We start from the raw sequence: 57,671 nt of genomic DNA on the forward strand, positions 1-57,671 counted from the left end.
AAATTCCGGTCCGGCGCCCCGGTCGTGCAGCCTGCCATGCAGCAGAAACAGCACCTCATCGGCCAGCCGCCGCGCCTGGCCCATATCGTGGGTCGAGAGGATCAGCCGCATGCCACCGGCCCGGGCCTCTTGCAGGATCTCCTCGATCTCGCGCATCGCCCGGCCATCGAGCGAGGCGCAGGGCTCGTCGAGAAACAGCAGCTTCGGCTCGGTGATCATCGCCCGCGCCAGCGCCAGCTTCTGCCGCTCGCCGCCGGACAGTACCGGCGCCTGGCGGGTCAGCATCGAGCCCAGCCCCACCCGCGCGGCCCAGCGCCGCGCGCGGTCTTCGGCCTCGCCGCGCGACATGCCGCGCATGCGCAGCGGGTAGATCAGGTTCTGCATCACCGTGCGCCGCAGCATCACCGGCTGCTGAAACACGAAACACTGGTGATGCCGCGCCTCTTCGGTGGTGCAATTCCAGCGAATCCGCCCGCCCCCCAGCCGCGCCGTGCCGTGCAACATACGCAGAAAGGTCGTCTTGCCGGCGCCGTTGGGGCCGATCACCACGGTTGTCCCGGCGCCGTCGAGTTCGAGATCGACCGGGCCGACCAGCGTCCTGCCGCGCCGCGTGGCTCGGGCCGCCTCGAGCCTGACCGGAAACAAGTCGCTCACCAGCGCCCCTCCCGCTCGGTCCGGCTGAGCGCATGGATCGCGAGATTGACCGCAATCGCCAAGGCGATCAGCACGAACCCCAAGGCCAGCGCCAGCGCGAAGTTGCCTTTCCCGGTCTCGAGCGCAATCGCGGTGGTCAGCACCCGCGTGGCATGATCGATATTGCCGCCGACGATCATGATCGCGCCCACCTCGCCGATGCCACGGCCAAACCCCGCCAGCGCGGCGGTCAGCAGCGCTCGGCGGCTGTCCCACAGCAGGGTGCGGATCTTCTGTCCCTGGGTGACGTTCATCGAGATCAGCAGATCGTGGTATTCCTGCCAGAGATCGCGGATCGACTGATGCGCGATCGAGGCAATCAGCGGCACGATGATGACGACCTGGGCGATCACCATGGCCGTCGGCGTGAACAGCAGCCCCAGCACGCCAAGCGGGCCCGAGCGCGACAGCAGCACATAGACCACCAGACCCACAACCACCGGCGGCAGTCCCATCAACGCATTCAGCACCGCAATCACCGTGCGGCGAAACCTGAAGCGGCGCACTGCGAGCAAGGCCGCCAGGGGCAGGGCGATCAGGCTGGCAATAACCAGCGCCGAGAGCGTGACCTTGAGCGAGCGCAAGGCGATTTCCAGCAGTTCCGCATCAAGCGTCCCCACCAGCCAGGCCGCCTGCACCAGACCGCTCCAGATATCCACCATCCCCGGATGTCCCTCCCGTTTCGGGCAAACTGGCATTCCCCGCAGAGGGATGCCAGCCGGTTTTGACGACGGATCAGCGATTGGGTCAGACTGGCCGCAGCGAAGTCGCTCGCCCGACAAAACCCGGTCAAATTGTCCGGCTGCAAAAAATTGCCCATGGGCAATTGTGCCGTGCGAGCCACGGGGTCCCGGTGCGAGGCCGGGACGGGGGCCGGCGCGCCCCGGCCTCGCGCCGGGGCCTCACCGTGCAAAAATTGCCCGTGGGCAATTTTCCGGGTCAGTGCGAGAAGCGATCTTTCAAGTAGGCGTCAAAAGCCGCCACAAGCTGCGGGCGCGACAGCGAATCCTCGAACTCCACCAGAACCTTGCGCCCCTTGCGACGGACTTCGATACCGGCCTCGCCAGATGAGCGTCGATAGATCTTGCCCGCGCGCGGCGGCTTCGGGGCGGCCGGCTTGCCGGCGTTGACCAGCCGCCGCATGACCGCCGCCCCATCGACAAAGGCCCCGCTGCCGCGCCGCGCCTGGGCCTGCTCGCGGGCGATGGTCCGGGCGGCATCGAGCACGCGTTCGGCGACCACGGCCTCCCCCAGAAGCGGCTTCAGCTCGCGGGCGTTGCGCTCGCGGATGTCGCGCACCGAGGCAAAGGCGGCGACGATCTCTTCGGGCAGTTTCGCCAGTTGCAGGTAACGCGACAGCCAGGGTTGCGACACCTCGAGCCGCTCGGCCATCGCCTTCTGCTTGCCGCCGTAATAGCGCTCCACGGCATCGGCATAATCGATCGCCCGCTCGTAATCCGAGATGTCCTCGCGGTCGCGGTTCTCGATATCGGCAAGACGAAAGGCCTCTTCATCCGACAGGTCACGCAGCTCGACGAGATATTTGAACTGGGTGTAATTGTTGGCCCGAAGCCAGCTCACCGCGAAATGCCGCCGGGCGCCACAGATCACCTCGAAGTCGTAATCCGGATCGTCAGAGGTGCGCACGATGGCGGGAAATTCCTGCCGCCCCTGCGAGCGAATGCCATCGATCAGGTCGCGGCAATTGTCTTCGTTGAGCAGCGCATATTCGCGATTGTGCCGGTCCCACATGCGGCAGCGGGCGGGGTCGACCCAGCGCAGGGTCTTCTCCTCGAGCTCGCCCGAAAGCCGCTCGGAGATTGTGGTGGTGCGTTTGAGAAATCGCGCGCCGGCCCGGTCTTCTTCGGCCGGGTCGGGGGCGTCAAAGCCGCTGAGAACATCGTCGAAAATGGCATCATGCTTGCGGGTCATAGCAGTCCTTCCTTGCGCAGCTGCGCGTGATGGCTCGGCCAGGTCTTGCGGATCAGAATCTCGATCTCGCGGCCCACCGCATCGAGATAAGCGCGGCAGCGCTTGTGGGTCTCGGTGCGGGTGGCGGCGCCGGTCAGCTCGTAGACCGTCGAGAGATTGGCCGTCGCGTTGTCGATCTCGGCACTGTCCTTCTGCACAGAGAGAAGCATATCCATGGGAAAGACCGCATCCATCATCCGCTTGATGGCGACATGCGCCGATTTGGTGTCATTCATCTTGGTCGCAAGAATTTTAACAAATGCATAATCCCGCGCGCCTCCGGCCTCGGCCAGCTCATTGAGCGTGGCGCCGAGCATCTTGAGGAAATGCGCGGTTGAGCCGAAATCGATGTTGTTGGGCGGCGCCGGGATCACCAGCGCCTCGGCCGCGCGCAGCACCGACAGCGAAAGCATGCCAAGCGCCGGCGGCGGATCAAGCAGGATGACATCAAAGCGGTCCTTGATGGTCTCGATACCGTGACGCAGCCGGTCGAGCACAAAGGATTTCTCGCGCGCCATGCGGGCGGCGAATTCATATTCGGCGTCATAGAGGCCCAAATTGGCGGGGATCAGCGCGATGTTCGGCCAATAGGTGGCGCGCAGCGCATAGCTCAGATCGGGCGGGCCGCCATGGCGAAAGAACGGGTAAAGCGTGTCCTCGTCTTCATCTACATCGACGTCGGGGTTCAACCCGAAAACCGAGGTGGTCGAAGCCTGGCTGTCGCAATCGATGACGCAGACGCGATAGCCCTTGAGCGCGAGATATTGCGCCAGGTGACAGACGGTGGTCGATTTGCCGACACCGCCCTTGAAGTTCTGAACCGCCAGCACCATCGCCGGATCGTCGGGCGCCCGATGCGGCAAGGTGCCGAAAAGCTGGCGCATGCGGTTCACATCGGTCAGGCTGTAGCCGGTGCGCCGCCCGGTCTCGGGGTCTTTCTCCGGCGCCGGCAGGCGGCCGTCGGCCTCGGCGTCGCGGATCGCTTTTTCGCTGCGTCCGACCATCTCGGCGGCGCGGCGCACGTTGAATTGCAGCTCGAGCCGCTTTTCGGTGCCGGGGGCATACAGGCGGTCGCGCAGGCGCGAGATGACGGTGGAGGCGCGCCCGGCAAGCTGGTCGAGCTCGCGCAGGGACACCGGGGGAAGGGCTGACTGCTCCATGTCCTACCTCTCAGGGGGGTGGTTTGACGCGAATCATGGACCCTGTGGCCGGCCGTCTCAAGTGCGAAATCCGGCGGCGGATGCCGAAAATAGCGGAAGTTGCGCGATTGCCCGCCAATGCCGCGAAAACACCGGAGAAGCCCCCAATTTCCGAACCTCGGGGCTTTTTCGCACCGCGAGGCACCCGAAAAGTAAGCTTGGCCGGGTCGCGGCTTCGAACGGTGTCCGGGCGGCAGGCAAAACCCCCAAAAATCCAAATTTGAAAAACCCTCTTGTTCTGGATTCAAGGATTCTTTGTTCGCGTCATCCAACGCATTGCCAAACCACGGAAATTCCGTCCAATTCTTACGTCCCGGGGCGGCATGGCTTACGCTTCGGGGTGTTTGTCCTTACGCATCGGGGCGGCTGGGCTTACGGATCGGGCAGGGCGGAAAACTTACCTTTCGGGTGCGCGCCACAGGGGCAAAAAACCGTTGAAAAAAGCCTTGCGGGGCAGGGCATTGCGAATCGGGTGGCGCGAATCCCCGGCGCGAAAGCTTACCTTTCGGGTGATGGACGGGGGCGTCGGCTTTTGATATCTTACGCCCAAAGGCCTACAAAAGTAAGAGCAGTCAGGTAACGCACGTGGCCACAGGCAAACCTTATCGCACCATCGAGGCGCGGCCAAACGCCGAAAGCCTCGTCAAACCCGGCGAGCTGGTCGACCTTGTCGAGGTCACCCCGCTGACGCTGGCGGACCGCCGGATCTACAACCAGCTGCTGGAAAACGCCTGGGATGCCATCGACAAGCCGGTGACCCATGTGATCGCCAAGGCCGATCTGCGCGGCTCGCACAATTCAAACGACCGGGTCGGCGAGAGCATCGAGCGGCTGATGTCCTCGATCGTCAAGGTCCGCGTCACCCGCGACGGCGAAGAGGCGATCGAGCGGGTGCAGCTTCTGGGCGGCAATATCGAGACCACGCGGCGCGACGGGCTGCTGGAATACGAGATCCCGCAGCGGCTGCGGCGGATCATCAAGGACAGCACCGTCTTTGCCCGCCTGCAACGCGAGGTGATGTTCGCGCTGTCGTCGAAATATGCGCTGACGCTTTACGAGATGATCCAGAAACGCGGCAATCTGCGCTATCGCTCGTCGGAACGCTTCAGCCTCGAGGATCTGCGCGGCATTCTCGGCGTGGCCAAGGGCAAGCTCACCTCCTGGTCGAACCTCAAGCTGCGGGCGATCGAGCCGGCGATGGCCGAGGTCAATGCGCTGAGCGACTATGTGGTCGAGATCGAGCCGGTCAAGACCGGCCGGCGGGTGACCCATGTCGAGCTGCGCTGGTGGCGCAAGGACAGCGGCACCTCGGCCCAGGCGGAACGCGAGCTGAGCTTTTCCAAGGTGGGCCGCAAGGCGCGGATGGCCGGCACCGAAGAGCGGCTGGTGCCGGAACCCCGGCCGCGGCCGGCCTGGCTGGAAAGCCGCGGCACCGCCCTGCGCAGCGAAACCTACGAGACCGCGCGGCTGCGCCACCCGGGGTATGACATCTATCACGTCGAGGGCGAATGGCGCGACTGGAGCCGGGGCAGAGAGCCCGCGCGCGATCCCGACCGGGCGTTTCTGGCGTTCTTTCGGACCTATGCCGAGAAAAACCCGATCTGAGTTTGCGCGCCCCGTCGGCCGCCGATAGTCTGGCCGGCGGGAGGGTCTCTTGATGCAATCGGTTCGCCTGCGCCTGCTGATCCTGGCGCTTGCTCCCCTGATCCTGCTGATGCCGCTGCTCCTGCTGCTCGGCATGACCCGCTGGACGGCGGATTACGACAAGGTGCTGATCGCCAATGTCGAAAGCGACCTGCGGATTGCCGAGCAATATCTCAACCGGCTGATGACCGGCACCGGCGAAGAGCTGCACGGTCTGGCCGGCTCGGTCGAATTCGCCGAAGTGCTGGCCGAGGGCGATCCGGCGGCGTATTTCCGGCAAAAGCAGGCCGAACTGGGCCTGGATTTCCTGTATTACCTGCCGGCCGAGGCCGCCGGCGCGCAGGCCGACCGCTGGCCGGTGATTGCCGCCGGGCTCAGCCGCCCCGACACCCGGATCGATATCTTTCCCGCCGGGGCGCTGCCGGCGCCGCTGGCCGCACAGGCCCGCATCCCGCTGATCGAGACCGAGGCCGCGGTGCCCACCGACCGCGAGGTCGAGGATCGCGGCATGGTGGTGCATTCCGCCAGCCCGGTGCGCCTGCCCGGACATGACGGCGTGCTGGTGGGGGGCATCCTGTTGAACCGCAACCTGGATTTCATCGATTCGATCAACGCGCTGGTCTATCTCAACGCCGTCACCGGCGGCGAACGGCAGGGCACGGCGACACTGTTCCTTGATGACGTGCGGGTCAGCACCAACGTGCGGCTGTTCGAGGATGTGCGCGCGCTTGGCACCCGGGTCTCGGCGGCGGTGCGCGGCCAGGTTCTGGGCCAGGGCAAGACCTGGCTCGACCGCGCCTTCGTGGTCAACGACTGGTATATTTCGGCCTATATGCCGCTGACCGACAGTTTCGGCGACCGTGTGGGCATGCTCTATGTCGGCTTTCTCGAGGCGCCGTTCACCGCCGCCAAGCGGCAGGCCTTCCTGTGGATGCTGGCGGCGTTCTTTGCGGTTCTGGTGCTCTCGGCGCCGGTGTTTCTCTGGATGGCCGGCGGCATCTTTGCGCCGCTGGAGCGGATGACCCAGACCATGGCCCGGGTCGGACGCGGCGACCTTTCGGCGCGGATCGGGCGGATGAAGCGGCGCGACGAGATTGCCGCCGTCGCCGGCCATCTCGACGATCTGCTCGACCAGGTGCAGGACCGCGACCGCAAGCTGCGCGCCTGGGCCGATGAGCTGAACACCCGCGTCGAGGAACGCACCGCCGAGCTGCGTGCGGCCAATGCCAAGCTGGAAGAAACCTACCGGCAGTTGGTGATGAGCGAAAAGCTGGCCTCGATCGGCGAGATCACCGCCGGCGTGGCGCATGAGATCAACAATCCGGTGGCGGTGATCCAAGGCAATCTCGACGTGATGCGCGAAGCCTTGCAGGAGCGCGCCGCCCCGGTCGCGACCGAGCTCAACCTGATCGACGCCCAAGTCGGGCGCATTCAGGCGATTGTCGGCAAGCTGCTGAAATTCGCCGCCCCCGGCGAGATCGAGGAAATGGGCGGCCAGGTCGATCTTGCCCCGGTGCTCGGCGATTGCCTGGTTCTGGTGGAGCATGTGATCGACAAGGCCGGTGTCCGGGTCGAAACCCGGCTGGACGACGTGCCGCCGGTGCGCATTGCCCCCGGCGAGATGCAGCAGGTGGTCGTCAACCTGATCATCAACGCGGTGCAGGCCATGGGCCAGGGCGGCCGGCTCGCGCTTCTCCTGACCGAAGCGCGCCGCAACGGTCGCCGCGGCACCGCGCTCAAGGTACGTGACAGCGGCCCCGGGGTGCCCGACGCGATGCTGAGCGCGGTTTTCGATCCGTTTTTCACCACCAAGCGGGGCGAGGGCACCGGCCTTGGCCTGTCGATCTCGCAGACGTTGATCCAGCGCGCCGGCGGGCTGATCTCGGTGCGCAACCGCAAGGCCGGCGGCGCCGAGTTCACCGTCTGGCTGCCGGCAGCCGAAGAGGAGATGGCGGCGGAATGACAAAATTGCCCATGGGCAATTTCCCCGTCACGCGCAGGCCTTTGCGGCGATAATCGACATATTTTCAATGCCTTGCGCCTGCAACGTCAAGCTCGCGCGCCAGGCGCGCAGCCCCGAGGCGCAGCACAGGACCAGCCGTTGCCCGGGGGCGGGGGTCAGTCCGGGAACCTCTTCCATGGGCAGCCGCAGCGCCTCTGGCGTGATCGGGCAGGGGGCTTCGGCGGCGTCACGCAGCTCGATCACCAGATCGTCCGGGCGCAGCATCGCGGGCGCCAGAAAGAGCCAGGGGCGCGCCGGTTCGGGGCTGCCGAGGAAGGTGAAACCGCCAAAGCGCATCGTGGCCAGATCGACCGAGACCACCCGGCCCAGCGGCGCGCCGGTGCCGAGCAGAAGCTGCAAGGCCAGCTGCGCCTGCAAGCTGCCGATCATGCCGACCGCCGGGCCGAGGACGCCGGCGGTGGCGCAGGTGGCGCCCGAGGTTGGCAGATCGGGAAAAACCGCGCGCAGCGACGGCGCGCCACCGCAGAATCCACCGGCATAACCCGACTGGCCCAGCGCGCTGGCCGAGATCAGCGGCGTGCCGGCGGCGAGGCAGGCGTCGGACAAGATGTAAGACACCGCGAAACTGTCGGCGGCATCGATCACCAGATCGGCCGCCTGCACCAGACCGGGGGCAAGGCCGGGCCCCAGCGGCGCCACATGGGCGCGCAGCCGTACCTCGGGGTTGAAGCCGCGCAAGGCTTCGGCGGCGGCCTCCGCCTTGGGGCGGCCAAGGTCCGCCATGCGGTAGAGCGGCTGGCGGTGCAGGTTGCTTTCCTCGACATGGTCGGGATCAAAGAGCGTGATCCGCCCGACACCGGCACCGGCGAGATATTGCAGCACCGGACAGCCCAGCCCGCCGGCGCCGATCACAACGACATGCGCCTGGCGCAGCCGCTCCTGGCCGGCGGCGCCGACCTCGGGCAGGATCTCCTGGCGGGCATAGCGGCTCATTGGCAGACCTTCAGCCAGTCGCGCACCCGCGCCTCGGGGTCTTCGGCCTGCTGCACATCGGTCACCACCGCGAGGCTGTCGGCGCCGGCCGCCAGAACCCCGGGCGCGCGCTCGGGCGTCAGCCCGCCGATGGCCACCAGCGGCACCCGGCCGGTACGGCGTTTCCAGTCGGTCACCCGGTCAAGGCCCTGCGGCGCCCATTTCATCTTTTTCAGCAATGTCGGATAGACCGGGCCAAGCGCCACATAGGCCGGATCGAGCGAGAGGGCGCGCTCCAGTTCCGCGTCGTCATGGGTCGACAGGCCAAAGCGCACCCCGGCACGGCGCAGGGCGGCGAAATCGGCGGTCTCCATGTCCTCCTGCCCGAGATGCACGAAGGAACAGTTCAGATCGAGCGCCGCCCGCCAGTAATCGTTGACCACCAGCTGCGCGCCCTGCACGGCACAGATATCGCGGGCGCGGGCGATCTGGCGCCGCACCTCGGCCTCGGGCTGATCCTTGATGCGCAGCTGCACCAGTTGCACCCCCTGCGGCACCAAGAGTTCCAGCCGGGCGACATGGCCCACGATCAGATAGAACCGCTGCATCACGCCAGCTCCGCCAGGCCGAGCACCGGGGTCGAGGGCACCGCCAGGTCGCGGCGGTCCATCGGGTCGGCGTCAAAGCCCGCGCGCCCGGCCTCGACGGCCAGCGCCATGGCGCGTGCCATCCCGGCGGGGTCGCCGGCCTGGGCCACGGCGGTGTTCAGGAGCACCGCATCCATGCCGAGCTCCATCGCCTGCGCCGCGTCGGAGGGCCGGCCGATGCCGGCGTCGACCACCAGCGGAACACCGGGGAAATGCGCCCGCATGGCGCGCAGGGCATCGGGATTGCGCAGCCCCTGGCCCGAGCCGATCGGCGCGCCCCAGGGCATCAGCAGCTCGCAGCCGGCATCAAGCAGCCGTTCGCCGACCACCAGATCATCGGTGGTATAGGGAAACACCTTGAAACCCTCCGAGGTGAGGATCCGCGCCGCCTCGACCAGGGCAAAGACATCCGGTTGCAGGGTATCGGCATGGCCGATCACCTCGAGCTTGAGCCAGTCGGTGGCAAAGACCTCGCGCGCCATATGGGCGGTGGTCACCGCTTCCTTGACGGTGTGGCAGCCGGCGGTGTTGGGCAGGATGCGGGCACCGGTCTCGCGCAGGGTGCGCCAAAAGCCCTCGCCGGCGCCATCGACGGTTTCGCGGCGCAGCGAGACGGTGACAAGGCCGGTGCCGCTGGCGCGGATCGCGTCCTGCAAAACGGCGGGCGAGGGGTATTGCGCGGTGCCGAGCAGCAGCCGCGAGGCGATTGTCTCTCCGTAGATCCGCATCTCAGCCTCCCTGCATCGGGGCCAGCACTTCCAGCCGGTCGCCGTGTTGCAAGGCGGTCGCGGCGCGGCTGTCGCGCGGCACGAAATCGCCGTTCAGCGCGGTGGCGACGGCGGGGCTGTCAAAGCCCAGCTCGGCCAGCGCCTCGGACAGGGTGAGGCCCGAGACCTCACGCGGTTCTGCGTTCACCAGTATCTTCATGTCCAGTCTCCGGGATCAGTGTGTCGGCCAGCCGTTGCGCCATGGCGGGGGCCAGCAGGAAGCCGTGGCGATAAAGGCCGTTGAGGTGCCAGATGCCCTCCTGACAGGTCAGGCGCGGCAGGTTGTCGGGGAAAGCCGGGCGCAGCCCGGCGCCGCTGCGGATCACCGCCGCCTCGGCGAAGCCGGGATGCAGGGCAAAGGCGGCGGAAAACAGCTCTGTCAGCGCGCGCAGGGTGGCGGGCCGGTCCGACGAGCTTTCTACCATGGTGGCGCCGATCATATAGGTGCCGCCGCCGCGCGGCACGAGATAGAGCGGGATGCGCGGGTGCAACAGCCGCAGGGTGCGGGTGATCGACACCTCGGGGCAATGCAGCACCGCCATCTCGCCGCGCACCGGGCGCAGATCGGGCAGGGGGGCCGCCATGCCGGTGCAATCGATGTCGATCCGCCGGGGGGCGTCGGTGCCATGGCGGATCTCGCCGCCATGGGCCGCGATCCCCCGCGCCAGATCTTGCAGCGCCCGGGAAGGGTCGAGATGCGCCTCCTGCGCGAAATGCAGCCCCTGCGAGAAGCGCCCGGCAAGGTCGGGCTCGAGCGCGGTGATCGCCGCGTCATCCACCGGCCGATGCGCCTCGGTCCGCCGGGCGAACCGCGAGAGCTCGGCCCGGTCGCGCGGCGGTGCCAGCACCAGCGTGCCGCGCCGCGTCACCTCTGTCACCTGCGCCCACCAATCGGCGGCGCCCCGGCCCAGGGTCACCACCTCGGGCTCGGCCGTGGCGGCCTCGCACCAGGGCGCCAGCATGCCGCCGGCAAAGCGCGCCACGCTGGCGGTGCCGAGGGTGGGCGCGCGCTCATAGAGCACCACCCGCGCCCCCCGGCGCGCCAGCTCATAGCCGCAGACGAGGCCCGCGAGCCCCGCCCCGGCAATGCGGAGCGTGGTCATTCCGCCGGTTCCGCCTTTTTCGCGGGCACATACAGCTCGCCGCCCTCGCGGAACTTGGCGGCCATCGCTTCCATGCCCTCTTTCTGCGCTTCGGCGCGGATGTCGTGGCTGATCCGCATCGAGCAGAACTTGGGCCCGCACATCGAGCAGAAATGCGCCACCTTGTGCGCCTCTTTCGGCAGGGTCTGGTCGTGGAAATCGCGCGCGGTCTCCGGGTCGAGCGCCAGGTTGAACTGGTCTTCCCAGCGGAACTCGAAGCGGGCGCGCGACAGCGCGTCGTCGCGCCGCTGCGCGCCGGGCATGCCCTTGGCCAGATCGGCGGCATGGGCGGCGATCTTGTAGGTGATCACCCCGGTTTTCACGTCGTCGCGGTCGGGCAGGCCAAGGTGTTCCTTGGGCGTCACGTAACAGAGCATGGCGCAGCCGAACCAGCCGATCATCGCGGCACCAATGCCGGAGGTGATGTGGTCATAGCCCGGCGCGATATCCGTGGTGAGCGGCCCGAGGGTATAGAACGGCGCCTCGTGGCAGCACTCGAGCTGCTTGTCCATGTTCTCCTTGATCTTGTGCATGGCGACGTGGCCCGGCCCTTCGATCATCACCTGGCAATCCTTGGCCCAGGCGATCTTGGTCAGCTCGCCCAGGGTCTCCAGCTCGGCAAACTGCGCCTCGTCATTGGCATCGGCGATCGAGCCGGGGCGCAGACCGTCGCCCAGCGAAAAGCTGACGTCGTACTGGCGGCAGATGTCGCAGATCTCGTCGAAATGCTCGTAGAGGAAGCTCTCCTTGTGGTGGTGCAGGCACCATTTCGCCATGATCGAGCCCCCGCGCGAGACGATGCCGGTGACGCGTTTGGCGGTCATCGGGACCATGTGCAGCCGCACGCCGGCGTGGATGGTGAAGTAATCGACGCCCTGTTCGGCCTGTTCGATCAGCGTGTCGCGGAACACCTCCCAGGTCAGGTCTTCGGCGATGCCGTTGACCTTTTCCAGCGCCTGATAGATCGGCACCGTGCCGATCGGGACCGGGCTGTTGCGGATGATCCATTCGCGGGTGTTGTGGATGTTGCGGCCGGTCGAGAGGTCCATCACCGTGTCGGCGCCCCAGCGGATCGACCAGACCAGCTTGTCGACTTCCTCTTCCATCGAAGAGGTCACGGCCGAGGTGCCCATGTTGGCGTTGATCTTGACCAGGAAGTTGCGGCCGATGATCATCGGTTCGCTTTCCGGGTGGTTGATGTTGACCGGGATGATGGCGCGGCCGGCGGCGATCTCGTCGCGGACGAACTCGGGCGTCACGTGGTCGGGCAGGTTGGCGCCCCAATCCTCGCCGTCGCGTGGGCCCACCGCTTCGCGCAGCTGGTTCTCGCGGATGGCGACGAATTCCATCTCGGGCGTGACGATGCCGGCGCGGGCATAGGCGAGCTGGGTGACGGCGCCCTTGCCGCGCAGCGGGCGCGGGCGCACCGGGAACTCCGGCGTCAGCCGGTCACCCTGCACAAAGCCGTTGTCTTCGGGCTTGACCTCGCGGCCGTCGTATTCCTCGACATCGCCGCGCGCCTCGATCCAGGCGCGGCGCAGCGGCGCCAGGCCCTTGGCAATGTCGATCTGCGCGTCGGGGTCGGTATAGGGGCCGGAGCTGTCATAGACCGGCAGCGGCGGCTCGCCGGCGGTGGGATGCACCGAGATCTCGCGCATCGGCACGCGGATCTCGGGGTGCAGCACGCCCGGCACGTGGATCTTGCGCGATGCGGGCAGGGGGCCGGTGGTGATGGTGGGGTTTGGCACGTTCATTGTGGCGCTCCTCAAGCTCAAGTCTCAAAAAGACACCAGATGATCCGGGAGAGGAGGCGGCGGCGCGGGGCCGACTTGTCAGGGAGCCGGGGGAACCCCCCATGATGCGCCCTCAGCTTCCTACGCCAGTGTCAACTGGGTCAGGTTCAAAGGGTCGCGTCACCGGGCCAAAGCCCTGTCTGCCTCTCAGTCCCCTCGGCGGGACTCCCCTGCGTGGGTTGACGTATAGGCATGCCGGCGCCGCCGTGCAACCCATTCCTTGGCCTGTGTCGTCCGGTGCGGTGCCGCGCGCTCTCGAAAGCCTTGGGGCGGCTAACCTTTTGCGCCCTGCGCTCGACATCCGGGTCGCCGAAATCTCGCCGGGAAACCGCTACTGCTTCTTTGGTAATCAACTTTAGGAGTGAGTGACGTGTTTGTGACAAGGCGACTGCTACCCCTCGTTCTCTTGGCCTGCCCGACCCCGATGCTGGCGGATGCGCTGTTCAGCGCCGCAGGCGCCAGCCGGATGGAGATCTTGCAGGCACAATCGGCGGTGATCGACCGACGTGTCGGCGTGACGTCGACCCGCAGCGATGTGGCGCCCGCGCCGCCGCCGGTGGGCGCCTCGGCGGTGATTGCCACCGCCGGCAGCCTGCAACTGGCCCGGATCAAGGTCAGGCCGCGAGGCAAACATGTCGGGGCCTATCTGGACGAGGCCAAGCGCCAGGCTTCGGCCTTTCGCATTCCCGAAGAGCTCTTTCTGGCGCTGATCCAGCAGGAATCGGGCTGGAACAGCAAGGCGCGGTCGCATGTCGGCGCCATCGGGCTGACGCAGCTGATGCCGGGCACGGCGCGCGAGCTGAAGGTCAATCCGCATGATCCGGTGCAGAACCTGCGCGGCGGGGCCAAGTACCTGCGCGCGCAATATGACCGCTTCGGCGACTGGCGGCTGGCGCTGGCGGCTTATAATGCCGGGCCGGGGGCGGTGCGCAAATACGGTGGCGTGCCGCCGTTCCGCGAGACCCGCAACTACGTCAAACGTATCCTCGGTCAGTGACCGGGGGCAGGGCTCAGACCCGCGCCGTGTTGAGCGCCCGGCGCGTCGCCTCCCAAGTTTGCGGGAGACCGGCCGCCATGTCGAGGGCGGCCGTTTTGTCATCGGCCTTGCAGCGCGCCTCGATCGCCTGAAGTTCGCGGTGCAGCGCCACTGCACCAAAGACCCCGCAAGAGCCGGCAAGACGATGGGCGTCGGATTGCAGCGCCGGCAGGTCGCCGGCGGCGGCGGCGGCATCGATCTGGCGCAACACGTCTTCGGCTTCGGTCGCAAAGCTGTCGAGCTTGGCGTCGAACCGCTCCTGGCCCAGCAGCGCGGCGATGTCTTCGAGGCTGTCGAGATCGATCAGCATGGCGTTTGTCATGTCGGTTTCCTCCGGGGCATGGGGTTGGGCCGTCACCTGGCCGTGTTCCTGGTCGCGCGCGACCTCGTGCAGCACTTTGCGCAGCGCGTCGGGCCGGATCGGCTTGAGCACGCAGCCCGCCATCCCGGCGGCGAGAAACTCCTTGACCTCGTTCGGCATGGCGTGGGCGGTGACGGCATAGATCGGCGAATTCTTGGACAGCCCGCGCGAGGCGCGGATTTCCTGAGTGGCCTTGATGCCGTTCATGTTCGGCATGCTGACATCCATCAGGATCAGGTCGAAATGCGTGCGGCTGGCCACATGGACGCCTTCGAAGCCGTCGCTGGCATGCGAGACCTTGTGACCCTCGCGCAGCAGCATCGCCTCGAGCACCTCGGCATTGATCGGGTTGTCCTCGACCACCAGCACATCGAGCGGGGCGATCTCGGCGGTGTCGCGGGCGGGGCCGGAGGCGGCGGCGGGCCGGTCCTCGTCCTCGGCGCGGGGCAGGGTGAGGGTGACATGAAAGGTGGTGCCTTCGTCGGGCACGCTCTCGCAGGTCACCTCGCCCTGCATCTGCTGCACCAGGCGGCGGACAATGCCCAGCCCGAGGCCGGTGCCGGTGGCCGTCCGCTCGTACGGGGAATCGATGGTGACGAAATCCTCGAAGATCCGCGCCTGATCCTCCTCGGAGATGCCGATGCCGGTGTCGGCCACCGCGATGGCAAGCTCGACCTCGTCATTGCCGGCCGCGCGGGTGGCGGTGCGGATCGTCACCTTGCCGCTGGGGGTGAATTTGACGGCATTGCTCAGCAGGTTCATCACCACCTGTTGCAGCGCCCGCGACTGGCCCAGGACACAGGCGTCGGGGCCGCTGTGCTCGGTCACCACGGTGGTGTTCTGCTGCCCGGCCACCGGCCGCATGCTGTCGGCCACGGCGTCGACCAGTGCGACCGGACGGAAGGGCGCGAGCGGGGCGGTCCTTTCGCCGGAATCGAGCCGTTCGATCAGCAGCACGTCGTTGATATGGCCCAGCAACACCTGGCTGGAGGATTCGGCAATCGTGACATAGCGTTTCTGCTTGTCGGTCAAAGGATCGTCGGTCATCAGGTCGAGCGCCGACATGATGCCGTTGAGCGGGGTGCGCATCTCGTGGCTCATCACCGCGAAGAAATGCGATTTCTCGCGGAAGGCGGTGAGCGCGTCGTCGCGGGCCTGCTGCAACTCGGCCTTGGCGCGCTTTTCCTCGGTGATGTCGCGGATATAAGAGACAAAGGCCGGCCCGGTCTCGCCCGCGGTTTCCGAGATCGACACTTCGATCGGAAATTCGTGGCCGTCGCGGTGCATGGCGATCAGCTCGAGCCGGCCCTGATCGACGATGTTGGAGGTGTCGGAGGAGGTGTAGCGCACAAATCCCTCGGCATGGGCCTCGCGGAAGGCCGGCGGCACGATGGTTTCGGACAGCTTGCGGCCGATGATCTCGTCCTTGCGAAAGCCGAAGATCTTTTCCGCCGAGCCGTTGAAATCGGTGATCAGCCCCTGATCATCGATCACCACGATGGCGTCGAGCGAGGCGCGCAGCGTCGATTCCCGCATCCGCCCGGCGCGGGAGATCGCGGCCGCGCGGCGCGACAGTTCGAGCCGCTGCCAGGTCATCGTCGCCAGGGTCAGGATCAGCGCGCCGAACACCCCGAGAGCAACCAGCGCCAGGCGGCGCAACAGCTCGACGATCTCGGTCCGCTGCTGGTCCGACAGGCTGGCCATGACCTGGACCGCCCCCAGCGCGAACAGCCGCGGGGTCGCGACGAGCTCCTCGATCCAGCTATCGATCTGCGGCAGCGCATCGATCAGAACGGCATCGGAGGAATCGATCAGCGGCACCGTCATCATCAGGAAATGCTCGAGGTCGTGCCGATGCGTCCGCAGCTCGGGGTTGTCCGCGAGGTTCAGCGTCTGGGTCGAGCCTTCGAGCGTTTTCACCCGGCTGTAGAAGATGTCGAATTGCTTGCGCAGCTCGTCGAGCGTGGCGGGATCTTCGATGGCGGCGTCGAGCGCCGTGCGCAACTTGAGGAAATCCACCTCGAGCTGCGCGGTATTCCACTGGATATTGTCGCGCGGCACCTGCCTGAGCTCGCGGATCTTGCCGCCAAGCTCGACCGCGATCAGCCCGGCGGTGGCCAGGCCGCCCAGGACAATGACCAGCACCACAAGGCGAAGCCTGCGAAATCGCAGGCTGTTGTCGTGCGAAATATTTGCGCCGATCGCCATGCGGTCCGCCCTTTTGTCTTAACTTCTGAATTACTTGACGTTGAGCCGGTCAAGCTGCCAGATGCTCCGGCTGTAGATCGTTTCGGACCGGTAGTCGGCGTTCTGATCATAGGGATAGATCAGCCAGATCGGGCCCTTGTCGCGGCGGGACATATAGGCGCCATCGCTCTTGTAGGCCAGGATCGGCCCGCCTTCGACCGCGTCGCTGATCGGGATTTCGACCGAATAATCGTTGATCGCGGTGGCATCGATCATTGTACCGGTGGCCTCCAGGCTGTCGAGAAAGGTCTTCAGCTCGACACCGGTATAGGTCTGTTCGCCGGCGGTCCAGATCGTCGAGGTGGTGAATTCGGTGGCCGGCAGCGCCTCGAGCATCTCGAGATCGAACTCCGCCTTGTCCATCGCATTGGTGACATGCACGTTGCCGGTGACCGTCAGGATGACCTCGCCCTCCGGTGCCTTCAACGTTTCGGACAGGGCGGTGGTGGCAAAAAAGGCCAGTGTCAGCAAAAGCATCGCGGCCATGGTCGAAGGGGGCCTGAGGGTCAAGGTCATCGCGGGGTCCTTACTCTTTAAAGTGCAGGGTTTGTACGAGCCATATTAATCCGTCCTGATCGCATACTGCATTGGCGTATTAGGATGCTCGTTATAACCTTTGGTATAGTCGCCGAGTGTCAGTGGTATTGGTGTCGCACATTAGGGTTGATCGACCGTAAGCGCCGCCGCTAGAGCATACATACGGATTGTAGAATGCGTTCACTCTAAGGCAGAACTATTCCATAGACTTGCGCGGAATGAGCGAAATGGGTAACAAGTGGCCGAAGGGTCGCCGAGATAGGAACAAGACAGAATGCATGTTCTGATAGCAGACGATCATGAATTGGTGCGCGACACCATTGCGGCCTTCCTCGAAGGTGATGGCATCTAGGTACACACCGCCGACGATCTGGGCGGGGCGCTGTCGCTGATCCGGCAGAAAGGACCGTTCGATCTGGTCCTGCTGGATTTCGACATGCCCGGAATGAACGGGCTCGACGGCCTGTCCGAAACCATCGAGGTCAATGGCCGCAACCCGGTGGGCATTCTCTCCGGCACCGCCTCGCGCACCGTCGCCGAAGAGGCGCTCGAGGCCGGGGCGGCCGGGTTCCTGCCCAAGACCATGGCGGCGCGGTCGCTGCGCAACGCGGTGCGCTTCATGGCCGCCGGCGAGACCTTTGCCCCGGTGAGCTTCATGGCGCAGAAGGAAGACGACCCGGCGCATGCCTTCGACGAATTGCTGACCGACCGGGAAAAGCAGGTGTTGATCGGGCTGACCAAGGCGCAGTCGAACAAGGCCATCGCCCGCGATCTCGATCTTCAGGAGGTCACGGTCAAGCTGCACGTCAAGACCCTCAGCCGCAAGCTGAACGCCCGCAACCGGACCCATGCGGCGCTGATCGCCAAGGAAGCCGGCTTCGTCTGATCCCACCCCGCGCGCGCCGGGCTCAGACCGAGCCGGAGAACATCCCAGACCGCATCTCCTTGCAGAATGAAGCCGCCTTCGGGCGGCTTCTTTCGTCTTGGCGGGCCTCTCCGGCGGTATAGGCGGCGTGCCCTTTGCTGGCGGCGCTGATCCTTCGCGGCGTCGCTCCGATACGGTCGCCCGACCGATTCGCCCTTTGCCGACAAGAGCTTGACCGCCGCCTCTGATAGCGAATCCCCAGCAGCCGCCGGCCCGGAGCCTGCGCTTTGACCGGATTTCCCGGGCCGAGGCGCCCGCCGGGCGGCAAAACCGCCTATCCCTTCGGACAGGGCGACCCGCCCATGGTGCAGAGCCTGCCGTCCAACCGGACGCGCGGCGCGCTTTGGCAGTGCGGGATCCGCCAACCGGTGCCCTCTCCTATCCGGTCTCGGGGATGTGAGCAGCAGGCCATTCACGCGAAAAAGTCGCTGTAGTTCGCCTCATCTCCGAGGTGGGCCGATCAACCCGACAAGCGATGCCGGCCCGCCGGCCCGCCTGACAGCAGGAGACTTTAACTATGTGCCTCGTAACGACCATCACCCGCGCAGGTCTGGGAGTGGCGATGCTCGCCACATCGGCCCTGGCCCTTCAGGCCGAGGAGTTGCGCGCCAATTTCGAACTGTTCATCGTCGAAAGCGATGAGGCCGGCCTCGAGCAGCTCGTCGAGCGCGAGAGCGTCAAGCCCGGCGAGACCATCCATTTCGCGATCCAGCACGAGAACCTCAGCGATGACGCCATGGCCGACCTGGTCATCGTCGGTCCGGTGCCCGAGGGCGTGACCCTGAAGCTGGGCACCGAGCAGAGCTCGCATGACGCCACCTTCGAGATCCAGGCCGAAATGGACCCCGAGCTGCCGGGCCTCGAATGGTCGACCCTGCCGGCGCTGCGCAAGATCATCGAAGACGACGGAACCGTGCGCATGGAACCGGTTCCCGAAGACATCGTCGAAGCCGTCCGCTGGACGCTCGGCACCTCGCTCGCCGCCGGCGACGAGGCCCTGAACTCCTACCGGGTGGTCGTCAACTGATCCCTCCGGTCCTCGTCCCCGGGGGTGGAGCCCCGTCAACTCAATATGTTCAATGGTGAATACAAGTGAATACTCAAGCGCACTTCAAACGCGGCTGTAGTGCTGTCGCTCTCATGTCGGTTTTCGGGGCCGCAGCCTATGCTGCCGCACCAGAGGCCGGTTCGGTCATCGGCAACCAGGCGGTTGCCACCTATACCAACAGCTCCGGCGATACCATCACGGTCACGTCGAACAAGGTCGAGACCGTCGTCCAGCAGGTCGCCGGCCTGACGATGATCTCCGACAATTCGGAAGCCATCGCCCCGGGCGGCAAGGCCTTTCTGCCGCACATCGTGACCAACGACGGCAACGGCCCCGACAGCTTCGCGCTGACCGCGACCGAGCAGGACTCGGGCGCCCTGGACACCACCCTGGTGTTCTACCCGGATGCCAACATGGACGGTGTCGCCGACAGCGCCACGCCGATCACCAGCACCCCGGTGCTGGCGCCCGGTGAGCAATACGGCTTCATCATCGAGGCCTCGGCCTCCTCGACCCAGACCGGCACCGACAACATTGACGTCCTCGCCGTTTCGGCGCTCGACAACACCGTCACCGACGCCAATGTCGACACGCTGACCATCTCGAACGGCGCGATTGTCGAAGTCGTCAAGTCGATGACCGTCGATCCCGCCTCGGGCACCGGCAACAACGCGATTGTCGACTCCGGCGATGAAGTCACCATCACGCTGACCTATTCGTCGACCGGCCTGGTCTCGGCCAACAACTACGTGGTCCGCGACATCCTCGACGGCCGCCTGAACTATGTGGCGAACTCGGCCACCTGGTCGGATGCGACCGGGCCCCTTGGCGAAGCCAACGCGGCCAATGCCACCGACCAGACCAACGGCGGCGGCCAGACCATTGCCTGGTCCTACGACAACGCCCAGACCTTGCAGTTCATCCTGTCCGAAGTGCCCTCGGGCCGCTCCGGCAGCGTGACCTTCAAGGCCACCATCGCCGACAGTGCTCCGGCTGGCATCATCCCCAACACCGCCACCCAGACCGTCGACGGCGCGGCCTTCCCGGACTCGAACACCGCCTCGGTGACCGTGGACGAGCAGTTCAGCCTGGAAATCGACGACACCAAGATCAACCTGGACGGCACCCGTGACGGCACCGTCGCCTCGGCCACCGACACCGACGCCGCCGCCAATGACGTGGTGACCGACAATGCCGATGTCTATCAGGGCGCGACAATCCCGTTCGAATTCGTGATCTCGAATACCTCGAACGTGACCGACAGCTACACGCTTGACGTCAACAACGTCGACTTCCCGGCCGGCACCACCTTCCGCATGGTCGCGGAAGACGGCGCGACGCCGATCGTCGGCACCGTCGGCCCGCTGGTTTCGGGTGACGCGGTCAAGGTGACCCTGCTGGCGACCCTGCCGACCGATGTGACCCCGGTTCCGACCACCGAGTACACCGCCAATGTGGTGGCGACCTCGGAAAACAGCGGCACCTTCGACAGCTCGACCGCGGAATACACCGGTGCGGTTCTGGCCTCGGCCATCGACCTCGAGAACAAGGTCGCGGGATCCGAAGGTGACGGCGCGGCGCCGACCAATGGCGGCCTGCCCTGGGTGACCCAGACCACCGATCCCGGTGTGGCGGTGTCCTTCCCGATGAACGTCGAAAACGGCGGCACCACCTCGGACAGCTTCAACCTGGAACTGGCGCAGGCCATTCCGGCGGGCTGGACCGTGGAGTTCCAGACGCTTGACGGAACCGTTGTCTCCAACACCGGCACCATCCCGGCGGGCGGCAGCAAGGACTTCAACGTCGTCATCACGCCGACCGAAGGCTATCCGCCGAGCGACAACCCGATCGACATCCTGGTGTCGTCGGCCGTCACCGGCCAATCCGACCGCATCGTCAACCAGCTGACCATCAACAAGGTTGTCGACGTGGCCATCGAGGCCGATCAGGAAGCCCAGGCAGCCCCCGGCGGCATCGTCGACATGGTGCACACCGTGACCAACAACTCGAACGTCGCGATCACCGAAGGTGCGATCTCCCAGAGCGGTCTGACCGACTTCTCCGGCGCGATCTACTGGGACGCCAACCAGAACGGCGTGATCGATGCGACCGAGGTCATCGTCGACAACTTCGACGACCTGGTTGACGGTGTTGCAGCGGGCACCAACGGGCTTGCCGCAGGCGACCAGATCTCGCTGATCTATCGGGTGCAGACCCCGTCGAGCGCCACCCCCGGCCTGTCCGAAATCGGCACCATCGCCCTGGCGAACACGCTGAACGCGGGCGCCGATACCGATGTCGACACTGCCGACAACGCGGTGAACGACAAGGTGGTGATCGTCTCGGGTGACGTGACGCTGACCAAGATGCAGTACATCGATCCGCTCTGCACCGGTGCGCCTGGCACCTTCACCAAGAACCGTCTCGACGTCGAGCCGGGCCAATGCATCCGCTACCAGATCGAAGCGGAGAACACCGGCACGACCAATGCAGGAAACGTGCGTATCCGCGACGTGGCCCCGGCCTACTCGACGATCCACACCTGCGGCGGCGCCTGCACCTACTCGGTCTATCCGGCCGAGCCCGCATCCTCGGTGACCATCACCGGCACCACTGCGGACAGCTTCCACAACACGGTTCTGCCCGGTGACTTTGCCCGGCTCGAGTTCACCGTGAAGGTCTCCGAGTAACGACCCCCGGTCCATCCGGCCCAGCCCTCCCCGGGGCCGGGTGGACCCCCCTCCTTTCCCTTCAGAGTTCGGGTTGTGTTTCATGTGGTTCTCAAGAATAGACTGGTTCAAGCTTTTCGCGCCGCTCCTGCTCGCCTTCATCATGGCAGCCACCTGCGGCGCGGCGGTCGCCTTTGCCCAGACCGCCGGCAGCCAGACCGCCAGCGCCGGGCTGATCATCCGCAACACCGCCACCGCGAGCTATTTCAACGCCCGCCTCGGCCTGGTCGAAACCGTCCGTTCCAACACCGTCGCCGCCACGGTTGTCGCCGTTCCGGCCTTCGAGCTCTCGGGCCGAAGCGACCTGATCCTGGCCCGCGGCGCCACCTCGTTTCATCAGTATGACGTGACCAACGTGGGCAACGTCGTGCTCGAGATGGATTTCGACGTCGCCGACAGCGGCACCACCGGGGTGATCACCGACCGCAGCCTGTTCATCGACGTCAACGGCAACGGCATCGTCGACAGCGCCGACCGCGAAATCGCCATGGGCGAGACCGTGACGCTGGGCGTCGACGAGACCCTCGCGCTGATCTATGTCTTCGACGTGGCCCATGACGCCACCCCCGGCGATACCCTGATGTCCGAGCTGATGGCCAGTGGCAAATCCGCCAATGGTGCCGTCGCCGCCGCCAGCCACGGCCAGGCGATGGGCAGCGTCGAGATCGTCGATGCCGCCTTGCAGCTGGAAAAGACCTTCAGCCACATGCAGACCGCCGAAGGCACGCAGATCACCTATCGCCTGCGGCTCTACAACAATTCGCAAAGCCCGGTTGCCGCCTATGACAGCGTCAACGGCGCGCCGATCATGATCGACGGCACGGCCGCCACCGGCGTGGTGGTGCGCGATGCGATCCCGCTCAACACCGAGTTCGTCTCGGCCGGCAGCACCATGTCGCTGGTCACGCTCTACCATCTGCAAGGTACGCCGGAGCAACAATATGTCTCGTCCCGGCCGGCCGATCCGGCCACCGTCGACGCGGTGGCGTTCTTTCACCGCGGGGCCTATCCGGTGGGCCAGTTCCGCGAGGTGCATTTCACCGTGCTGCGCCCGCTCGCGCTGAGCGCCGGCGAAGTGCTCAACATCGCCGAGACCTTTGTCGAAGGCGCCTCGCGCATGCATCAGGTGCCCTCGAACCGGGTGCGCCTGGCCGGGGCGGCCGAGGCCAGCATCACGCTCGATTTCGTCGATCCGCAGACCGACGAGCGCGTCGATTTCACCGATCCCGGCACCGATACCGCGCTGCGCGTGGTGTCCGGCGCCTGCAACATCAGCCGCGAGATCGACCGGGTCGAGATCGAGGTGCGCAGCACCATCACCGGCGATGTGGAATATGTCACCGCCACCGAAACCGGCCCCAACACCGGCATTTTCGACACCGCCGCGCTGCCGATCGCCGAGATGCTGACTCCTGTGGCGGGCGATGGCGTGATGGCCTCGGTGCAGGGTGACCTGCTGTCGGGCCTGGTGGTCTGCGCCGGGATTTCCGCCGCCGACGACCTGATGATCACCCCCGGCCTGATGGTGTTCGACAGCGTCACCAACGCCGCTGTCGCCGGCGCGGTGATCGAGCTGACCGATGCCTCGGGCACCGTTGTCGCCACCTCGACCTCGGGGCCCGACGGTTTTGCCGCGATGGGCCAGGCCGTGCCCGGCGATTACAGCCTGATGGTGCGCCCGCCCGCCGAATACAGCTTTCCCTCGGTGCGCGATGCCTTTGGCGGCTATGGCCGGAAGGTGATGCCGCGGGCCTCCTTCGGTCAGGTCTGGACCCATGGCGGCGGCATGATGGCGCGGATGGACATCCCGCTTGATCCGTTTTACGGCGTGCCGCTGGCGCTGGAGAAATCCGCCAACAAGACCAAGGTGCAATCGGGCGAATTCGTGCTCTACACCCTGACCGCCACCAACAACATGAACCAGGCGCTGATCGGGGCGCGGATCTCGGACCGGCTGCCGCGCAATGCGGTGATGGTCGGCGACTCGGCCCGGCTGGCCGGCGAAAAGATCGACGATCCGCAGGCCGATGGCGCCGGCGCGGTGGTCTTCGAGCTTGGCGATCTGGCGCCGCTGGAGAGCGTGACGCTGGAATATGTGCTGCGCTTCACCCCCACCACCAAGAGCGGCGACCGGATCAACGAGGCGGTGCTGTTCGGCGATCAGGCCGGCACCGGCCAGCGCCGGCTGTCGAACATCGCCCGCGCCAAGGTGCGGCTGAACGCCGAGGGCGGGGTGTTTTCGCGCGAAGGCACGATCCTCGGCTCGGTCTTTCTCGACTGCAACGAAAACGGCATCATGGACGGTGACGCCGAGATCGGTGTGCCCGGCGTGCGTCTTGTCACCCAGCAGGGGCTGGCGGTGGTCACCGACCGCGACGGCAAATATTCGCTGTTCGGGCTGAAGCCGATCAGCCATGTGCTGGCGCTGCAATCCTCGACCCTGCCGCTTTCGGCGAAACCGCGGGTGTCGCGGACCGCCGACATGCTGCAAGCCGGCTCGCGCCTGGTGGCGCTCAAGCGGGGCGAGCTTCGGGCCGAGAATTTCCCGCTCGAAGGCTGTACCCCGGCCGCCTTTGCCGAGGTGCAGCGCCGTGCCGAGGCGATGCAGGACCGCGACGACGGCGAGGCCAAGCTGCTCTCGGATCTGCCGATCGACGGCGGCAACCCGGACAGCCGTTCGGCGCGCTCCGAGGCCGGACTTGCGACCACCACCCAGGTCTATGGCAGCCAGACGCCGCTGACCGGTGCCGCGGATCTGCCGGCCGATCAGGCCGAGGCCGCCAATCAGCCCGGCACGCTGGAAGAGATCATCAAGCAGCTCGATCAGGGCTTTGGCTTTCTCGGGCTTGCCGATGGCGACCGGGTCAGCCGTCGCAGCCTCAAGCTGCGGGTGAAGGGCCCGGCGGATCTGACCCTGCGGCTCGAGGTCAATGGCAAGGAGGTCGGCGGCGACCGGGTGGGGGAACATGCGGTCTGGGAAGGCGGCAACCTTCAGGCCAAGGAATATATCGCCCTGCGGCTCAATCCCGGCGCCAACAAGATCCGGCTGAGCGGCACCGATCCCTTTGGCATCGCCCGCAAATCCGCCGAGATCACCATCACCGCCCCCGGCGATCCGGCGCGGATCGAGATTGTCGCCCCGGCCGAGGCCCAGGCCGCCCCCGGCAGCGCGATCCCGGTGCTGGTGCGCATTCTCGACGCGCGCGGCAACCCGGCGCAGGCCGCCGCCGTGGTGACGCTGATGGCGCGCAACGCCGAATGGGACGTGACCGACATCCGCGACGATCAGCCCGGGGTGCAGGTCTATCTCGACAATGGCGAGGCGACCTATGATCTGCTGGCGCCGCAGAACGCCGGCCCCGAGACCATCGGCGTGCAAAGCGGCTTTGGCGACGCCAGCACCCGCATCCTGTTCAAGCCCGACCTGGCCGATCGCATTCTGGTCGGCCTGATCGAAGGCGCGGTCGGTCTGCGGGACGGGGCGCTGCACGTCGAGGACACCGCGCTCAGCCCCTTTGAGGACAGCGTTTCAGGCCTGCGCGGCGAGGTCTATCTCAAGGGCCGGATCCGTGGCGACGCGCTGCTGACCCTGCGCTACAGCTCGGATCGCGACACCGAGGACCGGCTGTTCCGCGACATTCGCGCCGATGAATATTACCCGGTCTACGGCGACAATTCCGAACGCGGGTTCGACGCGCAATCCTCGACCAACCTGTTCGTCAAGGTCGAGAAGGGCGCCTCTTACATCCTCTATGGCGATATCGCCATCGAACCCGAGGATCCGGCCTTCAAGCTGGGCGGCTACCGCGATGTGACCACCGGCGTGAAGGCGCATTGGGAAGGCGAGACCGCCCGGGTGACCGTCTTTGCCGCGCGCACGGCGCAGAAAAGCCGCACCGTCGAGCTTCGCGGCCGCGGCATCTCGGGGCCCTATGACATCGACCTGCGCGATTTCCGCGAGGGCTCGGACCTGGTGGAGCTGCTGTTGCGCGACGAAGACACCGGCGAGATCCTGTCGACCACGCGGCTGCGGCGGCTGATCGACTACACGCTGGATTATTTCCGCAACACGATCATCTTTGACACCCCGCTGCGGCAGGCCGACGAGGAGGGCAACCCGATCTCGGTGCGGGTGACCTATCAGATCGAAGGCGAGGGCGACGAGACCTATTGGCTGTACGGTGCCGAAGCCGGGATCGACCTGTCCGAGCGCAGCCGCGCCGGGGTGCGGGTGGTGCGGTCTGACGGGCGCGAGGGCAGCGACGAGCGCTTTGCCATCGATGCCGGCTTTGTCGAACACCAGCTGAGCCGCAACGCCAGCGTCACCGCCGAGATCGCCCGGTCCGAGAATGGACAGGGCGCGCAGGGCACGGCGGCGCGGATCGCCTACGAATACGCCACCGACGAGAGCCGGTTCCAGATCGAGGCCTCGACCGCGAGCGAGGATTTCGCCCCGCCCGGTGCGCCGGTGCGCCCCGGCACGACCCAGGCCAAGCTGTCGTATGAGACCAAGCTGACCGAGACCGCGGCGCTGACCGCCAGCGCGGAATACGTGCAGGACCGGATTGCCGGGACCGAACGCGCCAATGCCGAGCTGGGGGTGCGCCGCAAGATCAGCGAGACCACCCGCCGGACCGACGCGCTGCGCCTGTCGCGCGATCTGCAAGCCGATGCCGACGAGGGCACCGAGCTGCTCTGGGTGCAGAACGCCGAATGGCGGCCCGAGAGCACACCGGGCGTGAAACTCTCCTTCGATCTCGAATTGCCGCTCGTCGGCGTCGAGCAGGGCACGCTGCGGATCGGTGGCGATTACGAGCTGCGCGACGGGCTGCGGATCTTTGGCCAGGCCGAACTGTCCTTCGGGCCGCTGGGCGACGCGCTGACCGATGCGCAGATCGGTGCCGAATACCGCATGACCGAATGGCTGACCGGCCGGTCCGAGATGACCTCGGCCGTCGATCAGGGCACCCGGGTGGTGCAGGGCCTCAATGGCAAATGGGAGCTGAGCGAACGGGTCTCGCTGCGCGCCGGGCTGGAGCACAGCTTTGACCTGGGCGCGGCGGACAGCCGCCTGACCAGCCTGGCGCTTGGGGCCAAGTGGACCTCGGAAGATGGCCGGTGGATCGGCGAGGCCGCGTTTGACCAGACCGTCGAGTCGGCCGGCTATACCGCGTTTACCGATCTTGGCCTGGCCGGGCAGGTCTCGCCCGATCTGACCTTGCTGGCGCGCAGCCGCTACGCCTTTGACGGCCGCGACGGCGCCGACAAGCACCGGCACCGGCTGCGCACCGGCATGTCCTATCGGCCGAAAAACGAGGCGCGGGCCAATGTGCTGGCCTGGTACGAGAACCGACTCGAGGTGAACACCATCCGCAGCGTCGATCATCTCTGGTCGGTCGCCGGCACCTGGGACGCCAACCCGCGGCTGCGGCTGAACGGCAAATACGCCGGCCAGTACAGCGCCCAGGGCTTCGAGAACGGCGCCGATGCGACCGGGCTGATGCAGCTGGTGCAGGCCGGGGTGACCGGCGAGGTGATCGCCAACCGGCTCGAGGCCTCGGTCAATGCCTACCACATGTGGGACAACAGCGGCTTTTCCAGCCAGGCGCTGGGGGTCGAGGCGGGGCTGGTGGTGGATGAGGGGGTGATGGTATCGCTGGGGTATACCCACGCCCGCGAAACCCTGCCTTATGACAGCGCCATCTTCGAGGACGGGTTTTACCTCAAGCTGCGGCTGAAGCTGGACGACAGCCTGTGGGACCAGCTCGACCGGTTTCTCGGCGGCTGACGGCCCCGGCGATCGCAAGGCCATGCGCCCCCGCAGCGATGCGGGGGCGTTTTTGCGAGAGGGCGTCGGAGCCCGGGTCTCGGCCGCTTTGAATACATTGATCGAGCATTTGTCGCGATGTTGCCGGTGTTTGGCGGAATATGCATCCGTTCTTGAAATACGGATACGTTCATGCTACGAATATGTCATATGGGAGGGTATCCGCGTTTTTTGGATACAAAGCACGCATCAGCAGGGCTGCGGCGTTCGCGCCGGCGTGGCGGATCAGAAACAAGGGGAGGAGGCCGGCATGAGCACCATGGACCGGATTGTAGAGACCGGGATCTTTGTGGATGGCGCGGCGCGCCCGGCATCGAACGGGGCGACCTATGACCTGTTCAACCCGGCGCGGCCGGCAGAGCTGGTGGGCCATGCGGCGGCGGCCACGGCCAGGGATGTCGAGGCCGCTGTCGGCGCGGCGCATGCGGCCTTTCCGGCCTGGGCCGATCTGGGCTTTGCCGAACGCGCGCGCCTGTTGCGCGAGGTGGCCGGGGCGCTGACGGCGGATGAGGCAGATGTGCAGTTCCGCTCGCGGCTCTTTACCCGCGAACACGGCAAGATCGCCCGCGAGACCCTGTTGGAGATGTCGCGGCTGGGGGATCGCTTCATGCAGGCCGCCGCCTATGGCGAGCGCATGGCGATTGACGAAAAGATGGGCCCGGCCGAGGCCGGCCCGGCGTTCGACACCATCATCACCCGCCAGCCGCGCGGGGTGGCGGCGCTGATCGTGCCGTGGAACTGGCCGCTGTCGATCCTCGGCGCCAAGCTGCCGCAGGCGCTGGTGACCGGCAATACCGTGGTGGTCAAGCCGGCGGAAAACTCGGCGCTGGCGCCGATGCTGACCTTGCAGATCATCGCGAAACTTCTGCCGCCCGGCGTGGTCAATGTGCTCACCGGATCGAGCCGCGAGATCGGCGATGTGCTGACCGGCCATCCGTTGGTGCGCAAGGTGAACTTCACCGGCTCGGTGCCGGTGGGCAAACACGTGATGAAGGTCGCGGCCGAGAACCTGACGCCGGTGACGCTGGAGCTGGGCGGCAATGACGCGGCGCTGATGCTGGAAGACATCGAGTTGAACGACGCGGTGTTCGACAAGATGTACTGGGCCGCCTTCGCATCTTCGGGCCAGATCTGCATGGCGCTGAAGCGGATGTATGTGCATGAGAGCCGCTATGACGAGGTGGTCGATGGCTTTACCGCCGCCTGCGAGCGGGCGGTGGTGGGCGACGGGCTCTTGCCCGAGACGACCATGGGGCCGGTCAACAATGCCAGACAGCTGAAGGTGGTGACCGACATGATCGCCGAGGCCCGCGCCAGCGGGGCGGAGCTGCGCGAATGCGGGCAGGTGCCGGACCCGGCGCTTTATGACGGTGGCGGCTATTTCCAGAAGCCGGTGCTGGTCTATGATGCCGATCCCGGCCTGTCGATCGTGCGCGAGGAACAATTCGGCCCCTGCCTGCCGATCATGAAGTTCCGCAACGACGACGAGGCCGTTGCGCTGGCCAATGACAGCGAATTCGGCCTCTGTTCGTCGGTCTGGACGCCGGATGCCGAGCGCGCGCTGCGCGTCGCGCGTAGGCTGGAGGCGGGCTATACCTATCTGAACGGCCATGGGCCGATGGCGCAGGACGGGCGCGGGCCGTTTGGCGGCGTCAAGAACTCGGGCATCGGGCGCAATCTGGGCTATGACGGCGTGCTGGCCTTTACCGAGGCGCATTCGATTTCCGGGCCCGGGGGCTTTCTGCTGTGAGCGCCGCGCGCCAAGACACCCCGCCGGCGTTCTGGGCCATCGCCACCGAGCGCAGCGTCGTGATCCGGGCCGCGCGCATCGCGCTGGTGGTGGGGGTGGTGCTGGCGCTCATCAACCATGGCCACCGGCTGATCGCCGGCGCGATAGACGGCGCCGCGCTGGCCCGGATCGGGCTGACCTTTCTCGTGCCCTATTGCGTATCGACCTATTCCTCGGTGCTGGCGGTGCGCGACAGGATGCAGCGGGTCTGACGGGAACCAAGGGAACATCGATATGAAAGATCTCAAGAACTCCATGTCGGGCGGCGAGCTCTTGCTGCGCAGCCTGAAGGCGCAGGGCATGGATCATTTCCTTGCCAATGCAGGCAGCGATTTCGCCCCGATCGTCGAAGCCTATGCGCGGGTGGGCAGCGGCTCGCCCGATCTGCCGGAACCGGTGATCGTGCCGCATGAATCGGCGCTGGTGGGCATGGCGCATGGCTATTGGCTGGCGACCGGGCGGCCGCAGGCGGCGATGGTGCATGTCAATGTCGGGCTGGCCAATGCGGCGATGGCGATGATCAATGCCCGCGCCGACGATGTGCCGGTGCTGCTGATGTCGGGCCGCACGCCGCTGACCGAACACGACCGCCCCGGCGCCCGGCGCACGCCGATCCAGTACGGGCAGGAGCAATTCGATCAGGCGTCGCTGGTGCGCGACGTGGTGAAGTGGCATTTCGAGCTGCGCTACCCGGAAACGGTTCCGGCGCTGCTGTCGCGCGCGCTGGCCGTCGCCAAGAGCGCGCCGGAAGGGCCGGTGTACCTCAGCCTGCCGCGCGAGCCGCTGACCGAGCTGACCGGCGCCGATGTCGCGGCCGATCCGCTTCAGGCGCCGTCGCGGGCCGGGGCGGCGGCGGCGGAGGACATCGCCACCGCCGCCGGCTGGCTGGCGGCGGCGGAAAATCCGCTGATCATCTGCCAGCGCGGCGATCCCGGCGGTAGGGTGGCGGCGGTGCTGGAGCATCTGGCCGAGGCGCATGACCTGCCGGTGGCCGAGGTCTTTGCCACGCGCAAGGTGTTTCGCGGCACCCATCCGATGGCGGTCGGGCCGGATCTGTCGCAGCGGCTGCCGGAGGCGGATGTGGTGCTGGTGGTCGATGCGCCGGTGGCCTGGATCGAACATCACAACCGCCCCCGCGCCTCGGCCAAGGTGATCCATGTCGGGCCGGACCCGCTGCATGCGCGGATGCCGATGCGGTCGTATCGCACCACGCTGGGGCTGGCGGGCGATACCGCCGCCACGCTGGCGGCGCTGGATGCGGCGCTCGAGACCGTGCCGGCCAGGGCGCGGGACAGCGCGGCCATCGCGGCGGACCACGCGGCCTATCTGGCCCGCGTGGCCGGGGCGGCCCGGGCCGGATCGACCGGCACCGCCAGCAAGGCGTACGTGGCCGCATGTGTCTCCGGCATTCTGGGCGAAACCGGGGTTGTGGTGTCGGAGCGGGGCGCGCCGGCGCCGTTTTATCCCGAGCTTGGCGCCAACCGGTTCTTTGGCAACACGCCCGCCGGCGGGTTGGGCTGGGGCGGCCCGGCGGCCTTGGGCGTGCAGCTTGCGGATCGCGACCGGCTGGTGGTCTGCGTGGTGGGCGACGGGTCGCATCTCTTTGCCAATCCGGTGGTCTGCCACCAGGTCGCCAAGGCCAATGCGCTGCCGGTGCTGACCGTGGTGCTGAACAATTCCGGCTGGGACGCGGTGCGGTTGTCGGCGCTGGAGGTCTATCCCGAGGGTGTGACCTCGGGTGCGGCGCAGGTGCCTTTGACGGAATTCGGGGCGAACCCGGACCATGCGCAGGTGGCCGAGGCCTGCGGGCTCTGGGCGCGCCGGGTGGACCGGGCCGAGGATCTGCCGGCCGTGCTGCAAGAAGCGGTGACGGTCATCCGCGACCAGCGTCTGCCGGTGCTCCTGGATGTGGCGGTGCGGCCGGAGTGAGGCGCGCGGCCGGCGCCGAATTGACCGGCACCGGCCCCGCCGGATCGGATGACGAGAGGCGGCGCCCGAAGCGAGCTGCGAAGGCGGGGCCTTTTGCTTATCATGCCACGCGGGGGACCAGCGGCAAAGCCGCCGCGCCGGGCCGCAATTCCGGGCCTGCCCGATCTAGAGATCAAGCTCCAGAACGCCGTCCTTTTCCGCCGCCCGCGACTGGCACAGGATGATCCCGGAGGCGCGCTGCGCCTTGGACAGTACGAAATCGCGGTGCTCGACCGCGCCCGAGACCAGCCCGCATTTGCAGACCCCGCAGATGCCGTCGGCGCATTTGATGTCGATGGGATAGCCGTTATCCACCAGCACATCCGCCGCCGTCTTGTCCGCCGGGACGGTGAGCCGCTTGCCGGATCTGGCCAGCCTGATCTCGAAATCGTGGTTCACGTAATCGGGCTGCTCGGGCACCGAGAAATATTCCAGGTGCCGCGCCTCTTCCGGGACGCCGGCTTCGGCGGCGGCGTCGATCACGGCGCGCATGTAGCGGTCGCCGCCGCAGGTATAGACATGCCAGCCGGGCGCGTAGCGCCGCATGATGGCGGCAAGGTCGACGCGGCTGCCTTCGTTCGAGATGTGGAGCTGAACCTTGTCGGCCCAGGCAAAGCCCTCGATATCGGCCAGAAAGCCCATCGTGTCGCGGGACCGGCCGGAATAATGCATCTCGAAGCTCCGGCCCTCGGCGTGCAGCTCATGCGCCATGGCGAGCATCGGGGTGATGCCGATGCCGCCGCCCATCAGCACCGAATGGCTGGCCTCGGGCGCCAGCGGGAAATGGTTGATCGGTTTCGACACGAAGACCCGGCGGCCCTCGTTGAAAATCCGGTGCAGCAACTTGGAGCCGCCCCGGCCGGCGTCTTCGCGCAGCACGGCGATCTGAAAACGGTCGCGGTCGGCGGGATTGCCGGACAGGGAATACTGGCGCAGGAAATCCGGCGCGACGACAATATCCAGATGCGCGCCGGCGCGCCATTCGGGCAGCGGCTGGCCATCGACCGGGCGAAACTCGTATTTCGTCACGCCCTGGGCCATGATCTCGGCCCTGGAGATCGTGACCTGGATGACCGGGCTTTCGCCATCGGCGGTGTATTTGTGCAGGAAGGGCTCGAGCGTGCCCTCGGCGGCGCGGCGCTGGTATTCCTCGGCGGTGATCATCGCCTGATAGGCCTCGATCCCGGCTTCGCGGTCCATCGGAAAGGGGTAGGGATGCGGCGGCGGCGCCAAGGGCGCGGGATAGACGGCCAGGGTCTGATCTTCGTATTTCAGATCCAGGTCGGTTTGCAGCGACCGGGTGTTGACCGGCTTGTCGGTGGGGCGATAGGCGCCATCGGCCTGCAATTCGAGATCCCACCACCATTTCTTGACCGGGTTCAGCGATCCGTTTTCGACGTAATCATCGAGCTTGGCCAGAAGCGGTGCGGCCCCGGGCATGTTCATCGCGGCCCAGCGGAACGGCTTTTCCGCAAACAGGCCTTCGAGGTTCCAGGGGCAGGTTTTCATGCAGCGCCCGCACATCGCCCCGCCCGGCGTGGTGATCCGGTAGGTGGTGCATTTCTGGCTGTCGCTCTTCCAGATCTCATAGCCGTTGAACATCAGTTTCGGCCCGGCGGTGATCGCCCCCGAGGGGCATTCGCGGGCGCATTTGTTGCAGCTCTTGCAGAACCTTTGCAGCCCGAAATCAATCGGCTTGTCCGGGGTCATCGGCAGATCGGTGGTCACCACCCCGGATTTCAGCCGGGGGCCGAGAAACGGGTTCAGGATCACCTCGCCGATGCGGCTGACCTCGCCCAGCCCGGCCAGCAGCAGGAGCGGCGGTTGCAGCACCTCGCCATCCATCACCGTATGCGCCTTGGCCTTGTAGCCGAGGTTGCGGATCTGTTTGGCGATCACCCCGCCGAGGAGCGAAAACCGCAGGTAGGCGCGCATCGATTGCGCCACGGCGATCCAGTCGTCGCCGGATGAGCCTTCCATGGTCTCATAGCCCTGGTCGACGATCATGCTGATCGCCTGGTCATGGTCGGGCCGGATCGGTTCGCCGCGCGCGTCGTGGCTGTACCACGTCCACTCCGGGCAGCGGGAAATGCCCACGGCATCGAGGCCGAGGAAATAGCTGGTGGCCTTGATCAGATCGGCGGCGGCCTCGGGCGCGATCCGGGCCTTGTCGGGCGCGGGGTCACCGTCCTGCAACAGCGTAAAGGCGCCAAGCGCCCGGCGCTGCGCGGTGGAGGGCGCGGCCTTGAACACGTAATGCCCGCCACGGGCGCCGTCCTGCACATGTTTGCCGAGATCGCCGAACACCGACCGGGCGAACATGTCGGCGCGCTTGGGCACGCGGGCGACATTGGCCTCGTCGATATAGGTGGTGGGGGTGTCCACGCGGTTCAGCGTTTCGAAGGGATGCGCGCCATCGACAAAGCGGCGGGTGCGGTAGGGCAGGGCGTTGGAGGCGTTCTTGGCAAAGCCGCGCCCCAGCTTCCAGGCGGTGCCAAAGGCGGTTTTGGGCTGCTGTTCCAGCGGCACCAGCGGCAGATCGGGGGCGAGTTCAAAGCTGGTGGTGATGGCGGACAGGCCAAAGCGCGTGCCGATATAGGGATGGGTCAGCACGCCGTTTTCGACCGTGGCCAGCCCCGCCGCGACCGCCAGCCGGTTGAGATCGACGTCGGCGCAGGAGGCGGTATGCGCCCGCGCGTCATGGCCCAGAACACGCAGGTAATTCGCCAGCACCGAGGCGGTTTCCGCCGCCAGCAGCGCCGCGCGATGGGCGTAAGCCTCTTTGAACCAGGCGGTGCCGGGCTCATCGGGGCGCGGGTCCCGCGGGTTTTCATAGAGAAAGACGACGGCATGGGTGTGGCCGTCGATCGAGGAGGGCGGCGCCTCGGCGGACTCCTTGAGATCGGCCATGATCTGATCGATGCCGGCGGCCAGGGTCTTGGTCTGGCGGGTTTTCAGCTGTTGCGCCAGACGCGCGACATCGGGGTTCTGGTGCGGCTCGGGCAGGCGCGCGGCCCGGGGCAGGGCGCAGACCCCGGTGACGGCGGCATCGGAAAAGTAGGAGAACGCCTTGATATGGTTGGCGCGCTCGAGCGGGTCGGTCGGGCATGCCGCCATCGCGGGGTTGACGATGCCGTCGCGGATCACGTCCAGCATGGCCTGATGCTCGCGCATGGCATTGACGATGCAATGGGGCCTGTCCGACCGGTCGAAGGACAGCGGCACAAAGGCCGGAACCTGCGCCAGATCCGGCAGGGTCCAGCTGCGCGCCAGCAGTTCCGAAGGATAGCGGCCCATGTGGACGGGGCGGTTCTTGTCGGAGAACAGACGGATGCCCATGGCGTGCCTCTTGTGTCGGGTAAAAGATTGCCTGAGTTTATAGTTGCCATGGTTAATCAAATAATGCAAATTGAATTTGCGGCACCCTGCCGGCTCGGATGACGGAGGCCCTTGTGCGCGAAGAGACAGTCGAAGATCGGCAACTGGCCGAGTATGCCTTGCGGCAGCAGCTCGGCTTCAAGCTGAGCCGGACCTCGCGCCTGATGCAGCAGCGGCTGGAGGCGGTTCTGGCGCCGCAGGGGCTGACGCGGTTGACCTGGTGCGTTCTGAGCAGCATCGGGCTGGAGGGGATTTCGACGCCGTCGGGCATTGCCGACAACCTGGGTGTGACGCGGCCGATGCTGTCACGGTTGATCAAGGCGATGTCCCGCGACGGGCTGATCGAGATCACGCTTGATCCCGACGACGGCCGCAACCGGCAGCTGAGGCTGACCGCCGCGGGCCGCAGCAAGCTGATGGCCTGCAAGCCGCTGGTTCAGGACAACAATACGCATTTTTCCCGCAAGCTCACGGCGGCGCAGATGCAGGCCCTGCATGAACTGGTGGACCTGCTGATCGACGGTGAGACGCCGTATCTCGACAGCCTGTGAGCCCGGGGCGGTGATGCCAGCCCGCGCCCGGGACGATAAAGCCCGGCGCCTTTCGGTGCCGGGCTGCCCGCTTGGGTGCCTTCGTATTTTGTTTTTGCTTGGGCGCCTGAAGCTCCGGGGGCCGGTCTGGAGGGCCGCGCTCCGGAAGAGGCAGAAGGCAGGCAAGCCGGGCTGTCCGTGACACCAGGGGCGGTGGTCAGCGCGCCTCGAGAGGGGCGAAACCGGGGTGAAAGGCCTGGGTGCGGTCGGGTTCGGACGGGGTGAAGATGCCGAGCATCGGCCCCATCAACGGCGCCAGGAGGAAGGGCAGCTGGCCAGCGACGGCGTAGATCACCAGCGACTGGAACATGCCGTAGTCGCAGAGAAAGGCGGTCAGGCCGCAGGCGCCGCCGAGGGCGATGGAGAGGAGAAGCAGAACCAGGATCATGTGCGTGCCATCCCGCCGAATTCGGGCGCCCAGAGGTTGAGTTCGGACCGGCGGATCATTTCCGGGGTGCCGAAGTGGCTTTGCGAGGCGTAGCCCTCGGCGGTGCCGAGCTGTTTCTGTTGCAGAAAGGCGAGGGCTTTGACGCGGCCTTGCCGGGCTTTGTTGATGTAGTTGGTCATGGTCTCTGGCTCCCTTGGTGTCTGAGCGGTTGAGATCACATTACCAAGGGAAACGGCCGCGATCCGGGTCGCGAATGCGTAGAGATCCGAGCAGAGGGCGCGCCGGCTATCCTTTGGGGCATGCCGTCATGGCCGCCTGCACAGCGCAAGGCGTCAGTACCACATGTCCTCTTTCGATGCCTTCTCACGGGCGATGAAATCGCGCAGCGCCATGTCGGTGTCGAAATCGAGCGGGGGCGCCTGATAGTCATGCAGGAGCTGTTTCCAGCGGGCATTGGCGCGGACGGCGTAATCTTCCGCGCCCTGTTCGTCCCAGGTTTCCCAGGGCTGGTCGTCGTTCAGCCCGCTGTCCCAATAGGCGGTCTGGTAGTGGCGCAGGGTGTGATCGGTGCCGAAGAGATGTTCGCCCGGCCCGTATTGCGCCAGCGCCTCGACGCCGAGGCTGTCGTCGCTGACCTCGACCCCGCCGAGATAGGCGTGCAGCGCGCCGCACATGTCGCAATCCATCACGAATTTCTCGTAGGACATCGACAGCAGCCCGTCGAGGAAGCCGGCGGAATGCAGGATGTAATTGGCGCCGCATTGCACCGCCGAGAGCATCGACATCATCGCCTGTTGCATTGCCTGGCCGTCAGGGCGCTTGGAGGTGCTGAAATTGCCGGCGCAGCGCAGCGGCAGGCCCAGCCGCCGGGCGAGCTGACCCAGGACCAGCGATCCCAGGGCCGGTTCCGGCGTGCCGAAGGTGGGGCTGCCCGAGCGCAGCGACATCGACGACAAAAACCCCGCCAGCACCGCCGGGGCGCCGGGGCGCACCAGTTGGGTGAGGGCGCAGCCGACCATGGATTCCGCCAGGCTCTGGGCCACCGCGCCGGCCATGGTCAGCGGCGCGACCGCGCCGCCGAGCAGGAAGGGCAGGATGATCGAGCCCTGGCCCGCGCCGGCATATTCGCGGATGCCGCGGGTTGTCACCCCGTCGAGCACCAGCGGCGAAGTGGTGTTGAAATTTCCGATAATGACGCAATGGCGGTCGACGAAATCGGCGCCGAACAGCAGGCGGCACATCTCGATCGAATCCGCCGCCCGTTCCGGCGCGGTGATCGAGCCGAGAAACGGCCGGTCGGAATAGCGGATGTGGCTATAGACCATGTCGAGATGGCGTTTGTTCACCGCCACGTCGGTCGGTTCGCAGATGGTGCCGCCGGAATGGTGCAGCCAGGGCGAGGACTGGCCGAGCTTGATCAGGTTCTGGAAATCCTCGAGCGTGCCGTAGCGCCGGCCCCGGTCGAGATCCATCACGAAGGGCGAGCCGTAGGAGGGGGCAAAGACCACCGCATCGCCGCCGATCTCGACATTCCGGGCCGGGTTGCGGGCGTGCTGGGTAAAGCGCGCGGGGGCGGTTTTCAGCAGCGCGCGGATCAGCCCGGGCTCGAAGCGGATGCGCCAGCGGTTCTCGCCATGATCGGTGACCACGCCGCCGGCCTTGCGAAACAGCTCCACGGTCTCGGGATCGTCGCGGAACTCGATGCCGATCTCGGCGAGGATGCGGTCGGCGGCGGCCTCGATCCGCGTCAGGCTGGCCGGGTCGAGGATGTCGTAGGGGGGCGTCCTGCGGCGGATGAAGGGCACATGCAGATGCGGGTTCTGGCCCGGCGCGGCGCTGCGTTCGGGCCGGGTTTTGCGGCGGGACTTGCGGACGGGTCTGTCGGTGCGGTCGAGCATGGCGGCGGCGCTCCTTTGCGGTTGCGCGACAGTTTCGGCCCGGCCGGGGCGGGCTGGCAATCGCAAAAATATTCGGCTATGACTTAGATTGATTGAGTCATGATCCCGTCACGGCACAGCATGATCGCGGATCGTGGCCCCCTTGCACAAGACAGGTTCATGTCGCAAAGCCCCTATGATCTGCCGCCCCTGACCGCGCTTGCCAGTTTCGAGGCCGCGGCGCGGCATGAGAGCTTCAAGGCCGCCGCGCAGGAGCTGAACGTCACCCCGGCGGCGATCAGCCATCAGGTCAAGGCGCTGGAGGCCGAGCTGCGGCAGGTGCTGTTTCGCCGCCATCATCGCGGGGTCAGCCTGACCGAGACCGGCGCCTATCTGCTGGTGGCGCTGCAACGCGGCTTCGAGGAAATGGCCGGGGCGGTGGATCAGCTGCGGTCGCGGGCGACCCGGCCGGCGGTGACGATCCGGGCCACAACCGCGGTCAGCGCGCTCTGGCTGACGCCGCGACTGGGGGCATTCTGGCGCGCGCATGGACATATCACCGTGGCGCAGAATGTCAGCGATCTGGACAGCGGCGGCGAGGACAGCGACCTGGCGATCCATTACGGCGACATGGCGCGCGACAGCGGCGATTGCCGGCTGCTGATCCACGATTGCATCAAGCCGCTGGCCAGCCCGCGCTTTGCCGCCCGGCATGCGGTGCGGCGGGTGGCGGATTTCGAGCGGCTGCCGCTGGTCCATGTCGACCGGGCCGAGACCGGCTGGACCTCGTGGCGCGACTGGTGCCGGGCGCTGGGGCACGAGGGGCCGGTGGGCGGCGGGCTGCGGGTGAACAATTACGTCATCGGCTTGCAGGCCGCCGAGGACGACATGGGCGCGGTGCTGGGCTGGGAGGGGTTGACGGCGGGGCTGGAGCGCGCCGGGCGGCTGGTGCCGCTGCTCGATGTGAGCGTGCCCTCGCCGCTGGATTTCTACATCAAGGTCAGCCCGCATGCCTCGCATCAGGCGCATCTGCTCTGTGACTGGCTGGTGGGCGCCGGGGCGGCGCCCTGACCGCGCCGCCCCGGGGGCATCCTAGCGGCGGGTGAACCTGTCGGGCGTCGGGCTGAACATGCCGGGAACACGGCCCTGGCCGATGTGGCGGGGATCGGCCTCCGACGGCGCGAGGCTCCGGGTCAGGATCTCGCGCGGGGTGCCGGGGGCGCCGGTGAGCAGCTTGGCCATCGCGGTTCTGAGTGCGAAGGGCGCGGCGAAGCTGGTGCCGCGAACCGCGACCGTGCTGCCGCTGTAGGTGCCGGTGACCAGGATGTCGGGCCGGATGTCGCTGGCTTCCGACACGGCGGCGCAGGTGGGTTGCGCCGGATCGGGCCCGGCGCTGGCCGAGGAAAACGCCGAGACGCTGGCATCGGACGCGCGGCAGGAGCCGGCGGTGATGACCCCGCGCGAGCCGGCGGCGGCCGAAAGCGTGCCGAAGCGTTTGATCGGCGCGGTCCCGGTGTCGCCGGCGGGGCGGCGGCCCTCGGCGTCAAATCGCAGATAGGCCGGGTGTTCGAGATAGGCTTGGCGGCCGGCGGGGGCAAAGCCCTCGGGGGTTTCGCCGCGTTCGACCCAGAGGGCGACCTGATCGGCGAACCCCTGTTCGGCCGGGCCGAGGCGCAGGCGCCAGAGGCCTTCGGGCGCGGTGCCGGGCCGGCCCTGGCCATCGGCGGTGGCGGGGATGGCCAGGGTGAGCCTGCGGCGTTCGTGGCCCTGGGCGCCCGGCACGGCGCGCGGCAGGCTGCGCTGGCAGTAGAGCCGGGCCACTGTCTGGCCGCGCATGGCGTAATCATAGGCATGACCGGGGCGGAAGCCGCCCTGTGGCGGGTCCAGCCTGGTGCCGTCGGGCAGGGTGAGCGAGAGGCCGACCGGAAAGCCCGACCCCCCGGCGGGCGCCGCCAGGTCGCTCCAGAGCTGCACGAAACTGGCGCTGCGGTCGTCGGGCTGGATGGCAAGGCCGATGTCGCATTTCGCGCTGTCGGCGAGGTCGGCGGCGGTGAGCCTTGCGTGGGTGGCGCTTTGCAGGCTGTTGCCGGCGGCGGCGGCGACGGCGCGGATCTCGCCGGCGTCGAGCCTGCGGTCGAACTCGGCGCTGAGCCCGTCAAGGCCGTCATGCCGCCCGGCAAAGGTGCCGAACGAATGGGTGACAAGGTAATCCGGCGCCGGGCGGCCGGCGATCGCCTCTTGCAGCCGGTGATACCAGAGCCAGTTGAGCCCGGAGATCACGTAGAGATCGTGCAGGTGGCCGTTGGTGCGCGCGACCGAGGCGGCGGGAAGCTGGATGCCCATCAGATCGACGCCGTCAAGGCCGGCCTCGGGGGCCTCGGGATCGGTGCCAAAGGCCACATGCCCGACCGCCGTGCCATGCGAGGCGCGTTTCTTCAGGTGGTGGTGATCGGGGCCGTCGGCGGCGAGGCCGAGGCTTTCGTACAGGTCGGCTTCGGTGCGATAGGGGCTGTCTGTCAGTTCGTGCAGGGCGCGGTTGATCCGGGCGGCGTCAAGCGCGGTGCCGATGCCGGGGCTGTCGTCCAGCCCGTCGCCCTGGGCCCAGAACCGGATGAAGCGGCTGCGCAGGCTGGCGGTCTTCGGGGTGCGGCGGCGGAACACCTGATTGGCGAAACCGATGGCGTGATCGATGACGACGCCGACCGGCGGCGCCTCGGACGGGCGCGGGGGCAGGGCGGTGCCCGCGGTCAGCGCGGTTTCGAGCGGGGCGAGCAGGGCGGTGTCGGAGCCCTCGGGCGGCAGGCAGCCGCGCACCGGGGTCAGCCCGGTGTCGCCGCGCAGGATCTGCGCCGAGGTGACGGCGAGCGCGGCGTTTTCCGGTCGCGGCAGATGGCGTTCGAGCGGCGATTGCAGCAGGTCGCCGCGCAGAAAGAGCAGCAGTTCGGTTCTGGCCGCCTCGCCGGCGTGGATGGCGCGCATTAGCGCGGCAAAGGCATAGGCGGCATCATGCGGGGTGACGACAAAGGGCGCGCTGCCCCCGGCGGGGGCCGGCCGGGTCAGCGCCTGCCAGGCTGCGTGCGCCCGGGAGAGGAAGGCGCCGAGCGGCGTCGTCTTGCCGCTGACCGAGAGCTCGAGCGCGACGATCTGGGGATAATAGCGGTCGGGCCGGGGGGCCCCGATCTCGGCCGCGCCCGGCGGGCTGGCGTACCAGAGCTCGTAGGGATGGCGGTGCGCCTCATCCGCGTCGAGCGGGGTTTCTGTCCAGCCGGGCATCTCAGGTCCATTCGTCCTGGGCGGCGGCAAAGAGCGCGGCGAGCAGCGGCGCGGGGGCGACGCTGGCGACCTCGCTGGCGTCGTAGTGATCGGCGGTGCCGCCGGAAAAGGCGGCGTCGAGATCGTCGAGCGAGAGCTTCGCCCCGGCCAGTGCGGCGGTCTGCGCCTTGACGCCGATGCAGTGATGGCCGCCGAGCGCGCCGGCGCGGTGCAGCAGCATCCGGGCCAGGCTGCGGCCCAGGGCGGCGCCGCAGATGTTGTCGACGTGGAAATGCACGCCGGCAACCACGCGGTTGTGGGCGATGCGCGCGGCCTGAAGCGTCATCTGCTCGCCATAGGCGGCCCGGTCGCCGCTGGCGCCGGAAACCAGGCTCAGCACCTCGGCGATGGCAAAGGCCTCGGTGGCGTGACCAGAGGGAAAGGCGCTATGCGCCGGCGCGGTGATCATCGGCTGGATCTGGGCGTCGTATTCCTGTGGCCGGCGGCAGGCGAGGCCGTTTTTCAGCGCCTTTTCCACCGCCACCACCGGCAGCATCACCGCCTGCAACAGCTCGATGGTCCATTTGTGCCGCGCCAGGTTGAGCGACAGCGGCATCGCGAGGAAGGACAGGATATCGGTGGTCTGGGCAAGGATTTCGGGCGCCCGGTCGCCGCGCAGATCGGCGGCGGCCTTGATGTCATCGACCTGCGCCGTGAACCCGGCCTCGCTCGGCCGGTCGGTGTGAAACAGCTTGGCGCCGCCGACGGTGACGCTGGCGGTTTCGGCCGCGACGTCGAACGCCACGTCGAGGCCCGACATGGTGTCGACAAAGACCGCCGATTGCCGCGAGCCGGGATCCCAGCGGAACAGGTTCTCGGGGCTGTTCATCGGCAGATGGGTGGGGGTGTGGGCCGCCGGCTGACGGGCGCCAACCACCCCGTCACGCGCCAGCATCATCGCGCCCGAGGCCGCGCCGGGCACCGCTTCGAGACCGATATTGCCGATGTTTCCAATATTGCCGATGTTTCCGATATTCCCGATGTTGCCGATATTGCCGATGTTTCCAATATTCCCGATGTTTCCGATATTCCCAATATTGTTCAATGACATGGCTCTTCCCTTGGTTGACTATCTGGGCCGTAGAAAAAATGATCGGCCCGCCCGAACGAATCCGTTAAGAATTCGTTTATAAGCGATTAATTTCTCAACCATGCAGGTCGGGCAAGGCCCCGAATTGCGAATTTTTAACGCTTTTGCTGGGGTAAGCGCCTTGTTTTGTGATATCTTTTGAACAATCCGACGCGAGGAACAAGTGATTTGAACGAACTCGCACAGACACCGGGGGGGGACGGTTCGGCTGCGCGGGCGGCAGAGCTGCGCGTCGGCTTGTTCGGCCCGTTCCGCATCACCGATGCCGCCGGCGCGGACCGCACGCCCAAGGGCGCCAAGGCCAAGGCGCTTGTCGCCATGGTGCTGATGGCGCCGGATCAGTGCCGGTCGCGGCCCTATCTGGCGCAGAGCCTGTGGTCGGACCGGGCGCAGGCCCAGGCGCTGGCCAGCCTGCGGCAGGCGATCAGCGAAATCCGCAGCGCGCTTGGCCCCGCCGCCGACGCCTTTCAGGCCGACCGCAAGGCGGTGGCCTTTCGTCCCGGCGCGGTCGAGACCGATATCGACGCGGCGCACGAAAAGACCGCGCAGGGCCTGCCCTTTCTCGAGGATGTCCAGAGCACCGATGGCGCGCTGTCGGAGTGGCTGGCGCAGATGCGCGGCCAGTTCAGCCTGCAGGAACGGCTGGCGCGGCGGCTGCCGGTCGAGATCCGCAGCGCCGGCTCGGCCGACGAGATGCATCACCGGCTGCTGACGCATGGCATCGCCAATTCGATCGGCGACTGGTGCGCGCTGCGCATTGCCGCCATCGCCGACGATCCCGACAGGCTGGCGCGCAATGGCCCCGAGGATCTGGCGCAATATCTGCTCTCGACCCGGGTCGAGGCCAGCGGCGAGCGGGCGGCGGCGCATGTGGCGCTTGCCGAGGGTGAACCCTATGCGCCGAAATGGTCGATGTCGGCGGCGATCACCGCCGATCCGGTAGCGCTGCTCGACGATTCCGAGATGCTGCGGCTGGTCAACCGCACGGTCGAGCGCACCATGCTCGATCTGGCGCCGGGCCATGCGGATGCGGCGACCAATGATTACCTGGCCGCCGGCACGCTGGGCGCGGTGCGGCTGATCTTTCGCAATCGGCCCGGCGATCTCAAGCTGGCCAAGACCCAGCTGGCGCGCAACTTCGAAGTGCACCGCAAGGGCATCTACCTGGCCTGGCTGGCCTATGTCACCACGCTGGAGCGCGCCGAGAAGGACTTTCGCGACCAGCGCGCCTTGCAGGAAAACGCCGATGCGCTGTGCCGCAAGGCGCTGGAGCTCGATCCCTATGGCTCGATGACGCTGGCGCTGGTGTCCTATACCTCGTCCTTCATCCTGGGCGACCGGGCGCGCGGCGTCGAGCTGGCCACCCAGGCGCTGGAGATCAACCGTGCCAATCCGCTGGCCTGGCTGTTTCGCGGCGCCGCCTATTCGCTGGAGGGCGATGGCGAGCGCGGTCTGCGCGACAGCGAATATTCCCAGCGCATCCAGGGCGGCGGGTTTTATTCCTATGTGGTCGATACCTTCAGCTGTGCCGCCGCCACCAGCGCCGGGATGCTGGATGATGCGGTGCGCTATGCCGAACGGGCGTCGAAGAAGGCGCCGCTTTACCGGGCGCCGCTGCGCTATCTCACCGCGATCCATGCGGCGCGCGGTGACATGGAGGAGCTGCGGCTGGCGATCCGGCGGCTGCGGCGGCTTGAACCGGAGTTCACCATCGATTCCCTCCGCGACAAGGAATACCCGGTTCCGGGGCTGCGGGCGATCGGGTTGGTCAAATCGGTCTGACGCGGCGGCGCTGTGGCCATTGACGTCTTTTTAACGGCCGCACCGATGGTAACATCCGGGAAAGAATACCTATTCTGAAGTCAGGCTTTGGGCTTTGGGGGCTTGGGTGACTTTGTTTCGGCGCAGTGCTTACCGGAGATGCCGGCCCCTGGCGGGCCGGGGCGAGGCCCGATGACGATCCGGCTGGAGGTCGGCCGCGTCAGTGCCTGCCCGGTCGCGGGCTGTGCCGATCTGGTGCAGGCGCGGCAGGAGGCGAGCAGCCGCTATGCCCTGCTGACCCGGGCGCCACAGCGCGAGATCGAGGAATGCGCGCGCCGGGCGATGACGGCACTGGCCGGCCGGCCGAGCCTGCGGGCGACGCTGGAGACCCGGCTGCGCACGGTGATCGACAGTTCCGGCAAGGGGCTGCGGCTGCGCGCGCGCGAGACGATCCTGCTGAGCGGCGGGCTGTTCCGGGCGCTGTCGGTGCACAGCCGGGGGGCGCAGCTTCTGGGCGCGGCGCAGGGGGCGCAGCTTGTGGCGCGGTCGGGCCGGCTGGTGATCCAGACGCTCTGCGCCGATGATTACGTCGACCGGCAACAAGCGGCGCTGATCTGCCTGGCCGGGCGCTGGTCGTGTTTTCTTCCGCAGGTGGCGGGGCCCGGCGGCGGCTTTTCCCATCGGCGGCTGGTGGCCGCCCGGGCGCTTGGCGCGGCGGCGGTGGCCCTGGACATCGCCGAGGCCGACGAGGACGCCGGGCTGCGCAGGCATCTCGACGCCGCTGCCGAGGCGCTGCACGCGATGCAGGCCGAGGGCGCCGGGCTGCCGGAGAGCCTGGCAGAATGGCGGCAGTTCATGCTCAACGAGCTCGACGCCGAGATCTTTGTCTATGAGCTGCTGATGACGGAATATGCCGCGACCGATTGCCGGATCGCCGATTAGCCGGCGCGGCGCAGCGCCTCGACCTCGCGCGCGAGGCTGTCGGCCAGCGCCGCGACCTCGGCGGCCGCGGTGCCCTGATGCAGCTCCAGCCGCAGGGCGTTGACATAGGCCTGATAGCGCCGCGCCAGGGCCGGGCAATCGCTGTCCTCGGCAATCTCGCCGCGGGCCTTCGCGGCGGCGAAGGCGGCGGCGATCTCGTCGCGCATGGCCGCGAGATAGGCCTGCGATTGTTCGGCAATCGCGGGTTCGGTGCCGCGGGTGTCGACAAAGCTCTTGATCAGCATGCAGGCTTGGGCGTTGGCATCCCCGGGCGAGAGCGCGGCATAGGCCCGCAGATGATCGGCCAGCGCCTGAAGCGGCGATTCCGCCGCGACGATCCGGTCGCGGAACTGGCCGCGAAACCGGTCGAAATAACGCTGCATGGCCAGGAGATAGAGGTTCTCCTTGCTCTGGAAGGCGGCATAGATGCTGCCCGGTTTCATCGCCAGCGCGGCCTCGAGATCCTTGAGCGAGGTGGCGTGATAGCCCTTGTGCCAGAACAGCCCCATCGCCGCCTCAAGCGTGGTGTCGCGGTCATAGGGCGCGGCGCGCGGCATGGGTCAGGCCTCTTGCTGGGTCAGATGGGTCAGGATGCGGGCATAATTCTCTTCGCCCTGGGCGCCGGTGACAAGATGTTTGCTGTCGAACACCATGGCAGGCACGCCGCGCACCCCCTGTTGCAGCCAGAAACGCTCATGCTCGCGGGTGATATCGGCAAAGCGACCGTCCGCCAGAACCGCCAGCGCCTCGGCGCGGTTGAGACCGATTTCGCCGGCGACATCGGCCAGCACCTGCGGATCCGAGAGATCGCGGCGGTGGGTGAAATGCGCGCTGAACAGCGCCATCTTCAGCGCCTGTTTCCGGCCCTGTTCGCCGGCCCAGTGCAGCAGCTGATGCGCCGCGAAGGTGTTGTGCATCCGCATGTCCTCGGCAAAAGAGAAGGTAAAGCCGAGGCTTTCGCCCAGCTCGGTCATCTGCGCCCGGCTCTGCGCCGATTGTTCGGCGGTTGAGCCGTATTTCTCGGTGATATGCGCGCGCAGATTCTGGCCTTCGGGCGGCATCTCGGGGTTGAGCTCGAAAGGGTGCCAGTGGATTTCATGCGGCGTGCCGGTCGCCTCGAGCGCCTGGGCGAGCTGGCGATAGCCGATGATGCACCAGGGGCACATCACGTCAGAGACGATGTCGATACGAAGGGTCTGATCGGTCATTTTGCGGCCTTTCGGCGGGTTGGGGCCTGTCTGCCTGGCGATATAAGGCGCGGCCGGCGCGGGTGTAAGGGGCGGCCGGCGGGCCGCCCCTCGCGTTGTGGCGGGACGTGCGGCTCAGGCGGCCTTGTCGGCGGGCGCCCAGGCGAATTTCTCGAACACCTTGTCGACCGGGGTCTCGGCCAGGTGGTTGGTGTAGTTCGACATGATCTTCTGGCTGTAGCCCAGGATCACCTCGAGGATGTGGCGTTTGGTGAAGCCGGCCTCGAGGAAGGCCTGCACCTGGGATTCCTCGAGATTGCCGTGCTGGCGGACCAGTTGCAGGGTGAAGCTGCGCAGCGCTTCGAGCCGGGCGTTCGGCAGCGGCGTACCGTTGCGCAGGGCGTCGGTGATGGCGTCATCGACCTGCATGCTCTTGGCAATGCCGGTATGGGCCGGCACGCAGTAGTGACAGGCGTTCTCGACATTGACGGTCTGCCAGACGACGGTCAGTTCGTCCTTGTCGAAGCTCGAATCCACGAAGAGCTCATGCACGCGCTGGTAGGCTTCCAGCAGGCCGGGTGCTTCGGCCATAACGGCGTGCAGGCCGGGGATCATGCCGTAGGCTGCCTTGGATTTCGCCAGCAGCGGCTTGGCGGCGTCCGGGGCGGTCTCTTCGGTGTGAAGCGGAAAATCGGTCATTGGCATCCTTTGTTGGTCTGTAGCTTGCGTGAACAGTGCAGCCCGTCCGGGCCGCGTCGGACTGATATGGCAACTTTGAGCGATCACTCAATAGATGAATTGAGCAATCACTCAAACGTGAGGCGCGCGGCGCCCATCCAATTACATAATTCGTCCTATGCGCTCTCGTCCGAGTTGCAAAATTCCCGGAGTTTTGGCAGATCAGCCGCATGGCACCAAAACCGAGAGCGACCAAACGGGTCACCATTCAACAGGTCGCGCATGCGGCCGGCGTGGACCGTTCGACGGTGTCGCGGGTGTTCAACAATCCCGATATCCTGCTGGAAGAGACTGTCAGACGCGTCAAGGACGTGGCGCTAAAGCTGGGCTATTCGCCGAATTCGGCGGCGCGGGCGCTGCGCACCGGGCGCAACAGCAATATCGCGCTGATCGTGCCCGATCTGACCAACCCCTTCATGCCGCCGATCGCGCTGGCGGTGCAGAAAGAAGCCGCGAAACGCGGGTTTGCAGTGTTCATCGGCAATGCGGATGAAAACCCCAGCCAGGAGGTGGATTTGCTGAACCGGCTGGCCGATCAGGTGGCCGGTGCCATTCTGGCCTCGCCCCGCTCGGCGTCGCAGCAGATCCACGATCTGGCGCGCGATACCCCGCTGGTGCTGATCAACCGCGACATCGAGGGCGTGCCGCGGGTGCTGATCGATTCCGGCCAGGGCATGGCGCAGGCGGTTGCGCATCTGGCGGGCCTGGGCCATCGCCACATCACCTATGCCGGCGGGCCCGACAACTCGTGGTCGAACGACCAGCGGCATCAGGCGGTCACCCGCGCCGCGGCGGCGCATGGGCTCACGCTCAGCACGTTGTCCGCCGGAACCGCCTCTTTCGCCCGGGGGGCCGAGATCGTACCCCAGCTACTGGCGCTTGGGGCCACCGCCTGCATCGCCTTCGACGATGTTCTGGCGCATGGCATCTGTAGCGGTCTGGTGGACAACGGGCTGAGCAATCCGGCCGATTACAGCGTCGTCGGCTGCGATGACATCCTGGGCTATCCGATGTTGACCACGGTCTCGGGGCCCTCGGCGCAGGCCGGGCAGAAAGCCGTCGAAATGCTGGCCAGTTCGCTGGGCGCCCCGCCCGAGGGCGATTTGCGCGTGGTTCTCGAGACCGAATTGGTCATTCGCCAGACAGTGAGCGCACCCGGACGGGGCTGAACCGGCCAAATCGGCGGTTTGCAGAGACAGGCGTTGACATGCAATCGATTGCATGGTGTGCTGACTGTCAATCAGGGGAATGTGAGTCATGAAGAGTAGCGAGCGTGTTTCAGAGGTGCCGGGCCGCAGGGCCAGCGGGCTGAGCGAAAAATACTGCGTCGAGATTTATGAATCCCGCCCGGCCCTGGGCGCCGCCGTTGCCGCGGATGTCGCGGCCCGGATCCGCCAGGTGGCCGCGCGGAAGGCCGAGGTGCGGATCATCTTTGCCGCCGCCCCCAGCCAGTCGGACATGCTGGCCAGCCTGGTCGCCCTGCCGGATATTCCCTGGGGGCAGGTCACCGCCTTTCACATGGACGATTACCTCGGCCTCGAGGCCGCGGCGCCGGAGCGGTTCGGCAACTGGCTCGAGGCGCATCTGTTTTCCAAGGTGCCCTTTGGCGCGGTGCACCGGATTGCCGCCGAGGGCACCGCCGACGAGATCTGCGCGGGATACGCCGCGCGTCTGGCCGAGGCGCCGATCGATATCGTCTGTCTCGGCATCGGGGTGAACGGGCATATCGCCTTCAACGACCCGCCGGTCGCCGATTTCCACGACAGCCAGGCGGTGCGGGTTGTCGAACTGGACGGGGTCTGCCGCCAGCAACAGGTCGACGACGGATGTTTCGCGCGATTCGAGGCGGTGCCGGAGCGGGCGATCACGCTGACCATTCCGACGCTGATGGCCGCGGACGCGCTGTTCTGCGCGGTGCCCGGCGCCCGCAAGCGTGCAGCCGTCAAGGCGGCGCTGGAAGGGCCGATCAGCACCGATTGCCCGGCCAGTATCCTTCGGACCCACCGCAATTGCACCATCTACCTTGACCGCGAGGCCGCCCCGCATGGATGACCCGACCCCCCGCACCGCCGACGAGATCTGCACCGGCTATCTGGAGGATGTCGTCACGCTGATGCGCCGCATCCAGCGCGAAGAGACCGGCCCGCTGGACGCCGCCGCGCGGATGATCGCGGATCATGTGGCCGAGGATCGGCTGGTGCATGTCTTTGGCCCCGGCGGCCATTCCAACCTGGCCACGCAAGAGGTGTTTTTCCGGGCCGGCGGGCTGATGCATGTCAATGCCATCCTCGACGAAGGCACGCTGTTGTCGAACGGCGCTCTGCGCTCGATGGCGATCGAACGGACGCCGGGCTATGGCCGGATCGTGATCGAGGACCAGGGGCTGGCCGCCGGCGATCTGCTGATCCTGGTGAACGCCTATGGCATCAACGCGGCGCTGATCGACGCGGCACTGGTGGCGAAGGAACGGGGGGTGAAGACCATCGGCATCTCCTCGCGGCAGCACGCCGAGAGCACCGCCGCCGATCACCCGGCCCGGCATCCGTCGAAACAGAACCTGCATGATCTGGTCGACGTGGCCATCGACAGCAAGGTTCAGATCGGCGACGCCATCGTCGAGATCCCCGGCATGGCGGAACGCATCGCGGCGGTGTCGACCTTTGCCAATGCCACGGCGCTGAACACGCTGGTGATCCGCACGGTGCTGCATCTGCGCGACAAGGGCGTCGAGCCGCCGGTCTGGCGCAGCGGCAATGCGCCGGGCGGCGACGAGGCAAACCGGAAATTCCTGGGCAACTTTCGCGGAAGGGTACGCGCGCTTTGACCTCTGTCGCCACGTTCTCGGGCCGCGACGTTCTGAGCGGCGAAGGCAAGACCCTGCATCTGCGCGACGGTCGGATCGCCGCCGTGACCAGGTGCGACGAGGCGGATCTGCCGCTGCTGTCGCCCGGCTTCGTGGACCTTCAGGTCAACGGCTTTGGCGGCCATGATCTGAACGACGGCAGGCTGACGCCGGAGGCGGTCGAGGCTTTGTGCAAGGCGCTGGTCAAGGTCGGGGTGGCGGCCTTTCTGCCGACGCTGATCACCGCCTCCGAGGCCGCGCTCTGCCAGCGGCTATCGGCGATCCGCAGGGCGCAGGAGACCCTGCCCTTGGCCGGCAAGATGATCGCTGGCATCCATGTCGAAGGCCCGTCGATCTCGCCCAAGGACGGCCCGAGGGGGGCGCATCCGCTGGCGCATGTGCGCCCGCCCGCGACCGAGGAGTTCGCCCGCTGGCAGGACGCCGCCGGCGGGCTGGTGCGGATGGTCACCCTCGCCCCCGAAACAGCCGGGGCGACGACCTATATCAAAGCTCTGGCCGATCGCGGCATCTGTGTCGCGCTGGGCCATTGCGACGCGACGGAAGAGGATATCGCGCGCGCCGTTGCCGCCGGGGCGCGGATGTCGACCCATCTGGGCAACGGCATCGCTGCCACCCTGCCGCGCCACCCGAATGCGATCTGGGCGCAATTGTCCGACGACCGGCTCACCGCCAGTCTGATCCTGGATGGTCATCACCTGTCCCGCGCCACCGCCCGCGCCATGATCCGCGCCAAGGGGGACGAGCGGGTGGTTCTTGTCTCGGACAGCGTGAAATTCGCCGGCATGGCGCCGGGCCGCTACCAATCGCCGATCGGCGGCGATGTCGAGGTCAGCGACTGCGGCCAAGTGGCGATTGCGGGCACCGAATACCTGGCCGGCAGCGGCGCCTGCCTGCTGGATATCGTCTGCGGCTATCAGGCCTTTACCGGCTTTCCGGCGACTGACGCGCTGCGCATGGCCACGGTCAACCCGGCGCGGATGATCGGCCGCGACCTGGCCCTGAGCCCCGGTGCGCCGGCCAATTTCCTGTTGTTCCAAGGCGCCGCCGCCGATGGCCGGCTGCTTCCGGCCGAGATCGTCTTTGACGGCGTCAGCGTGCGCTCATGACGCGGGTCGGGGTCTCGGTCGTCGATATCACCCCGCCGCCGGGGGGCGCCATGTCCGGGTTCGCGGCGCGGCAGGCTCCGGCGGAGGGCGCGCATGATGCGTTGACGGTGCGGGCCCTGGTGGTGGAGGACACGGCGCTGGTGGCGGTGGACGTGATCGGCATCGACGCCGCGCTCTCGGCGCGGGTCCGCGCCCGCAGCCCTCTGCCGGCGCAGAACATCACCCTTGCGGCCACCCATACCCATGGCGGCCCGGTCTCGATGCCGGGCCGGCTGGCGGGCCGCGCCGATGCCGAATTCCTGCGGCGGCTGGAAACCGGTATCCTGCGCGCCATCGAAGAGGCCGCGCAGGCGCGCCAGCCGGCCAGGCTGTACGGCGGATGCGGCGCCGAGCCCGGATTTGCCAGCAACCGGCGGCACGCCGGCGGGCCGGTCGACCGGGGGGTGCCGGTGCTGCGGTTTGACCGGATGGACGGGACGGTGCTGGCCTATTTCGTCTCTTACGCCTGCCATCCGGTGGTGCTGGGCGCCGACAACCTGCATTGGACCGCCGATTTCCCGCATTTCCTGCGCGCCCGTCTCGAAGCGGCCAGCCCCGGGGCGATTGCGATCTTTGCCACCGGCTGCGCCGGCGATGTGAACACCGGGCACAGCGCCGCCGCCTCGCTGAGCCGTGCGCGTCAGAGCGACCGCACTTACGACCGGGCCCGCATCATCGGCGAAGGCGTGGCACAGGCCGCGCTCGCCGCCGATCTGGTGCCGCTGACCGGCGCAAGCGGCGCCGGCGAGGGCTTTGACAGGCTCAGGTTCGCGCCGCGCGAGGTGGGCGACCGCGCAGATCTGGCGCGGCGCTGGCGCGCCGCGTCGCAGGCGCCGGGCGATATCCATGCGATCTGGGCGGAGTGGGCCGAACAGAGGATGGGCCGGGAGATCGATCCGATGCCCGCCCGCTGCACCGCGCTGTACTGGGCCGGGGCGCGCATCCTCGGGCTGCCGGGCGAGATCTTTGCCCGGACCGCGCTTGACCTGCGGCATTCGCTGGGCGGAACCGGGCCGCTCCACATCATCGCTTATGCCGATGACAATCCCGGCTATATCCCGCCCCGCGAAGAATTTGACGCGGGCGGCTACGAGGTTGAGGAAGCACATAGATTTTACGGAATGGGTGCGTCGATCGCGCCCGGCGTGGCGGAGGCGTTGTCCCAAGCAGCCCAACGTGCCGCCGAAACAGCGGCGATTGCGACCGCTGAAGGCTGTTCAATCAAAACGTCCAACAACAAGGAGAGTTCACATGACATTCAGGGGTAGAAACGGAACCGTCGCCAAGGCGACCATGTGGTCTGCCGGGCTGATGCTGGCCGGCACGCTGTCGGCCCAGGCGCAGGACGTCGTGATCTGGGGCGGCTTCCCGGAACTGGCGGATTTCTACGAGCGCGTGGCCGAGGGCATGAGCGACGAATATCCCGATCTCAACGTGATCGTCGAGCCGATCGGCCTGCGCGATCACGAAAAGCGGGTGGCGCTGGGCCTGTCGTCCGGGCTTGACGATGCCACGGTACTCGAACTCATCGGATCGACGGCGAACCGCTATATCGTGAACGATCTGCTGCCGCCCGCGCCCGACGACATCGCCGACTTCGTCAATGATGCCGGCAATTTCGAACCGTTCTTCCGCGACACCGCCACGGTGGACGGCACCGTCTACGGCGTGCCGCTGTTCCGTGGCCAGGGCGCGCTGTTCTACAACACCGACATGCTGGCCGAGGCCGGCCTGGACGGCCCGCCGACGACGATGGAGGAATATGACGACTATGCCGCCAAGCTGACCCAGCGCGATGCCGATGGCAATCCGACGGTCTCGGGCTGGTCGCTGCGCCTGTCCGGCGGCGGCGGCGGCATTGCCGAGAAGTTCTGGATCAACATGCACCAGTTCGGCGGCGCGCTGCTGGAGCCGGTCGGCGACAAATACCGCGCCGCCTATGCCAATGAGGCCGGTCTGGCGGCGCTGCGGCAATATGTGAACGCGGTCAGCGGCGACAAGACCGTCACCATCGACATGCCGGCCGATGCGGCCGCCTTTCAACGCGGCCAGACCGCGATGTTCATCCGGGAAAGCTGGGTGATCGGCGACACCGAGAAAAAGGCGCCCGAGCTCAACTATGACACGGCGCTGCTGCCGCGCGGCTCCATCGCGCTGCCGGTCAATCTCTATGTTTCCGGCGGCTCCGACGCGGCGCAGGACGCGGCCTGGGCCTTTGCCATCGAGGCCAACAAGCCCGAGCACCTGATCTGGCTGCTCGACAATGTCGGCTGGCTGCCGAACCGGGCGGGCGTGGATTACAGCGGCGTCATCGAGGCCAAGCCGCAGTTTTCGGCCTTTGTCGACCTGCCCGAGGATTACGATCTGTTCACCCTGCCCTCGATCGAACCGATCAACGAGATCCTGACGCGTTTCGCGGCGGTTCTGACCGAAGCCTTTGCCGACCCCTCGCTTGCCGGGGATGACGCGGCGATGATGGCACTGCTCGAATCCGCCGAGGAAGAGACCAACGCGATCCTCGATCGCGCCGGCATCCTGGCCGAGTAAACGCCATCCGGCGGCCCGGCGCCTCTCTCTCTAGCCGGGCCGCCCGAAACCAGGGGTATGACGATGCTGAAACGAAAACGGTTCCTGTTCGCCGTGATGGCGATCATTCCGACCTTTGCGATCTTTGGCTGGGTGCGGATGTATCCCATCGTCGAGACGCTTCGGCTCAGCGTGTTCCAGTGGAACCTTCTGTCGCGGGACAAGACCTTTGTCGGCCTGTCCAATTTCATCGAATTGTTTGGCGACGACCAGTTTCTCGATGCCCTGACCAATACCGCCATCATCGCCTTTGGCGCCATGGCGGTGACGATCCCGGTGTCCATGGCGCTGGCCGGGGTGATCTATCACCGCACCCGCAGCCGCTTTGCCGGGTTCTACGAAACCGCGGTCTTCATTCCGCATGTGGTCTCGCTGGTGCCGGCGGCGATGGCGTGGAAATGGATATTCGATGCCAAGCTCGGGCCGCTCAACGCGGTCATCGTGGCACTTGGCGGCGAGGCGCAGGCCTGGCTGTTCGATCCGGTGCTGTCGGTGGTCTGCATCATCCTTCTGGTGTCCTGGCAAACCCTTGGCTATGCGGTGCTGATCTATCTGGTCGGCTTTCGCAACCTGCCGAAATCGGTCTATGAGGCCGCCAAGCTGGACGGCGCCAACGGCATCCAATCGTTTTTCTTCATGTCGGTGCCGCTGTTGAAGCCGATCACGCTCTACGTCTCGGTGGTGACGCTGATTTCCGGCTTCAACGTCTATGCCCAGGCCTATGTGCTGGCGTCCGACACCCAGGGCGCGCCCGGCCGGCTGGTGCGGGTGCTGGTGCTCGACATGCTGGAAAACAGCTTTCAGAACTTCCGTGTCGGCTATGCCGCCGCCGAGGCTGTCATCCTGCTCTCCATCGTGCTGGTGCTGACCGCGGTGCAGTTCGGCATGCTGCGTCAGAAAGGGGGGAAGTGACCATGTCCGCCAAGGCCCGTGCCCGCCGCAGCAACTTCCTGATCGATGTCTGCCTGTTCTTCATCTGCCTGGCGCTGCTGCTGCCGCTGATCATGCTGATCGCCAACGGCTTCAAGACACCGGCGGAAATGCTGGTCTGGCCGCCCACCATCCTGCCCCGCAACCCGACGCTGGAAAACTTTGTCACGGTCTTCACCGAGACGCCGCTGCTGCGCTGGATGTTCAACAGCCTGGCCTTTGCGACGCTGTCGATGATCGCCATTGTCGCAACCTCGGCGCTGGCCGGCTATGTGGTGGCCAAGTTCCCCTTCCGATCGATCAATGTAATCTTCATCCTGTTCCTGACCACGGCGATCATCCCCTTCGAAGTCTACATGATCCCGCTTTATTTCCAGGTAAAGGCGCTTGGCGCGCTGAACTCGATCACCGGGTTGCTGATCGGCTATCTGGTGATGAGCTTCGGGATCTTCCTGATCCGCCAGAATGTCATCGCCTCGATCCCCGACGAGCTGCTGGAAGCCGCGCGGATCGATGGCGCCGGCGAATTCTGGATTTTCCGGCATATCGTGGTGCCGCTGTTGCGCGGGCCGCTGGCCGCCCTGGCGGTTCTGGCGTTCTTCCAGGCCTGGACCGCCTTTGCCTGGCCGATCATCACCCTGACCCGAAAGACCTCGTTCACCATCGAGGTCGGTCTGGCGAATTTCCAGAGTGCCTATACCGTGGAGCTTTCGCTACTCAGCGCCGCCTCGGCCGCCGTCATGGTGCCCTCGGTGCTCGCCTTTGTCCTGTTGCGCCGCAACTTCGTCGAAGGCATCGCGGCAAGCGGCATGAAAGAATGAAACCAGGCGCGACCTCCGCTCACCGACCTCTGAAAGACCGGCAATGACCCAAGTTGAAATCAATGACCTCCGGAAAAGCTTTGGCCCCGTCGAGACCCTGCATGGCGTCTCTTTCGAGATCCCCGAAGGCGCCTTTGCCGCGCTGGTGGGGCCGTCGGGCTGCGGCAAGTCGACCATCCTGCGGCTGATCGCCGGGCTCGAAGAGGTCACCAGCGGCGACATCCGGATCGGCGACCGGGTGGTCAACGACGTCGAATCCAAGAACCGCGACATCGCCATGGTGTTTCAGAACTATGCGCTCTACCCGCATATGACGGTGGCCCAGAACATGGGGTTTTCGCTGCGCCTGCTGAAGAAACCGAAAAAGGACATCGAGACGGCGGTGCATGAGGCGGCCACGATCCTTGGGATCGACGGGCTTCTCGACCGCTTTCCCAAGCAGCTTTCCGGCGGGCAGCGCCAGCGGGTCGCCATGGGCCGCGCCATCGTCCGGCAGCCGCAGGTGTTTCTGTTCGACGAGCCGCTGTCGAACCTCGACGCCAAGCTGCGGGTGCAGATGCGCGCCGAGCTGAAGGCGATGCACCAAAGGCTGCGCACCACGACGATCTATGTCACCCATGACCAGATCGAGGCGATGACAATGGCCGATATCGTGGTGGTCATGCGCGACGGCCACGTCGAACAGGTCGGCCGGCCGCTCGAGCTTTATGACCGCCCGGTCAACCGCTTTGTTGCCGGCTTTATCGGCTCGCCGGCGATGAATTTCGTGCCGGTGACCAGCACGGCGGGCGCGGATGCCGTGGTGCTGGCGGATGGCCAGAGCCTGGACCTGCCGCAGTTCCGGGCGCTCTCGGGTGCCTTCGACCTCGGGCTGCGGCCCGAACATCTGCGCCATACCGCCGAGCCAGCCGGGCTGAACGTGACAATCGAGTCGAGCGAGCAGACCGGATCGGAAACCCTGATCCAGGCCGATCTGGCCGGCCAGTCGATCACCGCGCTGCTGCGCGAACGCTTTGATTGCCATCCCGGCGAGCGCCACCGCCTGACCGTGGACCCCGCCTTCGCCCAGCTCTTCGACGCCGAAACCGGCGCGCGTATCGACGCCTAGGCGCCGATCGCCCGGATCGCGGCCAGAAGGCTCAGCCCGGTGTGATAGCCGGGGTCGAGATCGGGGGTCGCCGGGACAAAATCCACCGGGCCCTCAAGGGTTCTGGTCTGATAGGCAAAGCTCTTGTCGTCGCGCCAATAGTGCGAAAAGAACGCCGCATCGGCCTCTTGCCAGGGCGCGATCAGCCGGCGGTCGCCGGTCAGCTGAAAGCCCAGGGCACAGGCGCGGATCGCCTCGGGCATGGGCCACCAGGGAAAATACGGCGAAGCCAGTTCGCCGGTTCGCGCCGACAGATACAGCGCGATCCCCGGGCCCTGCATTCCGACCTCGAGACAGCGCAGCAGGATGTCGACCAGCGGCGCGATCCGCGGATCTTCGGGGCGGGTCAGGAGATGTTCGAAGGCAAAGCCGCAGAATTCCACGGCATGGCCGATGTTGCAGATGTCCTCGCCGCGGATGGTCAGAAGCAGGCCGGAGGCTGGGTCGAAATGGCGCTCCAGCACGTGATCGATGAACCGGTCGGCAAAGCCGGTCTTGTCGGAATGGCCCAGGCGGTGCAGCAGCCCCGCCGCCGCCAGCAGGATCATGCGCGGGCCGAAATCGTCCGGCTCCGCGTCCACGCTTGCGGGCAACAATGGCCTGGTTTCGTCCATCTGGAACCGGCCGTCCTCGATCGCGTCGATCACCGACATCAGAGAGGCAAGATGGCGGGTTTGTGCCTCGGGCGCGAACAGAGGTGCGGCGGCACAGAGCCCCTTGGCCACGAAGGCATCTGAATAGCTGAAGATCGCGCCGGCTTCGGTCTGCGGCGCGAGGTCGCCGTCGCGCGACACCACCGGCCGCAGGTCGCGGTCATACAGGAAATAGGCGTGCCCGTCGCGGGCGTGCAGCTCGGCCAGCCGCCGGTACAGCGCCGAGGCGGCGGTTTCCAGTTCGGCGGCAAAGGCCGCATCGGTGCCCCGGTAGTGGCCGGCAAATGTGGCCAGTGCCTCGAGCCCGCGCCCCTGAATCCAGCCATAGGTATACCCGGGGCCGCGCAGCCCCGAGGTGGCATCGTAATCCTGCCCGGTGATCGAATGCACCTTGGTGTCGAGGAAGCCGGCCCCCGGATCGTCGCGCGCGACAAGCCAGCGAAGCGTCGCCCGGTTGCAGCTTTCGTAGCGTCGGGCGGCGTCGCGCATCCAATCGGGCGTCATGCAAGTCACTCCTGTCGAAATTCCCGGCCATCCCCCGTTAAATATCTGAATTCAGGAGGAAATGTAACCGGAAAATCGCACCGGCCAAGTCCTGCGCAGGGGTGTAAATTGCCATTGCTCCGCTTAAGTAAAGCATCTAGTATACTAGTCGTCTAATTTGAGGAGGACCCCATGAGCGCCCCGTTGAAAGTTCTGATTTCCGGCACCGGCTTTGCCGGCCAAGGCCATGCCGATGCCTTTCGCGGCGCCGGGGCCGAGATTGTCGGCATCGTCGGCCGCACGCCGCGGGTGGTCGAAGAGGTGGCCGAGGCCGGCGGCATTCCCTATGCCGGCACCGATTGGGATGCGGCGCTGGCCGCCTGCCAGCCCGATATCGTCTCGATTGCCACCCCCGGCGGGGCGCATTACGCGCCGATCAAATCCGCCATTGCCGCCGGCTGCCATGTGTTCTGCGACAAACCG

Annotated in this window: 45 protein-coding genes and 1 pseudogene (2 of these 46 cut by a window edge); 24 read left to right on the forward strand and 22 right to left on the reverse strand. The window is 66.7% G+C overall.

Features of this window, described 5'->3' with window-relative positions; all coding sequences use genetic code 11:
- The 4 genes from PVW49_RS13095 to PVW49_RS13110 all read right to left on the reverse strand — a co-directional run.
- A protein-coding gene (locus tag PVW49_RS13095) for an energy-coupling factor ABC transporter ATP-binding protein (RefSeq protein ID WP_274563739.1) crosses the window boundary here: on the reverse strand, positions 1–654 show its 5' portion. Its footprint begins 60 nt before the window's first position; the window shows 654 of its 714 coding nt (coding positions 1–654); its start codon is at positions 652–654; the stop codon falls past the left edge of the window.
- Positions 651–1,355, reverse strand: a complete 705-nt coding sequence (locus PVW49_RS13100; protein ID WP_048535635.1) for an ABC transporter permease — start codon at positions 1,353–1,355, stop codon at positions 651–653. Before PVW49_RS13100 ends, PVW49_RS13095 begins: the two co-directional genes overlap by 4 nt.
- 277 nt (positions 1,356–1,632) lie before the next feature.
- Positions 1,633–2,625, reverse strand: coding sequence for a ParB/RepB/Spo0J family partition protein (locus PVW49_RS13105; RefSeq protein WP_074837987.1), 993 nt, complete (start codon positions 2,623–2,625; stop codon positions 1,633–1,635).
- A complete protein-coding gene (locus PVW49_RS13110; protein ID WP_074837985.1) occupies positions 2,622–3,824 on the reverse strand; it encodes an AAA family ATPase in 1,203 nt (400 codons plus the stop codon). Before PVW49_RS13110 ends, PVW49_RS13105 begins: the two co-directional genes overlap by 4 nt.
- 624 nt (positions 3,825–4,448) lie before the next feature.
- On the opposite strand from PVW49_RS13110, the gene PVW49_RS13115 reads away from it, so the two are divergent.
- Both PVW49_RS13115 and PVW49_RS13120 read left to right on the forward strand, forming a co-directional pair.
- The gene (locus tag PVW49_RS13115) at positions 4,449–5,468 is read left to right on the forward strand and encodes a replication initiation protein (RefSeq protein ID WP_048535638.1); all 1,020 of its coding nucleotides are present in this window, start codon (positions 4,449–4,451) and stop codon (positions 5,466–5,468) included.
- 52 nt (positions 5,469–5,520) lie between these two features.
- Positions 5,521–7,470: a sensor histidine kinase gene (locus PVW49_RS13120; protein WP_048535639.1), complete on the forward strand. Its 1,950-nt coding sequence runs from the start codon at positions 5,521–5,523 to the stop codon at positions 7,468–7,470.
- 27 nt (positions 7,471–7,497) lie between these two features.
- Here PVW49_RS13120 and PVW49_RS13125 read toward each other — a convergent pair whose 3' ends face one another.
- The 6 genes from PVW49_RS13125 to thiC are packed head-to-tail and all read right to left on the reverse strand — an operon-like array spanning position 7,498 to position 12,752.
- On the reverse strand, positions 7,498–8,463 hold the full coding sequence (locus PVW49_RS13125) for a HesA/MoeB/ThiF family protein (protein WP_274590744.1): 966 nt from the start codon (positions 8,461–8,463) through the stop codon (positions 7,498–7,500).
- A complete protein-coding gene (locus PVW49_RS13130; RefSeq protein WP_274590745.1) occupies positions 8,460–9,050 on the reverse strand; it encodes a thiamine phosphate synthase in 591 nt (196 codons plus the stop codon). The genes PVW49_RS13125 and PVW49_RS13130 overlap by 4 nt, the downstream gene beginning before the upstream one ends.
- A complete protein-coding gene (locus PVW49_RS13135; RefSeq protein ID WP_274590746.1) occupies positions 9,050–9,817 on the reverse strand; it encodes a thiazole synthase in 768 nt (255 codons plus the stop codon). Before PVW49_RS13135 ends, PVW49_RS13130 begins: the two co-directional genes overlap by 1 nt.
- A 1-nt stretch (position 9,818) precedes the next feature.
- Positions 9,819–10,016 (reverse strand): sulfur carrier protein ThiS, encoded by a 198-nt coding sequence (gene thiS / locus PVW49_RS13140; RefSeq protein ID WP_048535645.1) that lies wholly within the window; start codon positions 10,014–10,016, stop codon positions 9,819–9,821.
- Positions 9,985–10,959: an FAD-dependent oxidoreductase gene (locus PVW49_RS13145; RefSeq protein WP_274590747.1), complete on the reverse strand. Its 975-nt coding sequence runs from the start codon at positions 10,957–10,959 to the stop codon at positions 9,985–9,987. Before PVW49_RS13145 ends, thiS begins: the two co-directional genes overlap by 32 nt.
- Positions 10,956–12,752 (reverse strand): phosphomethylpyrimidine synthase ThiC, encoded by a 1,797-nt coding sequence (gene thiC / locus PVW49_RS13150; RefSeq protein ID WP_274563719.1) that lies wholly within the window; start codon positions 12,750–12,752, stop codon positions 10,956–10,958. The genes PVW49_RS13145 and thiC overlap by 4 nt, the downstream gene beginning before the upstream one ends.
- 409 nt (positions 12,753–13,161) lie before the next feature.
- Here thiC and PVW49_RS13155 point away from each other — a divergent pair, with 409 nt between their 5' ends.
- The gene (locus PVW49_RS13155) at positions 13,162–13,788 is read left to right on the forward strand and encodes a lytic transglycosylase domain-containing protein (protein WP_244526548.1); all 627 of its coding nucleotides are present in this window, start codon (positions 13,162–13,164) and stop codon (positions 13,786–13,788) included.
- Positions 13,789–13,801: 13 nt separating this feature from the next.
- Here PVW49_RS13155 and PVW49_RS13160 read toward each other — a convergent pair whose 3' ends face one another.
- Entirely contained in the window at positions 13,802–16,396 is a 2,595-nt protein-coding gene (locus PVW49_RS13160) for a hybrid sensor histidine kinase/response regulator (protein ID WP_048535652.1), read from the reverse strand.
- A 30-nt stretch (positions 16,397–16,426) separates the two neighbouring features.
- Positions 16,427–16,951 carry a molybdopterin-dependent oxidoreductase gene (locus PVW49_RS13165; RefSeq protein WP_244526547.1) on the reverse strand — a complete coding sequence of 175 codons (525 nt, stop codon included), beginning with the start codon at positions 16,949–16,951 and terminating at the stop codon, positions 16,427–16,429.
- 295 nt (positions 16,952–17,246) lie between these two features.
- Here PVW49_RS13165 and PVW49_RS13170 point away from each other — a divergent pair.
- The 7 genes and pseudogenes from PVW49_RS13170 (at position 17,247) to PVW49_RS13200 (ending at position 31,219) form a co-directional block, all read left to right on the forward strand.
- A pseudogene (locus PVW49_RS13170) lies at positions 17,247–17,858 on the forward strand (response regulator transcription factor).
- A 556-nt stretch (positions 17,859–18,414) separates the two neighbouring features.
- Entirely contained in the window at positions 18,415–18,924 is a 510-nt protein-coding gene (locus PVW49_RS13175; protein ID WP_074837971.1) for a hypothetical protein, read from the forward strand.
- 113 nt (positions 18,925–19,037) lie between these two features.
- Positions 19,038–21,635 carry a hypothetical protein gene (locus PVW49_RS13180; protein WP_274590748.1) on the forward strand — a complete coding sequence of 866 codons (2,598 nt, stop codon included), beginning with the start codon at positions 19,038–19,040 and terminating at the stop codon, positions 21,633–21,635.
- Between the two features lie 82 nt (positions 21,636–21,717).
- Entirely contained in the window at positions 21,718–27,462 is a 5,745-nt protein-coding gene (locus PVW49_RS13185; RefSeq protein WP_274590749.1) for a hypothetical protein, read from the forward strand.
- A gap of 289 nt (positions 27,463–27,751) precedes the next feature.
- Positions 27,752–29,251: an aldehyde dehydrogenase family protein gene (locus PVW49_RS13190; protein ID WP_074837967.1), complete on the forward strand. Its 1,500-nt coding sequence runs from the start codon at positions 27,752–27,754 to the stop codon at positions 29,249–29,251.
- The gene (gene nrtS, locus PVW49_RS13195) at positions 29,248–29,502 is read left to right on the forward strand and encodes a nitrate/nitrite transporter NrtS (protein WP_048535660.1); all 255 of its coding nucleotides are present in this window, start codon (positions 29,248–29,250) and stop codon (positions 29,500–29,502) included. The genes PVW49_RS13190 and nrtS overlap by 4 nt, the downstream gene beginning before the upstream one ends.
- Before the next feature lie 22 nt (positions 29,503–29,524).
- Positions 29,525–31,219: a thiamine pyrophosphate-requiring protein gene (locus PVW49_RS13200; RefSeq protein WP_053083421.1), complete on the forward strand. Its 1,695-nt coding sequence runs from the start codon at positions 29,525–29,527 to the stop codon at positions 31,217–31,219.
- Between the two features lie 165 nt (positions 31,220–31,384).
- Here the strand turns inward: PVW49_RS13200 and PVW49_RS13205 are convergent, their stop codons facing one another.
- Complete coding sequence (locus PVW49_RS13205; protein WP_274590750.1) at positions 31,385–34,597, reverse strand: reductive dehalogenase; 3,213 nt, start codon at positions 34,595–34,597, stop codon at positions 31,385–31,387.
- A 113-nt stretch (positions 34,598–34,710) separates the two neighbouring features.
- On the opposite strand from PVW49_RS13205, the gene PVW49_RS13210 reads away from it, so the two are divergent.
- Positions 34,711–35,187: a MarR family winged helix-turn-helix transcriptional regulator gene (locus PVW49_RS13210; protein ID WP_274590751.1), complete on the forward strand. Its 477-nt coding sequence runs from the start codon at positions 34,711–34,713 to the stop codon at positions 35,185–35,187.
- Between the two features lie 196 nt (positions 35,188–35,383).
- On the opposite strand, the gene PVW49_RS13215 is transcribed toward PVW49_RS13210, so the two are convergent.
- The 3 genes from PVW49_RS13215 to PVW49_RS13225 form a co-directional block, all read right to left on the reverse strand.
- The gene (locus PVW49_RS13215) at positions 35,384–35,614 is read right to left on the reverse strand and encodes a hypothetical protein (protein ID WP_048535665.1); all 231 of its coding nucleotides are present in this window, start codon (positions 35,612–35,614) and stop codon (positions 35,384–35,386) included.
- Positions 35,611–35,793: a hypothetical protein gene (locus PVW49_RS13220; RefSeq protein WP_048535666.1), complete on the reverse strand. Its 183-nt coding sequence runs from the start codon at positions 35,791–35,793 to the stop codon at positions 35,611–35,613. The genes PVW49_RS13215 and PVW49_RS13220 overlap by 4 nt, the downstream gene beginning before the upstream one ends.
- A 153-nt stretch (positions 35,794–35,946) precedes the next feature.
- Positions 35,947–37,512: a trimethylamine methyltransferase family protein gene (locus PVW49_RS13225; RefSeq protein WP_274590752.1), complete on the reverse strand. Its 1,566-nt coding sequence runs from the start codon at positions 37,510–37,512 to the stop codon at positions 35,947–35,949.
- Positions 37,513–37,671: 159 nt separating this feature from the next.
- On the opposite strand from PVW49_RS13225, the gene PVW49_RS13230 reads away from it, so the two are divergent.
- Entirely contained in the window at positions 37,672–38,562 is an 891-nt protein-coding gene (locus PVW49_RS13230) for a LysR family transcriptional regulator (protein ID WP_074837956.1), read from the forward strand.
- Between the two features lie 21 nt (positions 38,563–38,583).
- Here PVW49_RS13230 and PVW49_RS13235 read toward each other — a convergent pair whose 3' ends face one another.
- Both PVW49_RS13235 and PVW49_RS13240 read right to left on the reverse strand, forming a co-directional pair.
- The gene (locus PVW49_RS13235) at positions 38,584–40,764 is read right to left on the reverse strand and encodes a hypothetical protein (protein WP_274590753.1); all 2,181 of its coding nucleotides are present in this window, start codon (positions 40,762–40,764) and stop codon (positions 38,584–38,586) included.
- A gap of 1 nt (position 40,765) precedes the next feature.
- Positions 40,766–41,854, reverse strand: coding sequence for a phosphatase PAP2 family protein (locus PVW49_RS13240; protein WP_274590754.1), 1,089 nt, complete (start codon positions 41,852–41,854; stop codon positions 40,766–40,768).
- Between the two features lie 207 nt (positions 41,855–42,061).
- On the opposite strand from PVW49_RS13240, the gene PVW49_RS13245 reads away from it, so the two are divergent.
- Both PVW49_RS13245 and PVW49_RS13250 read left to right on the forward strand, forming a co-directional pair.
- A complete protein-coding gene (locus PVW49_RS13245) occupies positions 42,062–43,675 on the forward strand; it encodes a hypothetical protein (RefSeq protein WP_274590755.1) in 1,614 nt (537 codons plus the stop codon).
- Between the two features lie 171 nt (positions 43,676–43,846).
- Complete coding sequence (locus PVW49_RS13250) at positions 43,847–44,596, forward strand: hypothetical protein (protein WP_074837949.1); 750 nt, start codon at positions 43,847–43,849, stop codon at positions 44,594–44,596.
- Here the strand turns inward: PVW49_RS13250 and PVW49_RS13255 are convergent.
- The 3 genes from PVW49_RS13255 to PVW49_RS13265 form a co-directional block, all read right to left on the reverse strand.
- Positions 44,593–45,192 carry a TetR/AcrR family transcriptional regulator gene (locus tag PVW49_RS13255; RefSeq protein ID WP_274590756.1) on the reverse strand — a complete coding sequence of 200 codons (600 nt, stop codon included), beginning with the start codon at positions 45,190–45,192 and terminating at the stop codon, positions 44,593–44,595. The two genes, PVW49_RS13250 and PVW49_RS13255, sit on opposite strands and share 4 nt — an antisense overlap.
- Positions 45,193–45,195: 3 nt before the next feature.
- Positions 45,196–45,843, reverse strand: coding sequence for a DsbA family oxidoreductase (locus PVW49_RS13260; RefSeq protein ID WP_274590757.1), 648 nt, complete (start codon positions 45,841–45,843; stop codon positions 45,196–45,198).
- A gap of 114 nt (positions 45,844–45,957) precedes the next feature.
- Entirely contained in the window at positions 45,958–46,521 is a 564-nt protein-coding gene (locus PVW49_RS13265) for a carboxymuconolactone decarboxylase family protein (protein ID WP_048535686.1), read from the reverse strand.
- Between the two features lie 209 nt (positions 46,522–46,730).
- Between PVW49_RS13265 and PVW49_RS13270 the strand changes: the two genes are divergently transcribed.
- From PVW49_RS13270 to PVW49_RS13310, 9 genes are all read left to right on the forward strand, one after another.
- A complete protein-coding gene (locus PVW49_RS13270) occupies positions 46,731–47,729 on the forward strand; it encodes a LacI family DNA-binding transcriptional regulator (RefSeq protein WP_074837945.1) in 999 nt (332 codons plus the stop codon).
- An 88-nt stretch (positions 47,730–47,817) separates the two neighbouring features.
- Positions 47,818–48,612: a 6-phosphogluconolactonase gene (locus PVW49_RS13275; protein ID WP_074837943.1), complete on the forward strand. Its 795-nt coding sequence runs from the start codon at positions 47,818–47,820 to the stop codon at positions 48,610–48,612.
- The gene (locus PVW49_RS13280; RefSeq protein WP_074837942.1) at positions 48,605–49,384 is read left to right on the forward strand and encodes a sugar isomerase domain-containing protein; all 780 of its coding nucleotides are present in this window, start codon (positions 48,605–48,607) and stop codon (positions 49,382–49,384) included. The genes PVW49_RS13275 and PVW49_RS13280 overlap by 8 nt, the downstream gene beginning before the upstream one ends.
- Positions 49,381–50,529: an N-acetylglucosamine-6-phosphate deacetylase gene (locus tag PVW49_RS13285; RefSeq protein ID WP_074837940.1), complete on the forward strand. Its 1,149-nt coding sequence runs from the start codon at positions 49,381–49,383 to the stop codon at positions 50,527–50,529. Before PVW49_RS13280 ends, PVW49_RS13285 begins: the two co-directional genes overlap by 4 nt.
- On the forward strand, positions 50,526–51,836 hold the full coding sequence (locus PVW49_RS13290) for a neutral/alkaline non-lysosomal ceramidase N-terminal domain-containing protein (RefSeq protein ID WP_274590758.1): 1,311 nt from the start codon (positions 50,526–50,528) through the stop codon (positions 51,834–51,836). Before PVW49_RS13285 ends, PVW49_RS13290 begins: the two co-directional genes overlap by 4 nt.
- Positions 51,820–53,115 (forward strand): ABC transporter substrate-binding protein, encoded by a 1,296-nt coding sequence (locus PVW49_RS13295; protein ID WP_274564143.1) that lies wholly within the window; start codon positions 51,820–51,822, stop codon positions 53,113–53,115. The genes PVW49_RS13290 and PVW49_RS13295 overlap by 17 nt, the downstream gene beginning before the upstream one ends.
- A 63-nt stretch (positions 53,116–53,178) precedes the next feature.
- Positions 53,179–54,066, forward strand: coding sequence for a carbohydrate ABC transporter permease (locus tag PVW49_RS13300; protein WP_048535729.1), 888 nt, complete (start codon positions 53,179–53,181; stop codon positions 54,064–54,066).
- 2 nt (positions 54,067–54,068) lie between these two features.
- A complete protein-coding gene (locus tag PVW49_RS13305) occupies positions 54,069–54,905 on the forward strand; it encodes a carbohydrate ABC transporter permease (protein WP_048535696.1) in 837 nt (278 codons plus the stop codon).
- A 43-nt stretch (positions 54,906–54,948) separates the two neighbouring features.
- Complete coding sequence (locus tag PVW49_RS13310; RefSeq protein ID WP_048535697.1) at positions 54,949–56,013, forward strand: ABC transporter ATP-binding protein; 1,065 nt, start codon at positions 54,949–54,951, stop codon at positions 56,011–56,013.
- Here the strand turns inward: PVW49_RS13310 and PVW49_RS13315 are convergent.
- Positions 56,010–57,209 (reverse strand): hypothetical protein, encoded by a 1,200-nt coding sequence (locus PVW49_RS13315; protein WP_274590759.1) that lies wholly within the window; start codon positions 57,207–57,209, stop codon positions 56,010–56,012. The two genes, PVW49_RS13310 and PVW49_RS13315, sit on opposite strands and share 4 nt — an antisense overlap.
- A gap of 171 nt (positions 57,210–57,380) precedes the next feature.
- Between PVW49_RS13315 and PVW49_RS13320 the strand changes: the two genes are divergently transcribed.
- Positions 57,381–57,671: the 5' portion of a Gfo/Idh/MocA family protein gene (locus tag PVW49_RS13320; protein WP_274590760.1), read on the forward strand. 849 nt of this gene lie beyond the right edge of the window; the window shows 291 of its 1,140 coding nt (coding positions 1–291); the start codon lies at positions 57,381–57,383; its stop codon lies off the right edge, out of view.

The sequence above is a fragment of the Marinovum sp. PR37 genome (assembly GCF_028807375.1).
GTDB lineage: Bacteria > Pseudomonadota > Alphaproteobacteria > Rhodobacterales > Rhodobacteraceae > Marinovum > Marinovum algicola.

What these genes read in the sequence shown, in the direction of transcription:
- PVW49_RS13300 (WP_048535729.1), top strand. Translation starts at nt 53,179, where the DNA reads ATGCTGAAACGAAAACGGTTCCTGTTCGCCGTGATGGCGATCATTCCG.
- thiC (WP_274563719.1), bottom strand. Translation starts at nt 12,752, where the DNA reads ATGAACGTGCCAAACCCCACCATCACCACCGGCCCCCTGCCCGCATCG.
- PVW49_RS13190 (WP_074837967.1), top strand. Translation starts at nt 27,752, where the DNA reads ATGAGCACCATGGACCGGATTGTAGAGACCGGGATCTTTGTGGATGGC.
- PVW49_RS13120 (WP_048535639.1), top strand. Translation starts at nt 5,521, where the DNA reads ATGCAATCGGTTCGCCTGCGCCTGCTGATCCTGGCGCTTGCTCCCCTG.
- PVW49_RS13135 (WP_274590746.1), bottom strand. Translation starts at nt 9,817, where the DNA reads ATGCGGATCTACGGAGAGACAATCGCCTCGCGGCTGCTGCTCGGCACC.
- PVW49_RS13230 (WP_074837956.1), top strand. Translation starts at nt 37,672, where the DNA reads ATGTCGCAAAGCCCCTATGATCTGCCGCCCCTGACCGCGCTTGCCAGT.
- PVW49_RS13160 (WP_048535652.1), bottom strand. Translation starts at nt 16,396, where the DNA reads ATGGCGATCGGCGCAAATATTTCGCACGACAACAGCCTGCGATTTCGC.
- PVW49_RS13315 (WP_274590759.1), bottom strand. Translation starts at nt 57,209, where the DNA reads ATGACGCCCGATTGGATGCGCGACGCCGCCCGACGCTACGAAAGCTGC.
- PVW49_RS13295 (WP_274564143.1), top strand. Translation starts at nt 51,820, where the DNA reads ATGACATTCAGGGGTAGAAACGGAACCGTCGCCAAGGCGACCATGTGG.
- PVW49_RS13305 (WP_048535696.1), top strand. Translation starts at nt 54,069, where the DNA reads ATGTCCGCCAAGGCCCGTGCCCGCCGCAGCAACTTCCTGATCGATGTC.
- PVW49_RS13270 (WP_074837945.1), top strand. Translation starts at nt 46,731, where the DNA reads ATGGCACCAAAACCGAGAGCGACCAAACGGGTCACCATTCAACAGGTC.
- PVW49_RS13180 (WP_274590748.1), top strand. Translation starts at nt 19,038, where the DNA reads ATGTCGGTTTTCGGGGCCGCAGCCTATGCTGCCGCACCAGAGGCCGGT.
- PVW49_RS13275 (WP_074837943.1), top strand. Translation starts at nt 47,818, where the DNA reads ATGAAGAGTAGCGAGCGTGTTTCAGAGGTGCCGGGCCGCAGGGCCAGC.
- PVW49_RS13110 (WP_074837985.1), bottom strand. Translation starts at nt 3,824, where the DNA reads ATGGAGCAGTCAGCCCTTCCCCCGGTGTCCCTGCGCGAGCTCGACCAG.
- PVW49_RS13130 (WP_274590745.1), bottom strand. Translation starts at nt 9,050, where the DNA reads ATGCAGCGGTTCTATCTGATCGTGGGCCATGTCGCCCGGCTGGAACTC.
- PVW49_RS13205 (WP_274590750.1), bottom strand. Translation starts at nt 34,597, where the DNA reads ATGGGCATCCGTCTGTTCTCCGACAAGAACCGCCCCGTCCACATGGGC.
- PVW49_RS13105 (WP_074837987.1), bottom strand. Translation starts at nt 2,625, where the DNA reads ATGACCCGCAAGCATGATGCCATTTTCGACGATGTTCTCAGCGGCTTT.
- PVW49_RS13100 (WP_048535635.1), bottom strand. Translation starts at nt 1,355, where the DNA reads ATGGTGGATATCTGGAGCGGTCTGGTGCAGGCGGCCTGGCTGGTGGGG.
- PVW49_RS13250 (WP_074837949.1), top strand. Translation starts at nt 43,847, where the DNA reads ATGACGATCCGGCTGGAGGTCGGCCGCGTCAGTGCCTGCCCGGTCGCG.
- PVW49_RS13265 (WP_048535686.1), bottom strand. Translation starts at nt 46,521, where the DNA reads ATGACCGATTTTCCGCTTCACACCGAAGAGACCGCCCCGGACGCCGCC.
- PVW49_RS13185 (WP_274590749.1), top strand. Translation starts at nt 21,718, where the DNA reads ATGTGGTTCTCAAGAATAGACTGGTTCAAGCTTTTCGCGCCGCTCCTG.
- PVW49_RS13235 (WP_274590753.1), bottom strand. Translation starts at nt 40,764, where the DNA reads ATGCCCGGCTGGACAGAAACCCCGCTCGACGCGGATGAGGCGCACCGC.
- PVW49_RS13240 (WP_274590754.1), bottom strand. Translation starts at nt 41,854, where the DNA reads ATGTCATTGAACAATATTGGGAATATCGGAAACATCGGGAATATTGGA.
- PVW49_RS13125 (WP_274590744.1), bottom strand. Translation starts at nt 8,463, where the DNA reads ATGAGCCGCTATGCCCGCCAGGAGATCCTGCCCGAGGTCGGCGCCGCC.
- PVW49_RS13200 (WP_053083421.1), top strand. Translation starts at nt 29,525, where the DNA reads ATGAAAGATCTCAAGAACTCCATGTCGGGCGGCGAGCTCTTGCTGCGC.
- PVW49_RS13255 (WP_274590756.1), bottom strand. Translation starts at nt 45,192, where the DNA reads ATGCCGCGCGCCGCGCCCTATGACCGCGACACCACGCTTGAGGCGGCG.
- PVW49_RS13145 (WP_274590747.1), bottom strand. Translation starts at nt 10,959, where the DNA reads ATGACCACGCTCCGCATTGCCGGGGCGGGGCTCGCGGGCCTCGTCTGC.
- PVW49_RS13290 (WP_274590758.1), top strand. Translation starts at nt 50,526, where the DNA reads ATGACGCGGGTCGGGGTCTCGGTCGTCGATATCACCCCGCCGCCGGGG.
- PVW49_RS13280 (WP_074837942.1), top strand. Translation starts at nt 48,605, where the DNA reads ATGGATGACCCGACCCCCCGCACCGCCGACGAGATCTGCACCGGCTAT.
- thiS (WP_048535645.1), bottom strand. Translation starts at nt 10,016, where the DNA reads ATGAAGATACTGGTGAACGCAGAACCGCGTGAGGTCTCGGGCCTCACC.
- PVW49_RS13215 (WP_048535665.1), bottom strand. Translation starts at nt 35,614, where the DNA reads ATGATCCTGGTTCTGCTTCTCCTCTCCATCGCCCTCGGCGGCGCCTGC.
- PVW49_RS13165 (WP_244526547.1), bottom strand. Translation starts at nt 16,951, where the DNA reads ATGACCTTGACCCTCAGGCCCCCTTCGACCATGGCCGCGATGCTTTTG.
- PVW49_RS13220 (WP_048535666.1), bottom strand. Translation starts at nt 35,793, where the DNA reads ATGACCAACTACATCAACAAAGCCCGGCAAGGCCGCGTCAAAGCCCTC.
- PVW49_RS13310 (WP_048535697.1), top strand. Translation starts at nt 54,949, where the DNA reads ATGACCCAAGTTGAAATCAATGACCTCCGGAAAAGCTTTGGCCCCGTC.
- PVW49_RS13225 (WP_274590752.1), bottom strand. Translation starts at nt 37,512, where the DNA reads ATGCTCGACCGCACCGACAGACCCGTCCGCAAGTCCCGCCGCAAAACC.
- PVW49_RS13175 (WP_074837971.1), top strand. Translation starts at nt 18,415, where the DNA reads ATGTGCCTCGTAACGACCATCACCCGCGCAGGTCTGGGAGTGGCGATG.
- PVW49_RS13260 (WP_274590757.1), bottom strand. Translation starts at nt 45,843, where the DNA reads ATGACCGATCAGACCCTTCGTATCGACATCGTCTCTGACGTGATGTGC.